52 protein-coding genes, 2 pseudogenes, 2 riboswitches and 3 other annotated features (2 of these 59 only partly in view) are annotated in these 57,671 nt (G+C 38.2%); of the genes and pseudogenes, 12 read left to right on the top strand and 42 right to left on the bottom strand.

All coding sequences use genetic code 11. The annotated features are described in order from the left end of the window. Positions 1-816: the 5' end (the start) of a polynucleotide kinase-phosphatase gene (locus JFU24_RS21960; RefSeq protein WP_201250490.1), read on the bottom strand. 1,776 nt of this gene lie to the left of the window's left edge; 816 of the gene's 2,592 nt are visible here — the first part of the coding sequence; it begins with the start codon at positions 814-816; its stop codon lies off the left edge, out of view. Positions 817-818: 2 nt separating this feature from the next. Continuing rightward, the gene (locus JFU24_RS21955; RefSeq protein ID WP_201250489.1) at positions 819-2,165 is read right to left on the bottom strand and encodes a 3' terminal RNA ribose 2'-O-methyltransferase Hen1; all 1,347 of its coding nucleotides are present in this window, start codon (positions 2,163-2,165) and stop codon (positions 819-821) included. Positions 2,166-2,418: 253 nt separating this feature from the next. On the opposite strand from JFU24_RS21955, the gene JFU24_RS21950 reads away from it, so the two are divergent. After that, positions 2,419-2,961, top strand: a complete 543-nt coding sequence (locus JFU24_RS21950; protein ID WP_201250488.1) for an AAA family ATPase — start codon at positions 2,419-2,421, stop codon at positions 2,959-2,961. Between the two features lie 312 nt (positions 2,962-3,273). On the opposite strand, the gene JFU24_RS21945 is transcribed toward JFU24_RS21950, so the two are convergent. The 6 genes from JFU24_RS21945 to JFU24_RS21920 form a co-directional block, all read right to left on the bottom strand. Further along, a complete protein-coding gene (locus JFU24_RS21945; RefSeq protein ID WP_242485384.1) occupies positions 3,274-4,062 on the bottom strand; it encodes an alpha/beta hydrolase in 789 nt (262 codons plus the stop codon). A 3-nt stretch (positions 4,063-4,065) separates the two neighbouring features. Beyond that, positions 4,066-4,863 (bottom strand): ABC transporter ATP-binding protein, encoded by a 798-nt coding sequence (locus JFU24_RS21940; RefSeq protein WP_201250487.1) that lies wholly within the window; start codon positions 4,861-4,863, stop codon positions 4,066-4,068. A gap of 9 nt (positions 4,864-4,872) precedes the next feature. Beyond that, entirely contained in the window at positions 4,873-5,904 is a 1,032-nt protein-coding gene (locus tag JFU24_RS21935; protein ID WP_201250486.1) for a FecCD family ABC transporter permease, read from the bottom strand. Further along, a complete protein-coding gene (locus JFU24_RS21930) occupies positions 5,897-6,904 on the bottom strand; it encodes a FecCD family ABC transporter permease (RefSeq protein ID WP_201250485.1) in 1,008 nt (335 codons plus the stop codon). Before JFU24_RS21930 ends, JFU24_RS21935 begins: the two co-directional genes overlap by 8 nt. 22 nt (positions 6,905-6,926) lie before the next feature. Further along, entirely contained in the window at positions 6,927-7,919 is a 993-nt protein-coding gene (locus JFU24_RS21925; RefSeq protein ID WP_201186470.1) for an ABC transporter substrate-binding protein, read from the bottom strand. 352 nt (positions 7,920-8,271) lie between these two features. After that, entirely contained in the window at positions 8,272-9,174 is a 903-nt protein-coding gene (locus tag JFU24_RS21920; protein WP_201250484.1) for a LysR family transcriptional regulator, read from the bottom strand. 123 nt (positions 9,175-9,297) lie between these two features. Here JFU24_RS21920 and JFU24_RS21915 point away from each other — a divergent pair, with 123 nt between their 5' ends. Then, positions 9,298-11,301 carry a YhgE/Pip domain-containing protein gene (locus tag JFU24_RS21915; RefSeq protein WP_201250483.1) on the top strand — a complete coding sequence of 668 codons (2,004 nt, stop codon included), beginning with the start codon at positions 9,298-9,300 and terminating at the stop codon, positions 11,299-11,301. A gap of 182 nt (positions 11,302-11,483) precedes the next feature. Here JFU24_RS21915 and JFU24_RS21910 read toward each other — a convergent pair whose 3' ends face one another. Further along, entirely contained in the window at positions 11,484-12,932 is a 1,449-nt protein-coding gene (locus tag JFU24_RS21910; protein WP_201250958.1) for a DHA2 family efflux MFS transporter permease subunit, read from the bottom strand. 258 nt (positions 12,933-13,190) lie between these two features. Between JFU24_RS21910 and JFU24_RS21905 the strand changes: the two genes are divergently transcribed. Continuing rightward, positions 13,191-14,102 (top strand): TetR/AcrR family transcriptional regulator, encoded by a 912-nt coding sequence (locus tag JFU24_RS21905; RefSeq protein WP_201186476.1) that lies wholly within the window; start codon positions 13,191-13,193, stop codon positions 14,100-14,102. Between the two features lie 891 nt (positions 14,103-14,993). Here JFU24_RS21905 and JFU24_RS21900 read toward each other — a convergent pair. The 3 genes from JFU24_RS21900 to JFU24_RS21890 all read right to left on the bottom strand — a co-directional run bounded on the left by JFU24_RS21900 (position 14,994) and on the right by JFU24_RS21890 (position 17,484). Beyond that, a complete protein-coding gene (locus JFU24_RS21900) occupies positions 14,994-15,674 on the bottom strand; it encodes a hypothetical protein (RefSeq protein ID WP_201223235.1) in 681 nt (226 codons plus the stop codon). Between the two features lie 151 nt (positions 15,675-15,825). Then, positions 15,826-16,551 carry a sulfite exporter TauE/SafE family protein gene (locus JFU24_RS21895; RefSeq protein WP_201223234.1) on the bottom strand — a complete coding sequence of 242 codons (726 nt, stop codon included), beginning with the start codon at positions 16,549-16,551 and terminating at the stop codon, positions 15,826-15,828. A gap of 276 nt (positions 16,552-16,827) precedes the next feature. Next, a complete protein-coding gene (locus tag JFU24_RS21890) occupies positions 16,828-17,484 on the bottom strand; it encodes a hypothetical protein (RefSeq protein ID WP_242485383.1) in 657 nt (218 codons plus the stop codon). Between the two features lie 425 nt (positions 17,485-17,909). On the opposite strand from JFU24_RS21890, the gene JFU24_RS21885 reads away from it, so the two are divergent. Continuing rightward, positions 17,910-19,583: a ribonuclease J gene (locus JFU24_RS21885; RefSeq protein WP_201250482.1), complete on the top strand. Its 1,674-nt coding sequence runs from the start codon at positions 17,910-17,912 to the stop codon at positions 19,581-19,583. 190 nt (positions 19,584-19,773) lie between these two features. Here JFU24_RS21885 and thrS read toward each other — a convergent pair whose 3' ends face one another. The 13 genes and pseudogenes from thrS to JFU24_RS21820 all read right to left on the bottom strand — a co-directional run bounded on the left by thrS (position 19,774) and on the right by JFU24_RS21820 (position 34,817). Then, positions 19,774-21,681 carry a threonine--tRNA ligase gene (gene thrS / locus JFU24_RS21880; protein ID WP_201250956.1) on the bottom strand — a complete coding sequence of 636 codons (1,908 nt, stop codon included), beginning with the start codon at positions 21,679-21,681 and terminating at the stop codon, positions 19,774-19,776. Between the two features lie 60 nt (positions 21,682-21,741). Continuing rightward, positions 21,742-21,964, bottom strand: a binding site (T-box leader). Positions 21,965-21,994: 30 nt separating this feature from the next. Beyond that, positions 21,995-22,215, bottom strand: a binding site (T-box leader). Positions 22,216-22,245: 30 nt separating this feature from the next. Next, positions 22,246-22,468 (bottom strand) — a binding site (T-box leader). Between the two features lie 434 nt (positions 22,469-22,902). Continuing rightward, positions 22,903-24,360 (bottom strand): amino acid permease, encoded by a 1,458-nt coding sequence (locus JFU24_RS21875; RefSeq protein ID WP_201186495.1) that lies wholly within the window; start codon positions 24,358-24,360, stop codon positions 22,903-22,905. Positions 24,361-24,576: 216 nt separating this feature from the next. Continuing rightward, a pseudogene (locus tag JFU24_RS21870) lies at positions 24,577-24,807 on the bottom strand (YokU family protein). Then, entirely contained in the window at positions 24,767-26,080 is a 1,314-nt protein-coding gene (locus tag JFU24_RS21865) for a peptidase (protein ID WP_201223228.1), read from the bottom strand. Before JFU24_RS21865 ends, JFU24_RS21870 begins: the two are co-directional and overlap by 41 nt. A 2-nt stretch (positions 26,081-26,082) precedes the next feature. Next, positions 26,083-27,273 carry a thiolase family protein gene (locus JFU24_RS21860; RefSeq protein ID WP_201250481.1) on the bottom strand — a complete coding sequence of 397 codons (1,191 nt, stop codon included), beginning with the start codon at positions 27,271-27,273 and terminating at the stop codon, positions 26,083-26,085. Between the two features lie 18 nt (positions 27,274-27,291). After that, positions 27,292-27,954: a 3-oxoacid CoA-transferase subunit B gene (locus JFU24_RS21855; protein WP_201223224.1), complete on the bottom strand. Its 663-nt coding sequence runs from the start codon at positions 27,952-27,954 to the stop codon at positions 27,292-27,294. Continuing rightward, positions 27,939-28,637, bottom strand: a complete 699-nt coding sequence (locus JFU24_RS21850; RefSeq protein WP_201250480.1) for a CoA transferase subunit A — start codon at positions 28,635-28,637, stop codon at positions 27,939-27,941. The genes JFU24_RS21855 and JFU24_RS21850 overlap by 16 nt, the downstream gene beginning before the upstream one ends. 10 nt (positions 28,638-28,647) lie before the next feature. Continuing rightward, positions 28,648-30,009 carry an aspartate aminotransferase family protein gene (locus JFU24_RS21845; RefSeq protein WP_053347555.1) on the bottom strand — a complete coding sequence of 454 codons (1,362 nt, stop codon included), beginning with the start codon at positions 30,007-30,009 and terminating at the stop codon, positions 28,648-28,650. Between the two features lie 139 nt (positions 30,010-30,148). Continuing rightward, positions 30,149-30,379, bottom strand: a complete 231-nt coding sequence (locus JFU24_RS21840; RefSeq protein ID WP_053347556.1) for a ferredoxin — start codon at positions 30,377-30,379, stop codon at positions 30,149-30,151. Positions 30,380-30,391: 12 nt separating this feature from the next. Beyond that, positions 30,392-31,270 carry a putative beta-lysine N-acetyltransferase gene (gene ablB, locus JFU24_RS21835; RefSeq protein WP_201186499.1) on the bottom strand — a complete coding sequence of 293 codons (879 nt, stop codon included), beginning with the start codon at positions 31,268-31,270 and terminating at the stop codon, positions 30,392-30,394. A 63-nt stretch (positions 31,271-31,333) separates the two neighbouring features. Continuing rightward, the gene (locus tag JFU24_RS21830; protein WP_053347558.1) at positions 31,334-31,600 is read right to left on the bottom strand and encodes a YokU family protein; all 267 of its coding nucleotides are present in this window, start codon (positions 31,598-31,600) and stop codon (positions 31,334-31,336) included. A 2-nt stretch (positions 31,601-31,602) separates the two neighbouring features. Continuing rightward, entirely contained in the window at positions 31,603-33,027 is a 1,425-nt protein-coding gene (kamA, locus tag JFU24_RS21825) for a lysine 2,3-aminomutase (RefSeq protein WP_201225096.1), read from the bottom strand. Positions 33,028-33,359: 332 nt separating this feature from the next. Further along, positions 33,360-34,817, bottom strand: a complete 1,458-nt coding sequence (locus JFU24_RS21820; RefSeq protein WP_201250479.1) for a sigma-54 interaction domain-containing protein — start codon at positions 34,815-34,817, stop codon at positions 33,360-33,362. Between the two features lie 234 nt (positions 34,818-35,051). Between JFU24_RS21820 and JFU24_RS21815 the strand changes: the two genes are divergently transcribed. Next, positions 35,052-35,579, top strand: coding sequence for a GNAT family N-acetyltransferase (locus JFU24_RS21815; protein ID WP_201223223.1), 528 nt, complete (start codon positions 35,052-35,054; stop codon positions 35,577-35,579). 352 nt (positions 35,580-35,931) lie between these two features. On the opposite strand, the gene JFU24_RS21810 is transcribed toward JFU24_RS21815, so the two are convergent. Then, positions 35,932-36,420 carry a hypothetical protein gene (locus JFU24_RS21810; RefSeq protein ID WP_057219841.1) on the bottom strand — a complete coding sequence of 163 codons (489 nt, stop codon included), beginning with the start codon at positions 36,418-36,420 and terminating at the stop codon, positions 35,932-35,934. 260 nt (positions 36,421-36,680) lie between these two features. On the opposite strand from JFU24_RS21810, the gene JFU24_RS21805 reads away from it, so the two are divergent. Next, positions 36,681-37,073, top strand: a complete 393-nt coding sequence (locus JFU24_RS21805) for a thiol-disulfide oxidoreductase DCC family protein (protein ID WP_201250478.1) — start codon at positions 36,681-36,683, stop codon at positions 37,071-37,073. Between the two features lie 258 nt (positions 37,074-37,331). On the opposite strand, the gene JFU24_RS21800 is transcribed toward JFU24_RS21805, so the two are convergent. The 7 genes from JFU24_RS21800 to JFU24_RS21770 form a co-directional block, all read right to left on the bottom strand. Next, positions 37,332-38,126, bottom strand: a complete 795-nt coding sequence (locus JFU24_RS21800) for a collagenase (protein WP_201186507.1) — start codon at positions 38,124-38,126, stop codon at positions 37,332-37,334. Positions 38,127-38,754: 628 nt separating this feature from the next. Then, positions 38,755-38,916 (bottom strand): YvrJ family protein, encoded by a 162-nt coding sequence (locus JFU24_RS21795; protein ID WP_056530289.1) that lies wholly within the window; start codon positions 38,914-38,916, stop codon positions 38,755-38,757. An 89-nt stretch (positions 38,917-39,005) separates the two neighbouring features. Next, complete coding sequence (locus JFU24_RS21790) at positions 39,006-39,224, bottom strand: DUF2922 domain-containing protein (protein WP_201250477.1); 219 nt, start codon at positions 39,222-39,224, stop codon at positions 39,006-39,008. 43 nt (positions 39,225-39,267) lie between these two features. Continuing rightward, on the bottom strand, positions 39,268-39,486 hold the full coding sequence (locus JFU24_RS21785; protein ID WP_056530283.1) for a DUF1659 domain-containing protein: 219 nt from the start codon (positions 39,484-39,486) through the stop codon (positions 39,268-39,270). A gap of 189 nt (positions 39,487-39,675) precedes the next feature. Beyond that, a complete protein-coding gene (locus tag JFU24_RS21780) occupies positions 39,676-40,920 on the bottom strand; it encodes an MFS transporter (protein ID WP_201186508.1) in 1,245 nt (414 codons plus the stop codon). Then, the gene (locus JFU24_RS21775; protein ID WP_201223219.1) at positions 40,910-42,400 is read right to left on the bottom strand and encodes an FGGY-family carbohydrate kinase; all 1,491 of its coding nucleotides are present in this window, start codon (positions 42,398-42,400) and stop codon (positions 40,910-40,912) included. The genes JFU24_RS21780 and JFU24_RS21775 overlap by 11 nt, the downstream gene beginning before the upstream one ends. An 18-nt stretch (positions 42,401-42,418) precedes the next feature. Then, positions 42,419-43,420 carry a 2-hydroxyacid dehydrogenase gene (locus tag JFU24_RS21770; protein ID WP_201250476.1) on the bottom strand — a complete coding sequence of 334 codons (1,002 nt, stop codon included), beginning with the start codon at positions 43,418-43,420 and terminating at the stop codon, positions 42,419-42,421. 142 nt (positions 43,421-43,562) lie between these two features. After that, a riboswitch (SAM riboswitch) is annotated at positions 43,563-43,653 on the bottom strand. A 158-nt stretch (positions 43,654-43,811) separates the two neighbouring features. Between JFU24_RS21770 and JFU24_RS21765 the strand changes: the two genes are divergently transcribed. Continuing rightward, positions 43,812-45,860 (top strand): molybdopterin oxidoreductase family protein, encoded by a 2,049-nt coding sequence (locus JFU24_RS21765; RefSeq protein WP_201250475.1) that lies wholly within the window; start codon positions 43,812-43,814, stop codon positions 45,858-45,860. Positions 45,861-46,207: 347 nt separating this feature from the next. Beyond that, positions 46,208-46,843 carry a hypothetical protein gene (locus tag JFU24_RS21760; protein WP_201250474.1) on the top strand — a complete coding sequence of 212 codons (636 nt, stop codon included), beginning with the start codon at positions 46,208-46,210 and terminating at the stop codon, positions 46,841-46,843. Positions 46,844-46,892: 49 nt separating this feature from the next. Here JFU24_RS21760 and JFU24_RS21755 read toward each other — a convergent pair whose 3' ends face one another. The 3 genes from JFU24_RS21755 to JFU24_RS21745 all read right to left on the bottom strand — a co-directional run bounded on the left by JFU24_RS21755 (position 46,893) and on the right by JFU24_RS21745 (position 47,992). Then, complete coding sequence (locus tag JFU24_RS21755) at positions 46,893-47,150, bottom strand: sigma-G-dependent sporulation-specific acid-soluble spore protein CsgA (protein WP_242485381.1); 258 nt, start codon at positions 47,148-47,150, stop codon at positions 46,893-46,895. Between the two features lie 121 nt (positions 47,151-47,271). After that, positions 47,272-47,478 carry a helix-turn-helix transcriptional regulator gene (locus JFU24_RS21750; RefSeq protein ID WP_053347568.1) on the bottom strand — a complete coding sequence of 69 codons (207 nt, stop codon included), beginning with the start codon at positions 47,476-47,478 and terminating at the stop codon, positions 47,272-47,274. Between the two features lie 10 nt (positions 47,479-47,488). Then, positions 47,489-47,992 carry a DUF6773 family protein gene (locus JFU24_RS21745; protein ID WP_201250473.1) on the bottom strand — a complete coding sequence of 168 codons (504 nt, stop codon included), beginning with the start codon at positions 47,990-47,992 and terminating at the stop codon, positions 47,489-47,491. A 355-nt stretch (positions 47,993-48,347) separates the two neighbouring features. Next, a riboswitch (purine riboswitch) is annotated at positions 48,348-48,451 on the top strand. A gap of 339 nt (positions 48,452-48,790) precedes the next feature. Here JFU24_RS21745 and JFU24_RS21740 point away from each other — a divergent pair. Then, the gene (locus JFU24_RS21740; RefSeq protein ID WP_201250472.1) at positions 48,791-49,672 is read left to right on the top strand and encodes a 5'-methylthioadenosine/S-adenosylhomocysteine nucleosidase; all 882 of its coding nucleotides are present in this window, start codon (positions 48,791-48,793) and stop codon (positions 49,670-49,672) included. A 395-nt stretch (positions 49,673-50,067) separates the two neighbouring features. Here JFU24_RS21740 and JFU24_RS21735 read toward each other — a convergent pair whose 3' ends face one another. Both JFU24_RS21735 and JFU24_RS21730 read right to left on the bottom strand, forming a co-directional pair. Then, a complete protein-coding gene (locus JFU24_RS21735) occupies positions 50,068-50,406 on the bottom strand; it encodes a hypothetical protein (RefSeq protein ID WP_201223213.1) in 339 nt (112 codons plus the stop codon). Between the two features lie 234 nt (positions 50,407-50,640). Then, positions 50,641-50,997, bottom strand: a complete 357-nt coding sequence (locus JFU24_RS21730) for a hypothetical protein (RefSeq protein WP_201250471.1) — start codon at positions 50,995-50,997, stop codon at positions 50,641-50,643. A 224-nt stretch (positions 50,998-51,221) separates the two neighbouring features. Here JFU24_RS21730 and JFU24_RS21725 point away from each other — a divergent pair, with 224 nt between their 5' ends. Further along, a complete protein-coding gene (locus tag JFU24_RS21725; protein WP_201223211.1) occupies positions 51,222-51,434 on the top strand; it encodes a hypothetical protein in 213 nt (70 codons plus the stop codon). Between the two features lie 473 nt (positions 51,435-51,907). Here the strand turns inward: JFU24_RS21725 and JFU24_RS30430 are convergent. Next, a pseudogene (locus JFU24_RS30430) lies at positions 51,908-52,084 on the bottom strand (M14 family zinc carboxypeptidase); the annotation flags it as partial. Between the two features lie 273 nt (positions 52,085-52,357). Between JFU24_RS30430 and JFU24_RS21720 the strand changes: the two are divergent. Continuing rightward, the gene (locus tag JFU24_RS21720) at positions 52,358-53,275 is read left to right on the top strand and encodes an aldo/keto reductase (RefSeq protein ID WP_201250470.1); all 918 of its coding nucleotides are present in this window, start codon (positions 52,358-52,360) and stop codon (positions 53,273-53,275) included. A 350-nt stretch (positions 53,276-53,625) separates the two neighbouring features. Here the strand turns inward: JFU24_RS21720 and JFU24_RS21715 are convergent, their stop codons facing one another. From JFU24_RS21715 to JFU24_RS21705, 3 genes are all read right to left on the bottom strand, one after another. After that, entirely contained in the window at positions 53,626-55,227 is a 1,602-nt protein-coding gene (locus tag JFU24_RS21715) for a sodium:solute symporter family protein (RefSeq protein ID WP_190270934.1), read from the bottom strand. Next, entirely contained in the window at positions 55,228-55,368 is a 141-nt protein-coding gene (locus JFU24_RS21710) for a hypothetical protein (protein ID WP_201186537.1), read from the bottom strand. A gap of 97 nt (positions 55,369-55,465) precedes the next feature. Beyond that, positions 55,466-57,241: a sigma-54 interaction domain-containing protein gene (locus JFU24_RS21705; RefSeq protein ID WP_201250469.1), complete on the bottom strand. Its 1,776-nt coding sequence runs from the start codon at positions 57,239-57,241 to the stop codon at positions 55,466-55,468. Between the two features lie 358 nt (positions 57,242-57,599). Here JFU24_RS21705 and JFU24_RS21700 point away from each other — a divergent pair, with 358 nt between their 5' ends. Then, positions 57,600-57,671, top strand: partial view of an oxidoreductase gene (locus tag JFU24_RS21700; RefSeq protein WP_201250468.1) — the beginning only. It continues 1,887 nt past the right edge of the window; the window shows 72 of its 1,959 coding nt (coding positions 1-72); the start codon lies at positions 57,600-57,602; its stop codon lies off the right edge, out of view.

Below are 57,671 nucleotides of genomic sequence, written 5' to 3'. Positions count from 1 at the left end.
ATTGCTGTCAATCATATAGGCAACGTCCTTTTGAACATGTTCATAGAAAAAGAGCATCGTTTTAAGTGACTCTGGTCCTCTGCTCATGACATCCCCAATGGAAACAAACTTCCGACCTTCGGGGTGAAGATAGAGGCCTTCCTCATTTTTTTGATAGCCTAGTTTTTCAAGGACGAGGATCATTTCCTTATAGCAGCCATGAATATCCCCAATGATGTCGATCCCATTCTGGATGTCTTTTTCAATTGGATTTGTACGTCTGCTTACCTGAATATCTTCTGTTCCCTTTAACGTGTAAAGAGACGAATACCCTTCTTTTTTTAGGACGCGCTTTTCCCTTTTGAACGTCTGGTATTGCTGTTTAATACGTCTTTTTCCGCGTGGATGTTCTCTTTGTTCATCTCTGACAAGCAGATCCTCTTCAGGTATATCCAGAACAATCGATAGGATTGGGACATTATTTTTTTGAGCTAAAGAGATATATCTTTTCCGATCATCTGGGTGAAGATTGGTCGCATCAATAAAGGTTAATTTATTTAATCGGCATCTTGCTTCAATGACGGAATCCATCATGGAAAATGCTTCGCCTGAAATGGACTGGTATTCATCCATCAGATTGTCCGCTTCATCCTTTGGTCTGCCCCGCCAATCAATAAATTCAATATCACTCACCAATACCCGAAAGGCATCTGAACTAACGACCTCTGAAGGCAGAATCTCTTCTTTTTCAATCATGCTTTTTAACCATGTTGACTTACCGCTATTGGATGGTCCAATCAGCAAGACAATTCCTGCATGGGGCAATACGATTTGCATAGTTAGTCCTCCTTTCTTTCAAACACACACATTTGTGTCGGATAACCATATGTATCATGCTCTTCACCAATTCCTTCAAATTTAAGGCTATAGATATCAGAGTGATTTCGCTCTGTACACCACTGACGAAATTCAGCTCTTGTCCACTCAAAACGATGATCGTTGTGTCGAAGAACATCCTCCATATCGTATACCTCGTTATATTCACGGTTTGGCGTTGTAATAATCAGGGCATTCGGTTGATAGTCATGTAATATCGTATCCAGCACCTTAGGCAGACGGTACTCGTCGATATGCTCGATGACTTCGCACAAGATAATGACATCCTTGTTCTTTAATCTTTCATCATAGTAGAAGAGTGAGCCCCATAGTGTTTCAGGAACCACAAATTTCTCTTTATTTTTCACTTTCTCGAATCGTCCTAAGGCTTTAATGGCAGCAGTTTGGGACGGCTCAACAGCCAGGATTTCTTTTATCCCTTCTACAAAACCAAGGCGTACTGAAAGTTTCCCTTCACCAGAGCCGAAGTCCACGATGCTTCTTGGATTCATTTGACTGACTGTATCAACGATTTTTTCATAGCGAAGATCATTCAGCCGAACCTTGCTTTCTTTTTCTTCCTTCTTCTCTTCAGGTTTCCTGTTCTCGACGATGCTGTATACTTCCTTAAATCTAAGTGATTGGCGATAGATATAATCTCGCATCGGATGATCCTTCAGCCACCCGTCTCCATATCTCTCAAGCTTTTCAATTTCTTTTTCATCAATGTAGTAGTGCTTATAGTTATCGATGACCGGAATCAATACAAACAAATGCCTTAACCCGTCTTGTAGTGTTTTCATTCCTTTTAAAGAAATGGATCTTGCCGAGCTTTTATCTTTAATTTGGAAAGAGTACTCAATTTCCGGACGGGTAATCATCACTTCATAACCAATCGGCTCAAATAAATCCTTTAATTGGTTATCAGAAAGAGAAGAAACCACAGGGCCAAACTCGAACTGAAACGAAAACGGATGATTCACCCACTCTGTATGCTCTTCCTTCGGCTGACCGTTCAAAGCTGTCCCCAGTGCAGACCTAATCAATGAACAAAAAATGCTGCTTACCGCAAACTCCCGATCATTTATGTAATGAGTAATGTCATAGGAATTGGAATTGCCTTTTACCAATTCGATCGGGTCAGGTGTAACAAAAATCGTCGCTTCCAGTTCTGTTTCTGTAAACTTGCTATAAAAAAGGCGCACTAAATGGCCTTTATGATTTCTCTCATATAAATTACTCGGGTTCTTAGACAATAAATAAGATATAGCTTGTACATTGTCGCCTGAAGCCTGAATCGTTAACTGCATTTGGAACACTCCTTTCAAACACTTCATTCATTAAAAAAGCTAAAGTAAAAGTCTTTCTTAATTTCCTATTATAACAACTAATATTACCACATAATGAAGACTTATCAGCTTCAACTACGACATTATACTCTGATAGGGAGCATCTTTTAGAAGCATGTAAAAATAGGCTCTGGTCATGAGGAAGGAATCTTTTATTATATAATGGAATATTTATTACCTATCATAAAAAAGATTCGGAGTTGAAGAGAAAAGAATGAAAAAAATACATATTATCGGTGCTTCAGGTTCAGGAACTACAACTCTCGGAAAAGCATTATCAAACTCCATATCGACAGTTCATTTTGATACAGATGATTATTACTGGCTGCATAAGTTTAGTGAAAAAAGAGAAGTAAAAGAAAGAAAACAAATACTCCGAAAAGATTTATTAACTTATGATGATTGGATACTATCGGGTTCGTTATGCGGGTGGGGTGATGAATTTATAGGTTATTTTGATTTAGTTATATTTTTATGGATTCCAAAAAATATAAGAATAGAAATGCTGCAGAAAAGAGAGGCACAAAGGTATGGCAAGGAAATTTTAGTTGGAGGCAGCCATTTCGATCAATATAATAACTTTTTAGAGTGGGCCTCCCTATATGACGAGGCTGGAATGGAAGTAAGGAGCAAGCATTCACATGAACAATGGATGTCAGGCTTAACTTGTCCTTTATTAAGGATTGAAGGAGATTATACAGTTCAAGAACGGGTGGAAATTGCTTTAGAGTATGTGCAAAATCTGCGAATGAATTAATTCGTCCTTCAGAAAGATAATCCGACCGTTGCAGGATAATTCGGCCTTTGCGCCATTTATTCGTCCTTCAGAAAGATAATTCGACCGTTGAGCAGGATAATTCGTCCTATCATCCTTGTAATTGAACAAATAATCCCCATCTACTTAACAGAGGGGGATTTTTATTTTTCATAATGCCTTTATTCACTTTACTGTGGCTGAGACTAAAAATTTGATACTATATGAAAATATGTAAGGAAGAAAGAATCCTATAACGAATGGATCCGTCACCGATATACATATAAACTCTTAATAGTATCCATAGCCCCCTCCTTACGTATTGATATATCGAAATGCTCTACTCATTATCGTTGGCACTACTGAAGCGTGATTTTCCTCCGGTGCTATATACAGTTTTACTTCTAATTGTTCCATCGATTGCAAACTAATAAATAATTGATTTGCATCATCCACCATAAATGTCTCTTCACTTCCAACAGTGATTAACAGCTTCCTATTCTCATGTGTTACAGCGTTCTTATAATATTGCTCTGCATACGTGAATAGCTCGTGGTCATTCCACCAGATCGAAGGGCTCGATGCTAAATAATATTGAAAAAGGTCTGGACGTTTAAATAAGGTCCAAAGTACAAACAAGCCTCCTAACGAATGGCCAAATAACGCCTGTTTTTCTACGTCCACTTGGTATTTTTGTGTAACTACTGGCATTAATTCTTGTTCCAAAAAAGCAAGAAATCTTTCAGCACCACCATGTATCCCAATATCTCTTCCTTTTAGTCGCTCTGGGTAAATATATTGTGCTGCTGGAGGAGTGAATTCATAAAATCTTCGCTCGTTTACCTCTTCATTTACTCCATGATGGCCAATCCCTATAACGATGGCCGGTGAAATAAATGTTTTCGGTGCATTTCTCGATTGTAGCTTTACAACATCACGTCCAAATTGAAAATACGCATGACCATCCAACAGATAATAAACAGGAAATCCTTTTTCTGGTGGGGCTACTTTCGGTAGAGATACTTTCACGTCATACGTATATTCCATTATTTTTGATTCTATTTGCCAAAGTTCTGTTTCGTCTAACTGAATTTTATCAGCCAACTCTCATTCCTCCATTAATGTTTCATATCCATAGCAAACTGGTGAGCCATTTTCCTCATCGATCATAATTTTCGCATCAATCTGGAATACTTGTTTCATTACTTCTTGTGTTAAAATCTCTTTCGGTGTTCCAACAGTAATAATTTCCCCATCCTTCATGGCAATAAGCTCATCTGAAAACCGAGCTGCATGATTTATGTCATGAAGAACCATCACGACTGTACAATGATGTTTTTTATTAAGTTTATCCACAATTTTCAGCACTTCAAGCTGATGGGACATATCTAAATAAGTTGTTGGCTCATCGAGTAGCAAAATGTCTGTTTCTTGTGCTAAAGCCATCGCAAGCCAAACTTTCTGTCGTTGTCCACCTGACAATTGATTGATTTCTCTTGACCGAAATTCACTCGTCTTCGTTATCTTCATCGCCCATTCAATGACTTCTAAATCTCTTTTCGAAAGAGTGCCTGCTCTTTTTCGGTGCGGAAAACGGCCATATGATATAAGCTCTTCCACTTTTAATTGCGGTGGAGCTTCAGGGTTTTGTGATAGCAGTGCTAACTGCTTGGCAATTTCTTTTGTTGAGATTGCTTGCATATCTTGTTCCTGCAAAAATACTTTACCACTTTTTTGTTTTAGGATTCTTCCCACCGTTTTTAATAGCGTAGATTTCCCACATCCATTTGGCCCGATAATGGTAGTAATTTTACCTTCTTGTATCGATGTACTCAAATTCTTGAAAACGGTTTGCTTCTCATAACCAGAACATAATTGTTCTACACGTAATACAGCGTTTGTCATTGGGACCTCCTATACTCTAGATCTCGCTAATAAATATAAAAAGTACGGAATACCAATAATGGATACAACAATTCCAACAGGCAGCTCTGATGGCTCAAATAATGTTTTTGCAAAAAAATCTGAAAAAACAAGTAAAAACATGCCAACAGCTGCACTTGTCGGAACTACATAGCGGTGGTTAATTCCGACTAATCTTTTGGCAATATGCGGTGCTATTAATCCGATAAAACCAATACTTCCTGATACCGATACACAAGCACTTACAATTCCAATACTGCTTAACAGCAAAATGGATTTTTCTTTTTCGACTCTTATCCCTAAGCTTTTTACACTAGATTCCTCTAATTGAAAATAATTGAGCAAGTGACTTTTTTTATATATTACAAATCCCAAAATCGCAATCCACGGTATGATAGAAATAACAAATGACCAGTTGGCACTATAAATACTACCTGCGCTCCAAACTGCCGCCATTTCATAATCCTGAGCTTTCATTTTCAGTGAAATATATAGTGACAATGCACCAAAACCACTGCTTATAGCAATCCCTGTTAAAATGAGTCTTTGCATATCTAAAACGCCATTTCTCCATGAAAAAAGATAAATTAATCCCGCCGCTGCAGCCCCGCCAACAAAGCCAAAAAGTGGCATTATCAAAATAGAAAACCAGCTATCTCCTAATCCATTACTATAAGATATTTGAAAGAAGAACATAAAAATAACGATCGCTGCCCCAGCACCTGCATTAATCCCTAAAATACCTGGATCTGCTAAGTCATTTCTCGTTACGCCTTGCATTACAGTACCTGCTATACCTAGTCCAATCCCTACCAATGCTGCAATGACAATACGAGGCAAACGAAATTCGAAAATAACTAAATCATATTTTTCATTTATATCTATCCGAAGAATTGTTTTTATAATATCCATTACGGACATATCAAATGCTCCGTTGGTAATATGAAAGTAAAAGGCAATACATGTTAATCCTATAAAAACGAACATCGTTGTGATGAAACGACCTAATTCTCCTTTACCCATGACGTTCTCCCCCTCTTGTTCGAATTAAATAAAGAAAGAAAGGGACACCAATAATAACTGTTACTACACCAATAGGCGTTTCAAACGGGAAATTAATAAATCGACTGATTACATCACATAATGCTAGAAAGGTGGCACCTATTACTGCCGAACATGGGATAACAAAACGGTAGTCCATACCGACGATAAAACGTGTAAGATGTGGAATGACTAAACCAACAAAAGCAATTTTCCCGACTAGTGCAACCGCCGTTCCAGTCAAACATACAACAGATAACATACTGATTATTTTCACCCATTTTGTTCGCTGCCCTAAACCAACTGCAATATCATCACCTAACGAGGAAATCGTCACTGACTTAGCAATGCATAGAGCAAGTAAAAGCCCCAATATACCAAAAGGAATGGAAAGCCATAACATTTCAGGATTCACAGTATGTATTTTCGCGTTATACCAGACGCTGACGCTTTGCGAAACTTGAAAATACATCGCAACAGCTGTGGCAACACTACTTAAAAATGTCCCAATAATTGTTCCAATAATCGCTAGCCTAACTGGTGAGAAACCGTCTTTTAAAAGGGAAGCAAATCCGAAAACTAAACCTGCTCCAATAGCAGAACCAACCATTGATAATAAAATCATTTGATAATTCGGTAGACCAGGAAAAAATACCATTGCCAGCGTAATAACAAATGCCGATCCGTCATTTACACCCATTATCGATGGGTCAGCAAGATAATTGCGTGTAACACCTTGCATCACAGCACCCGAAATAGCTAAAAATGCTCCAACACATAAAGCAGCGATTACACGTGGTAATCGCGATGTTATGATAATATTGTGGTCAACATTACCCTTATCGAATTGTGTAATCGCATGCCAAACAGTTAATGCATCAATATCCTTTGCACCATATAAGACGGATAAAACAATTGCCAGTACGATGAACAGTGGAGAAGTTATAAGAATAATAGAAGCTATCCAATTTGTTTTGTTCATTTCAATTCATCGCACCTTATTTTTAATTCAGTAAGTTTTCAATTGCAGCGTCTAAGAATTTCACTTTTGACCAAGCTGTTCCACCTTGTGCTAATGGGTCAATTGCATTCACAAATACTTGATCGTTTTTAACTGCTTCGATGTTTTTGAAAATTGGATTATCTAATAAATCATCAAGAGCAGTTAGATTGTCAGTATTTTCACTTTTATCAAACTGTACGAAAACATAATCTGGATTAATATCGGCTAAAGCTTCTAATGATAGCTCTGCCTGTGCCTTTGTTTGCGTAATAATTTCTGGAACTGTTGCACCTAAGTCTTCATAAATAACTGGATTTAAATATACATCTGCTGGGTATACACAAACACTTCCTGCACGAATACGCAGCACTAAGATCGTTTTATCTTTCAATGATTCCCCAATCTTCTCTTTCGCCTCAGCAGCCTTTGTATCATAGTCGGCAATGATGGTATCCGCTTCTGATTCTTTCCCTGTTAATTGACCTAATAACTGCAAATTCTCCTTCCAATTAGTAGAAATATGAGAGTATGGAATCATTGTCTCTATTTTGTTTAATTGTTCCGAAACATCCTCAGTGAATTTAGATGAGCCTAAAATAACATCCGGATCTAATGCTAAAATCGCTTCATTATTCGGGGCAAATTTATCCCCTACTAATGCTGCACCATCTAAGTCAGTTGCTAAATAAGTTGGAATTGCATCTGCAATAGCTAATACCCCGGCAGGCTTCACACCTAAAATCGCTGCATCCTCCATCGATTCAAGACTTGCTGCAACAATATTATTTACTTTTGCTGGTAAAACATAATCTTCCCCAAGATATGTAATTGTTTGTTCAGTAGCATCTTCTCCTTGTGCTGATTTCTCTGTACCTGCAGTCTCCTCTGTTGTAACCGAAGTTGTAGCTGCTTCCTCTTCCTGTTCACCACATGCCGCCAAGCTTAAAGCTAAAAGTGTTGATGCCCCAATCAATCCATACTTTTTCTTCGTCATTGTAAAATCCCTCTCCTTAATAAAATGATAGAATTAGGCCTAACTAACTTTTTATTGATAATGATTATCAATATCAATGATAATCTAAAGATGACCGTTCCGCAATTATATTTTGAAAAAATAAATATTCTAATACTTAACTAAAAGTAATAAAGGCGTTGTTTCATGTAATAAAATTATAAAAAGTCACAACAAAAAGAAGTGAAGATGCAATCAGGTTATGACATCTTCACTTCTTTTTTGTTTGTTTGTGTGTAAATTACTTAGCTTTGCAAACCACCTTCTACCTTCTCTTTTCACTTAACATGTAGTTTCTCTAAAAATAATCAACTATATAGAGGCTAGTGTTCATCTACAGTGAATCCTTAAGCTCCTTAGAGATAGTAGAAAAATAATCCATAACAAATAAGCGAAATTGCTTAGCAACTGGTGTAAAGTATCGCTTTTCCGACCATCCCAATCCAATCGTCCTTTGGCAAGCAGGTTCTGTTATTCGAATTTTATGTGACAGCGACCCGGTTTGGTGCAGCCAAGTTAACTCTGATACAAAAGCGACACCTAAGCCCCTTCTGACAAGGTCTGAGATAACAGCCGGCTCATCACCTTCAAATGCAATATTCTGAATAAATCCAGCTTCTTGGCAAAATTGATCCGTTAAGTTGCGGAATCCAAAACCTGTGTTCATGCTAATGAACGCTTCGTCTTTCACTTCATTAAGATGAATGCACTCCCTCCCTGCTAGTCGATGATCGGGAGGCACAATCAGAAATATTTCTTCCGTTATCAGCGGTTCCCACTTAATATCGGGGCCTTCAATCGGAACGGACGAAATGCAATAATCAATCTCCCCTTCAATAAGCAATTGTTTCATGGAAGATACAGATTTAAGAAATTGTTGAAAACGAACATCTGGATATTCTGATAAAAATGTCCCCAGCAAATCAGGCAGCACTCTTGGAATGGTAACAGCCAACGTAATATTCTTTTGATCCTGGTCCGCTAATTCCACAATCTCGCGCCTTCCTTCATTTAATTCTGCAAAAGCTCGTTCGACACGGTTCAAGAATATCCTTCCGGCCGCATTCAACCTTATTTTTCGATGTTCCCGATCGAACAACGCCACTCCCAAATCTTCTTCAAGACGAGAAATGGTTTTACTGAGAGACGGCTGAGCAATTTGAAGTTGCTCCGCAGCCTTCGTCATATGTTCTAGGCGTGCTACGGTTTGAAAATACTGCAGCTGTAACATTTCCATTTTTATCACTCGTTTCGTATAGATTCAAATCTATTATTATATAACTAATTATGTATTATACAGTATTTAAAAAAGCCCTTATGATGAAATAATCTCATTTAGTTAGAAAGGGCAGGCTCATTAATGAAAGGATTACAACTCGTACTTCAAGACATAAAAGCAATGTGGAAACATAAACACGGAAGAATCGCCTTGATTTTTCTTTTAGTCGTTCCATTGATTTACTCAGGTTTCTTTTTAGCAGGGTATTGGAATCCTTACGGTAAGTTGGATCAGCTACCTGTTGCAGTGGTCAACCTCGATACAGGATCCGAAATGGACGATAAGCCAATCGAGGCAGGAGATGACTTTGTTAAACAATTGAAGAAGCAGAAAGAATTGGACTTTCACTTTGTATCGGCAAAGGCGGCAGATACAGGACTTAAAGAGGGCACCTACTATATGGTTGTCACGATTCCAGATGATTTTTCTGAAAATGTCACCACTTTAATGGATGAAAAACCGGAAGCCGCTAAACTTTTATTTAAAATTAATCCGGGTAAAAACTTCGTTGCCTCACAAATTAGTACAACTGCAGTTGAAAAAATGACCACCAAAATCAATGCCAGCATCACGAAAGGCTATTCAGAAGGCATTCTTTCCAAATTCCAAGATGTTTCTAAAGGCTTAGCAGACGCCGGAAATGGAGCCGAGGAGCTTCATCAAGGAACTGTCGATGCGAAAAGCGGCAGTGAGAAATTAACAGATGGAATTCAGAGATTAAATGATGGTGCCCAGAAGCTACGTACAGGAAGCACCCAGCTTTCGGACGGACAAGATGCCTTATCTACTGGCGCGGAAGGTCTAACATCAGGTTCCCAGACCTTGTATACCGGCATGAAACAGCTAACAGATGGACAACAAACATTAGAAAATGGTATGAACAAGGTGAGCAAGGGAGTTAAAGACTTGTCAGCTGGCAATGCAAAATTGGTTCAAGGACAGGAACAGGCGGAAAGTACAGCAAGTACCCTTAAGAAGCAATTGGATGCATATGCCCAAAGTCATCCCGAAGCAAAGCAAGATCAAAACTTCAAGCAAATCCTTGCCTTATCTGATGGATTATCCAATGCGGCCACTACTTTAACCGCTGGGCAAAAGCAATTGGGGCAAGGAGCGGCAAAAGTGGCAGATGGGCAAGTCGCCCTTCAGGCTGGTATGAAAACGTTTGGTGATAAAATGGCGCTGGCTACCTCAGGTGCTAAGCAATTAAACGAGGGAGCAAGCCTTTTCACAAACGGATTTATAAAATGGACAAGTGGCTTTTCCACTCTAAACACCGGAATCACTTCACTTGCTGGCGGAAGCAGTCAACTAGCCAGTGGATCAACGGAACTTCAGGATGGACTTGCTTCACTAGAAACGGGCTCAAACAAGTTATCTTCCAAACTTAATGAAGCCGCGGATAAAACAGCAAGCCTTCAGTACAGCGATTCTACCACTTCGATGTTCTCTGAACCTGTGCAATTGGTCCAATCCAATCTTTCGGAAGTTCCAAACTATGGAACCGGAATCGCTCCTTACTTTCTGTCTCTAGCCTTTTATGTAGGCGGCATTATGGCTTCCAATATCCTGCCGCTAGGCCGTAGACAGAATCTCAAGGTTACCGGAACCGTTCATTTTACGAATAAATTGGGGCTAGTTTATGTAATCGGCTTGATTCAGGCACTTCTCGTGGATGCAGTTGTGCTCCTTGGATTCCATTTACATGTGGCTAGCGTTCCTGTATTTATTCTATCAAGCATCATCGTTTCATTTACCTTCATGACTTTCATACTTATGCTGGTAACCGTATTCGGAGTCGTCGGCAAATTCGCAGCCGTGACCCTTCTTGTATTTCAATTAGCTACTTGCGGTGGAACATTCCCGGGTGAACTTGGAATGTCGATTTTAACACAAATCGGTCAATTTTTACCTATGGCTCATTCCCTTCAGGAGCTACAAGAAGTCATTTCATTAGGCGGCTGGTCAAACTTACAAACCCAGATTTGGATTTTACTCGCCTATCTCGTTTCTGCAGCAGTAATTGGCTGGATTACGAGTCATATCCAGCATGCAAAGGTGAATTCAGAAGATATAGCGTCATAACCTAAAAAGCAGTGCCATTCGATTAGAAATGGCACTGCTTTTTTATCTCTCCGCTTTTACTTGCAAAAAAAGCATGATCACAAGCATATTCCGAAAAGGAAACCGCCATGACCATGCCTTAATCTATAACCTATTCTAAAATGATTATCTGTACCATTTAGTCATTCAGACATTACTTGTGATTATGCAGTCTGATCAGCTTTTTCAGCTGGCTTATCTTTTGCCGGCCATGCACGCTTAATGAATAATGCCAAAATCAGCGCCACAGCTGCGATAAAGGTAGACACAAAGAAGGAAAAGTTAATTCCATCCAACATGGCCTGCATCCCGATTTGGGTCTGCATTTGATTCATCATCTCAGTAGTAGGCTGACCTGTTAATTTGCTCATCGCTTTAGTCATAAGATCCTCACCAGTCGAAGCTGACCGGTTAGACATGACCGTAACAAGTAGTGCTGTACCGATTGCTCCGGAAACCTGGTTCAGCGTGTTATTCATGGCTGTACCATGCGGATTCATACGGGCTGGGAGCGAGTTTAAACCATTTGTCATGATAGGCATCATTGCCATCGACAACCCGAATGACCGGATTGAAAACAATAGTACTATGTGTGTATATGATGTATCCATTGTCAGCTTACTGAAGAAATACGTCGTAATCACCGTGATAAGCAAACCAAGAGAAGCAAGAATACGCGCTCCGAACTTATCAAAGAGTTTGCCTGTTATTGGTGACATAATTGCCATTAAGAGAGCACCTGGAAGCATCAATAATCCCGAATCGAACGGGGAAATACCTCGGACCGTTTGAGTGTACAACGGCATTAAGATCATCGCTGAAAACATTGCCATATTTAGTACGATCGAAATGGTTGCAGATAAAGCAAACATTGGATGTTTAAAAATCTTGAATTCAAGCATCGGTGTTTCCATTTTAAGCTGGCGTGTAATGAAAAGGACCAGTGAAACGGCACCAACAATTAATGTTCCGTATACCAAAGGGCTATCCCAGCCCTTGCTGCCTGCTGAGCTAAATCCATACAACAGGCCGCCAAAGCCTAAGCTTGATAAAATGACAGATAGAATATCAATTTTGATATCAACTTTTTCTTTCTTGTCTTTAAGTTTAAAGAAACCAAAAATTAGTATAAGTAAAGCAAGAGGAGTAATAAAGTGGAAAAGCATTCTCCAATCATAGTGTTCGATAATCCAGCCTGAAAGCGTCGGCCCGATAGCAGGAGCAAACATCATGACTAAACCAAACAATCCCATCGCCGAGCCGCGTTTTTCAACAGGGAAGGCAGTTAAAAGAACGTTCATTAATAATGGCATCATAATCGCCGAACCAGCAGCCTGAACCATCCGCGCGCCTAATAACAGCGGGAATACGTGTGCTACACCTGCAACAATCGTCCCGATTGAAAATAACAGCATGGCTGTCAAGAACAGATTACGCACCGAATATTTTCTTATTAAGAAGGCGGTTGTAGGAATCATGATTCCGTTCACCAGCATGTATCCTGTTGTCAGCCATTGGACCGTAGACGTCTCAATTCCAAGGTCTGTTTTAATTGATGGTAGTGCAATATTCAAAAGGGTCGAATTCAGTATGGATATAAATGCCGCGACCATTAAAATAATCAGGATACCATATGAGCCCTTTTTTTCAGTAATTTGAGCAGTACTCACTTTTTATCTATTCCTCCATTCAAACTAATAGTTCATTTTATTGTACGACTGGTATAATCCAATCTGCATAAAATCTATAATATACCTCTAGTTCAATTTTTGCAATAAAAATTTACTGGTTTAAATAAGGGTTTGTACTGTAATAGAAAATAGAGTACGATTACATTTATACAGGCAGTATAATGGAAATTAGGTGATTTGATGAATAATCGAAGACAGAATGTCATCGATACAGCTCATAAGCTGTTTATTGAAAAAGGATATCAAGCCACGTCCATCCAGGACATTTTAGACGGCAGCGGCATTTCTAAGGGTACATTTTATAATTATTTCCCTTCGAAGGGTGAATTATTTATAGCTATATTCCGTTCCTACCATAAGAAGATTCACCAAGCCCGTGAAGAACTATTAATTGGTCAAGATTTAGCCGATATTGAAATCTTTATTAAGCAGTTGGAACTGCATATGATGGTGAACAAACAAAGTAAATTACTTATCCTGATCGAAGAAGTGCGTGTGTCTAACGACGATGAATTAAAACAATTCATCAACCGAATCCAATTATTAAGCATACGCTGGGTGTATAGTCGGTTCCTCGATATATTTGGGGAAACCAAAAAACCGTATCTGTTAGATAGCGCCATTCTCTTTCTTGGGATGATGACCCACTTGAATCATTTTAATTATAAAGCCAAAACTATCAGTTCACCGGAAATAAAAGTCATCCGTTACTGCATGAACCGAATCGTCCATATAGTCAATGAGGTAGCTGAAAGCGGAGAGCAGATTCTTGACCCAGAGCTAATTGATACATGGATTCCTAATTTCAGGTGCAATCTTCATACCAGCCACAATGATCTGATGCAATCTACCTTGGCATTGAAAAAAGCAACAAACAAAGCTCTACCTTGCAGCGAAGATCGAGCCAAAGCAATTGAACTGATTGATTTCATCCATGAAGAGATAACGCAATCCAGCAAACCACGCCAATTTTTGATAGAAAGTTTGCTGAACACCTTAAAAACCCAATACGCAACAATTGCCCAGCAATATGTTGAAAATTTCGAAGAAAATATCAACTTCTGCTTGAGCCAATTAGAACAAGAAATATAAAGTCTGATGAAAATGAATGGGCTAACCTAAAAACTAAAGACAAAGAAAAAACAGTATGTTATTGAACACATACTGTTTTTTCTAATTTATGAAATGATGGAAAGTCGATTTATTTGTAACGACGGACGAATTATCTCTCTGAAGGTCGTATTATTCCTGGCCACGGACGAATTATCTCTCTAAAGGTCGTATTATTCCTGGCCACGGACGAATTATCTCTCAGAAGGTCGTATTATTCCTGGCCACGGTCGAATTATCTCTCTGAAGGTCGAATTATTCCTGACCACGGACGATTAATCTCTCTGAAAGTCGTATTATTCCTGGCCACGGACGAATTATCTCTCTGAAGGTCGTATTATTCCTGGCCACGGACGAATTATCTCTCTGAAGGTCGTATTATTCCTGGCCACGGTCGAATTATCTCTCTGAAGGTCGTATTATTCCTGACCACGGACGAATTATCTCTCTGAAGGTCGTATTATTCCTGACCACGGACGAATTATCTCTCAGAAGGTCGTATTATTCCTGGCCACGGACGAATTATCTCTCAGAAGGTCGTATTATTCCTGGCCACGGACGAATTATCTCTCTGAAGGTTGAATTGTTCCTGGCCACGGACGAATTATCTCTCTGAAGGTCGTATTATTCCTGGCCACGGACGAATTATCTCTCTGAAGGTCGTATTATTCCTGGCCACGGACGAATTATCTCTCTGAAGGTCGAATTATTCCTGGCCACGGACGAATTATCTCTCTAAAGGTTGAATTGTTCCTGGCCACGGTCGAAAAATCGGAGGTGTTTTGCATGTGCAGAAATTGTGCATTCATGTGAAGGAAAATGGTCAGTTGTGGATATCACTAAAACCAGTTTTCATCATCTGTAACCCACTTGCTATAAATTCCGTTTTCTCCATACACTCAGATACCCAACATTTTCCCACCCCGCTGCCACTGCTGCACTAAGATTTTCATCCTGCTCATAACCGACTAAATGCTTGCCTACATGATTTTGACTGATTACATGAACAATATCTCTCCATATGGATGCAGCAGCATTTCCAGAGGAAAAAACATTTGATACGCCAATCGTGTCTCCACTGCCATTAGCAATAAAACCAGCAGTTATTTCATCTCCTTCTTTTGCATATACAACAACATCAGGCTGAAATAAGATATCCGGTAACAGAATGCCGTTTAAACCGGAAACCGATGTCCAGCACTGAAGTTCCTCTTCTGAGATGATTCTCCTGTATGCTGCCTTTTCAACATCTTCAACAATTGCAGGTTTATGGTAAATCCAACTGGCTTCATATAAAAGTTCAAAGTTATCTCCTAGTTTTAAGGATGAAAAACTGTCTTTAATAAACTCTGCTTGTGAGTCCTCTATAAAATTAAAGAATTCATCGTTACATACATCATTACTCAATGTAATGACATCGGGATAATAGGTCGGAGCTTTTTTATCCAAACCCCAGAGGTTATTTCCACTCCTAATTCGACATCCATGAAGTTTACTTATAATTCCGCACCAGACAACATTGTTCATTACAGCTAATTCTTGTTTTGATGTCAACATAACCCTCCTCTTTATCTTCCTCTGAACAAACTACGCTTAATTATATTCGCTGTTATACATCGGAAAATCCTGTCAAACTCATATGTATAAAAAAAGTGTCGATCACTCTACCAGTTGAAATTTAGTATAAAAATAAGGACGCCTACTTCTATAACGCTTTTAAACTTTCCAGTAAAAGATAAATCCCTGTAAAAATTAAAAGGATATATGTAAATATTCTAAATACCCTTTGGTTTAGCCGTTTGAAAATAATTTGACCTATATACAAACCCAGAAATACAATTGGAATTGCATAAAGACTTGATTCCCATATTACTTTGTTGGTTCCAGTAAAGATTATTTGGGTTATGAGACTGATGAAATAAATAAAGAGATAAAATGCTAAGGTAGTTGCTCTTAACTTTCCTTTTTCAGTATCTGTTCCTGTAAAGTAAAGCAATAACGGAGGGCCAGGCATACCGATACTTGTCGTTAAAACACCTGATATCCCGCCAACTATGAAATCCCTAAATTGTGTTGGTTTAACCCTAAAATTGCCTATCAGTAACAATGTTAATATTAAAAGTAGTATGCTAATCCCTAATTTTAAAGCATTAATGTTAATTGAAACAAAGATTAAAACACCCAATGGTACGCCAACTATACTTCCTAATATAAATCTTTTTAATAGTATAAAATCAATGTCATTTCGTATCTTCAAAATTAATGATATTGAAATAACTAAAGATAAAATAATATTTATTTGTATGGCTTCTTGCGGTTGGAATAACATTAGTAAGAAAGGTGTCGCCATTATGGAAAAACCAAAACCTGTACTTGATTGCAGTATAGAAGCCACCAATACAATGCATATGAAAATTAGTGCAGTCCCCAAAGTACAAACCCCCTATTTTAAAAATTATCTCTTCTTTTCTTTGCTGTACTTTTTCTTTTTCTCTTCTAATTTCATATACCCTCTCGTTAGGTAATAGCTTACAATATATGTATCTTAATTAGAGGGGAACAATAAACCCAAACCCAATTTGAATTAACATCTTAAAACTAAAGTTTCATTATATAGTGCAATTCTTTAGGCATGCTTACTTTGGTATTTGTAACCGATGTATGAACAAGAAAGACCTTCATAATTGAAGGCCCTTCCTTTTATGTATCAATAAGACCATTTCTCATCATCTGTAACCCATTGATTTTTCTTTAAATCAAAGGATTCATAATCATCGTGAAGAGAAAAGTAGGCTGGCAATGTGATTGATTGTCCATCTGCTTTTTTCCAGCAATCTGCGACCCAAGTAGCAAACGCTTGTTTTTCTGCAAGGTTAAGTTCTTCTTCATTGTTTTCGTAGAAATCCCAAAAGTCATCTGTTTGATTACCTAACAGGTGGGTGTATCTTACATTTCCAATCATATCCAGACTGCCTGCAAAGATAGTAGAATCCGTACCCTCGTTAAAGACTTCATTAGCTTGTCTATCCATTGAGAACATAGTAATGGATAAGTCAAACTCTGAAGGGTCATCTACAAATGCTACAAAATCCAATAATTCCACTTTAGAGTAAATGGTGTATTTATGTAACTCCTGCATTTTTCTGATTAATGTTTCCGATTTTGCTTCAAGGTTTTCTTCTACTGACTTCATATAACTGTCGATCGTATAAAGTGATTTAACTTCTTCATCTTCTTTGATTGATTTTTCCTCATCTTCTTTGACTGTTTTTTCTTCAGAATTGGCTTTCTTGTTCTCAGCTTCACAACCCAATAGCCCTAATAATAATAAAATAGAAAATATAACAAGTGATACCTTTTTCAAATCTTTTCCTCATTTCTATAACTTTTCCAACACGATTCAACTTATTATAACAAACCTTATACCCAAAAGGTCTCTTCAGATGCATACGAAAAAAGTTGCCGAAGCAACCCTTTTTGAAGTGAAATTTTCCTCCGCGATTCAACATGTCTATGGCATTCCAACAAATTCTTCAATAAGCCATTTCTTAACAGATCGTAGACTAAAAGCTAATTTTCTGTTTCGATGGAATAACTGATTTAGCTAGCCATCTGTTTTTGTTGTTTATATGCATTGTATTTATTCGTCATTTTATGAATAGGCCTATTTTGTCCCCTACTTTAAAAATGGAGCATAATCCTAAATTCCCTCACAAAACAATTCTCAGTAATTATACGGGATACATAAGGAAAGACTAACCATTATTGCTATAAAAGGAGGGCCTAAAAATGAGTACGAAAGATAATGCTTTGTCCATATTAGCTTTAGGCGGAGTAAATGAAATCGGTAAAAACATGTATGTGATCCAATATTCAAACGATATTATTATTATCGACTGTGGTGCAAAGTTTCCAGATGAAAGTTTATTAGGAGTTGATTTAATTATTCCTGATATTACATTTCTGCAGGAAAATATAAATAATATCCGCGCTTTAATTGTGACTCATGGGCATGAAGATCATATAGGGGGTATCCCCTACATCTTAAAAAAAATAAATGTACCCATATATGCCACACGTTTAACACTTGGTTTAATTGAATTAAAATTAATAGAACATAGACTATTGGGTGATACTGAATTAATTCAGATTGACTCTGATTCAAAGATTAAATTTGGTAATTTAAATCTAGATTTTTTCAAAACTAATCATAGTATACCCGACTGTCTAGGAGTCACCATACATACCCCAGAAGGTACAGTGGTTCACACAGGGGACTTCAAATTTGATTTAACTCCTATGAATAAGCAATATCCTGATATTCATAAAATGGCCAGAATCGGGAGTGAAGGTGTCTTGGTTTTATTATCTGAAAGTACTAATGCTGAACGCCCTGGCTCAAGTCCTTCAGAGCATCTTGTTGGTAGCCATATTGAAGAGGCCTTTATGCAGGCTAAACAGAAAGTTTTTCTATCTACCTTTGCTTCAAATGTTAATCGCGTCCAACAAGTTGTGAACGCTTGCCGGAAGACAAACCGAAAACTCGCCTTATTAGGACGAAGTATGGTTAACGTCGTATCTGTTGCCATGGAGCGTGGGTACCTCGATATTCCTGATGGGATGCTGATCCAAGCACATGAAGTCGATAACTATGCTCCTGAAAGAGTCGCGGTTTTATGTACGGGAAGTCAAGGGGAGCCGTTTGCTGCCCTGTCTCGCCTTTCCAGTTCGAATTATCGCGATATGAGTATATTACCTGATGATACAGTGATTCTTGCCTCCACTCCAATCCCCGGAAATGAACGGGATGTTTCACGTATCATCGACAACTTGTTTCAGCTGGGGGCAAAAGTCATTTACGGATCAGGAAGTGTAACAGGCATGCATGTTTCTGGACATGCCTACCAGGAAGAGTTAAAACTCATGCTTACCCTGATGAAGCCTAAGTATTTCATACCCATTCACGGTGAATATAGGATGTTGCACCAACATCGAATATTAGCTGAGTCTGTCGGGGTAGAGAAGGACAATATTTTCGTTATCAATAATGGCGATGTCGTGGATATTGATAACTCGGTCGCCCTTCAAACCAGAAAAGTTCCTGCTGGCAATACCTTTGTTGACGGTATGGGCGTTGGCGATGTAGGAGAGATCGTACTCCGGGACCGAAAGCAGCTTTCTGAGGATGGGATGCTCGTAATTGTCATAACACTAAGCAAAACGGAAAGAAAAATAGTGTCAGGACCGGATACCATTTCCCGTGGATTTGTATATATTCAAAATTCCGAAGATCTCCTTAGACAGGTAAATCGCCTTGTCACGAAAACAGTCAACGAATTACAAAGTGATAAAATATACCGTTGGAATATCATTAAACAAACTATTAAGAAGGAAATAGGACAATATCTCTATAACCAAACGAAGAAGAAACCAATGATCCTTCCAATAATCATTGAAATTTAGCGTCAATCGAAAGCTCACAAAAATGGAACTCGACTACATATAGTCGAGTTCCATTTCTTCAATCAAGTTTCTGATTTACTTGCTTTTGCCACCATAACTGTTTTTATGATATTTGGTTAAAAAGATACCTCTACCATCCGCTAACTCCTTCAAAAACCACAGCCCATATTTTCCTTAAATGTCTCTTCTGTTAAATGCTACGTTCCTTTATTTGTTGCACAATTTTGTTTTGAAAACCAATAAATGAAATACTTTCAGATTCTTGCTCCCCGTATTTCCGTACATTTACTGCATCTTCTTTCACTTCTTTATCTCCAAGTACAAGCATGTATGGGATTTTCCCCATCTGTGATTCTCTGATTTTGTACCCTAACTTTTCATTTCGATCGTCAATTTTCACTCTTACTCCTAGACTCTTTAGTACTTTTTGAACCCTTAAACAGTAATCCAAATGAACGTTTGATACAGGGATAATTTGCACTTGTGTAGGGGCCAGCCATACAGGAAAAGCACCAGCAAAATGTTCAATCAGGATTCCAAAGAAACGATCAATGGATCCAAAAATCGCACGATGAATGACGACCGGACGAACCTTATCATTATTTTCATCTATATAAGTCAAATCAAATTTATCAGGCATTTGAAAATCAAGTTGAATTGTCCCACATTGATGGCTTCGTTTTAATGCATCTTTAATATGAAAATCAATCTTTGGTCCATAAAAGGCACCGTCTCCTTCATTTAAGTGGTAATCAATCCCAATATTCTCCAGAACATTTTTTAATGCTAATTCAGAAGTTTCCCAAAGGTAGTCATCACCTAATGAATCTTCTGGACGAGTCGAAAGTTCCACAGAATACTCGAATCCAAAAGTACGATAGACTTCGTCAATCATATTAAACACTTGTATAATTTCACTTTCGATTTGATCCTCCCGAACAAATATATGGGCATCATCCTGACAAAATGTACGGACCCGAAGCATTCCATTTAATGCGCCACTATACTCATGACGGTGAACTTGACCGAACTCAGCCATACGAATGGGTAAATCTCTGTATGAATAAAGATGGTTTTTATAAATAAGCATATGACCAGGACAGTTCATTGGCTTCATTGCAAATTTTGTATGATCGACTTCTGAAAAGTACATATTTTCATGGTAATGATCCCAGTGACCCGATTGTTCCCATAACCGTTGATTCATCATAAAAGGAGTTCGAACTTCGTCGTAATCAGCGCTAGTCTGAAGCTCCCTCGAGAATTTTTCCAATTCATTTCGCATGATTTGTCCTTTCGGTAAATAAAACGGCATTCCTGGGGCTTCCTCTGAAAACATGAATAACTCCAACTGCTTCCCTAATTTACGATGATTGCGTTTGGCTGCTTCCTCTAAGAATTTCAAATGACCCTGTAAATCCTTTTTCTTGCTGAAAGCCACGCCATACACCCGTTGAAGAACTTCATTTTGACTGTCCCCTCTCCAATAGGCTCCAGATACATGAGTTAACTTGAACGATTTTACAAATGATGTGGATGGAAGGTGCGGCCCCCTGCAAAGATCGATAAATTCCCCTTGTTTATATAGACTCAGTTTTTCATCTTTAGGGATGTTCTTTACTATTTCTAACTTGAATGATTCCCCATTACTCTCAAATAACTTTTCTGCCTCTTCATAAGAAACTTCGACTCTTTTGATTTCCAAATTTTCACTTATGATATTTTCCATCTCTTTTTCAATGGCCAGTAAATCATCAGAAGTCAAAGGATGATCCAGCTTAAAATCATAGTAAAATCCGTCTTCAATGACTGGTCCTATCCCTAATTTTACATTACCGTAAATTCTCTTCACTGCTTGTGCCATAACATGCGCTGATGTATGACGTAAAACATGTAATCCTTCATCCGAATCAAGAGTTAAAATCGCTAGTTCGGCATCTTTATCCAGCTTGAAACTCAGATCCACCAGTTGTTTATCCAGTTTCCCTACAACTGCCATTTTCCTTAAACTGGAACTGATGGACTCTGCCACACTTTCCACTGTGATCCCTTTCAGATACCCTTTTTGTTTCCCATCCGGGAATTGAATCATAATCATATCTCCACTCATAATACATACACCCCTTTTTAGTAATAAAAAAAACACACTCATCCCTATACAAGGGACGAGTGCGTTTTACTCGTGGTTCCACCCAATTTCCCATAAGTAAGATACAACTTATGGCTCTGGAGCTGTAACGTAGCTTAGACGATATCAGTTACTATCGTTCACTGATATAGCTCAAAGGCGGTAAATCATTTCCCTAAGCCAGGAAGTTCACAGCTACCCTTCCCTCTCTGAAGACCGTAAAAATGATTCATGTCCTTATCATGGCAATAATTTTATATAAAAAAAACGCACCCATCCCTATACAAGGGACGAGTGCGTTATACCCGTGATTCCACCCAATTTCCCATGAGTAAGATTACTCATGGCTCTGGAGCTGTAACGTAGCTTAGACGATATCAGTTACTATCGTTCACTGATATAGCTCAAAGGCGGTAAATCATTTCCCTAAGCCAAGAAGTTCACAGCTACCCTTCCCTCTCTGAAGACCGTAAAAATGATTCATGTCCTTATCATGGCAACAATTTCATATAAAAAAAACGCACTCATCCCTATACAAGGGACGAGTGCGTTTTACTCGTGGTTCCACCCAATTTCCCATAAGTAAGATACAACTTATGGCTCTGGAGCTGTAACGTAGCTTAGACGATATCAGTTACTATCGTTCACTGATATAGCTCAAAGGCGGTAAATCATTTCCCTAAGCCAGGAAGTTCACAGCTACCCTTCCCTCTCTGAAAACCGTAAAAATAATTCATGTCCTTATCATGGCTTTTTTAAATTCATTAGGTCATTATATTGTTATATATATTACAATAAATTTCCATAAGTGACAACATCTTATTATTCTTTTATCAAAAAAATTATAAAAAGCGACTTCCTGCGCAAAAAACTGGCATTCGTACAATAGAAATAAAAGATTTTATACTATGTGTATTTTAAAAGATTATCAAACCATTTTTCTTCCTATTTTAATTAATCATTACTTCCCTTTATTCATCGAATTCAATTCATCTTCAACTCTATCAAATCTGTTTTCAATATCTAATTGATTACTATTCTTTTTGTTAGAAATCGTAAGCAATTTCTTAATTAATAAGTAATGGCAACGACGAATAAAACGATAAGTGCAACAACGATAAAAAAGCATCATGAATGATAACATTCACAATGCTCGTTACGATACTGACTTTGAAATTCAGTTTACGTTTCCTATGCTGATTTCTCAAAATGACAATCTTTCAATGAAATTACCTTTGTCTTATGAAAAACCTTGTACCCTAACCATATCGCTAAAAAAATTGGTAAACCAATATAGGAGACTGCGACCCCATACCAGTCAATACTGCCGCTTAGAAACGCCTCGTAATTCTGCCCTGCAATGACAACTATACATAGAAAAAATGAAAGAATCGGACCGAATGGGAACCATTTTGCTTTGTATTTTAACTCATTTAAGTCACCGCCCTGTGCTACGTACGCACGTCTAAAACGATAATGGCTTACGGCAATTCCAATCCAAGCGATAAATCCCGTTAATCCTGAAGCATTTAATAGCCATGTAAACACATGATCCCCAAAAACAGATGTTAAAAAAGCTAGTCCTCCAATTATTGCCGTGAGAATCAAGGCATTCATCGGGATTCCCCTTCTGTTAACTTTAGCTAGAAACTTTGGAGCCTGATTATCTTTTGCCATCGACCATAACATCCGAGTTGATGCATAAAGCCCCGAGTTCCCTGCAGAAAGTAATGATGTCAAAACAACAGCATTCATGACAGAAGCAGCGAAAGCAAATCCTGCCCGTTCAAAAACGAGAGTGAAAGGGCTTACAGAAATATTTTCTACATCCCCACCTAATAAACTTGGACTCGTATATGGAATTAACAGCCCGAGTATCAAAATGGCTCCGATGTAAAACAATAAGATGCGCCAAAATACTTGTCGAATCGCATTCGGAACATTTTTTTCAGGATTCTCACTTTCGCCAGCAGCAATACCAACTAGTTCTGTACCTTGAAAAGAAAATCCAGCGATAAGAAAGATACTAATGATCGATAAAAATCCTCCCTTGAAAGGAGCCTCGCCCATGGTGAAGTTTTCAAATCCAATCACCTCTCCACCAAAAACGCCTAAGATTGTCAATAATCCAATAATGATAAAGAAAATAATGGCCACAACTTTTATTAGAGAAAACCAATATTCTGATTCACCATAACTTTTAATGGATAAAGCATTTAGCATAAAGACGAGTCCAAGAAACAATGCACTCCATATTATGCTTGGCACTTCAGGCAGCCAGAATTTCATGATGATGGCTGCCGCAGCTATTTCCACAGCAAGGGTAACCGCCCAGTTAAACCAATAATTCCAGCCAAGTGCAAAACCAAATGCTGGATCTACAAAGCGTGTCGCATAGGAGGAAAATGAACCCGATACAGGCATGTATGTAGCCATTTCCCCCAAGCTTGTCATAAGGAAATAAACCATGATCCCAATGCATGCATATGCAGCGAGAGCACCACCAGGTCCTGCACTTTGGATGGTTGCACCACTTGCCAAAAATAAACCAGTTCCGATAGAACCTCCAATTGCGATCATGGTCATATGCCTTGCTTTTAAGTTTCTTTTAACTGTCGGTTCTTGATTTTCAATGAGATTCATGTCCATTGGCTACTACCTCATTTTCTATTAAAATTAAAACTTTAAGAAATATTATAAGAGATTTGTCTTAACAGCAGTATTGTTGGTAATAGTAGAGTTCATTAGATATGAATAGTCTCCCACAACCTCTTTGCGGAAGACTATGTATTTACCCTTTTCTAACTGAAGGAAAGAACCTGATACGTTCACTACCAAGGTAACTTCACCAATTGAAGCTTCACTTTACTGGCTAAAAACAAAATAATTTCTTTTAAGTAAACGGGGCTTAGACATCAATTCATCATATCTATCTGTAGTGTGTTGATATTCAATTTCTTTCTCTGTCTCTTCCAATTAGTAACACATTGAATGGATGGAGCCCTGTTAATTTTAAATAGACATTGTTCCATCAGGTAACTCCCAATATACGTTATCATTTGTCTTCTTTACTTGCCAAGGCCACATAAGGATCATCCTGCAATTGTTCAATTCCACACCATTGAATTAAAGTAAGGGCAATAATCTCCGCTGTCGCGAACACATTGTCCAGTAAGATATATTCATTTGGATAATGGGCAACCTCTGTTACTCCAGGACCAAAAACAATTGCAGGCGTTTCACCGACATGAGTCAACAATCCTCCATCAGTTCCCCATGGAGAGGCTTCAATGACCGGATCTTGTCCAGCAACTTGCCTAAATTGATTGACGAGCGTATTCATTAGTTCATGTTCTACATCAATTGCCCCTGGAACCCAGCGTGCTCCGAACCATTCTAAAACGGGCGGATTATCCTTGAACCATTCATCAACTTCTTTGATCTGTAACAGCCAATTAGCCATTTCGTTTTTCGCCTGCTCCATCGTTTCCTCTGGCGCAACACCCATTCTACCTTCAATTTTCACGAGGTCAGGAACGGAGGAAGGCCAATTACCGCCTTCAATGACGCCTAAATTGATTGGAATCGGAATAGGTGTGTTCTGATAAAGCGGATCACTGATACGTGCATTTCGCTTTTCTTCCAGAGCACGAATATGATTTATTACGGTCATACTTTTTTCAATGGCACTTACACCTTCATACCTGGTTCCGCCGTGAGCTGACCGGCCTTTTACCAGAACTCGGAACCACATCGACCCCTGCTGTTTGGGAAAAATCCTCATATTCGTTGGTTCAGGGATAAGGGCAGCATCAGCTTTGTATCCCCTCAAGACGGCTGCTAACGTTCCGGCTCCGCCGCTTTCTTCTTCTATCACACTTTGAAATATGACATCTCCCTTTAAATGAATGCCATTTTCCTTTAATGCCTGCATAGCAAGGATAAGGGATACATTGCCTCCTTTCATATCTGTTACGCCGCGTCCAAACATTTTCCCATTCTTTATGGCTCCACTATATGGATCGTCATCCCACTGATCCCGATCACCATCCGGAACCACATCGATGTGTCCGTTCAAGATAATGGAGCGGCCGCCTCCAGTTCCCTTCATAATTCCTACCACATTAGGACTGTTGGAAAATTCGCTGCGAGGAGAATAGAAATAGGAATGCTTTTTCAGTTCCCCACCGTTAGGCTCCCAAATATCAACCTTCAGGCCCATTTCCTCTAGTTTTTGGGCGACGATAGCCTGAGCGTCTGCTTCATTTCCTTGGGTACTCGGTGCTTGCACCAACCTTTGCAATAAGTCTGTTCCTTCTTCCCGATGATCCTTGATCCATTGGTTAATTCGTTTTTTAAAATCCGGCACTTTTATCCTCCTTTTATACACATATTCTCATAGATTACTGAAAGTCCCATTCCACCTGCCATACATAACGTTACCATTCCGTACTTAACTTGGGAACGCAACATTTCATGCATCAGTGTGACTGTCAATTTTGCACCTGTTGCTCCTACAGGGTGACCAAGTGCAATTGCCCCTCCATTGACATTGACGATATCCGGATTCAAATCTAACTCCTTGATCACTGCAAGTGCTTGGGCAGCAAAGGCTTCATTAAGTTCAATCAGTCCGATATCCTCTAACGATAGACCTGCTTTTGCCAATGCCTTTCGAGTCGCTGGTACTGGTCCAATCCCCATAACTCCAGGTTCAACACCTGCACTGGCGAAAGCCTTAATTTTCAAGAGCGGTTTTAATCCCTTTTCTTCTGCTTGCTGCTTGGACATTAATAGTACAGCTGCTGCTCCATCATTCATGGGACAGGCATTTCCTGCCGTTATGGTTCCTTCATTTTTGAATACTGCTGGAAGACTGGCTAGTTGACTCAGATGAATGTCCTCGCGTACCCCTTCGTCTTGATTGAAGATTTGAAGCCCTTTTCGATCCTTGATTTTGAGCGGAATAATTTCTCGATCAAAGCGTCCCTCTTCCATAGCTTTCCAAGCCTTCTTGTGGCTTTGATAAGCAAATTGATCCTGTTCTTCACGACGGATACCATATTTTTCAGCCAGGCGCTCGGCTGTTATTCCCATATGCTCATTTCCCAAGGAACATATTAATCCATCTGCCAGCAGAGCATCCTCCATCGTTACGTTTCCAAATTTACCGCCCCATCTATTTTTCACGATATAAGGCACATTGCTCATGCTCTCCACTCCACCGGCAATGATTATGTCTTCTTGACCAGCAGCAATAGTTAATGCAGCATTGGTAATGGCCTTTAAACCTGATCCACATGCTTTGATTACAACGTGGCCTGGGACACTATGCGGGAAATTTGCCATCTGCGATGAAATTCGGGCCGAGTTAAGTCCGCCTCCATGGACATAGCCATGTCCGAAAATCACTTCATTGACCTTTTCTTTGCCTAATTCAGATTTTTCCATTAAGCCTTCCAATAATTGACGGCCTAATTCGGTAGCATTAACATTCCGGAGTGATTTTCCAAAGGATCCAACTGCCGTTCGCGCTCCAGCAACGATGACGACCTCATTCATGCTTCTTCCTCCTCTTACCTATTCAATGCTGTTGACAGTAGCCCCTATTTTCAACGACGCCTCTGTATTCGCAATCACATCATCAACTGTATAAGGTGTCATAACTTCCCTCAACACCAATCCCTCTTTTGTAACTTCCATGACAGCCATATCAGTAATGATTAAATCTACACTATGTCTTGCCGTTAAAGGAAGTGTGCATTTCTTTAATATCTTCGATTCCCCCTGCTTGTTTACATGATTCATCAAGACAATCACCTTTTTGGCTTTTTGGGCAAGCTCCATTGCTCCGCCCATCCCCGGTACCCGTTTGCCTGGGACAATCCAGTTGGCTAAATCCCCTGTTTCACTAACTTCCAATGCCCCAAGGATGGTAATGTCGATGTATCCTCGACGAATCATGCCAAATGCAGTTGCACTGTCAAAGTAAGAAGCCCCCATTACAGACGTAATCGGGAACCCTCCTGCGTTACAGAGAGCAGGATCTTCTTCCCCCTGATTTGGACTGGGGCCTGTTCCAAGAACACCGTTTTCCGCATGGAACAGCACATGGATATCTTGAGATAAATGATCGGCCACTAAGGTAGGGATGCCAATACCTAAATTGACGATTAATCCGTCATGGATTTCCTTGGCAGCGCGTTTGGCGATGCGATTTCGTACATCTACTCCCATGCCCATTTCCAATTCACCCCTTTTGTTGGAATCACCATATCTACATAAATACCTGGCGTGGCAATACACTCCGGATCCAATTCGCCTACCGGAACAATTTCTTCAACTTCTGCTATAGTAAAAGCTCCTGCCATCGCTACGAGCGGATTGAAATTGCGGGCACTCTTGTCAAAAACCAAATTCCCCAACGGATCTGCCTTTTTGGCATAGACGATACTCACTTCCGAGGTCAAAGCGGTTTCGATCAAATATTCCTTTCCGTCGATTACCATTTTGTCCTTGCCTTCTTCAGCTATCGTTCCAATCCCGACATCAACAAAAATCCCGCCCAAGCCTACTCCGCCTGCACGAATCCTTTCAGCTAATGTCCCTTGCGGAGAAAATTCCACTTGCAGCTTTCCTTCAGTCATGAGCCGACCGGCATTAGGATTAGATCCGATATGAGAGGCAATGACCTTTTTGGCTCTTTCAAGAGTCACCAGCCGGCCAATTCCAATATCAGGGAATCCCGTATCATTGCCAATCAATGTTAGTTCCTTAACGCCCTTGTCCAGGATGCCCTGTATGAGTGTTGGCGGAGTCCCCACTCCCCCAAACCCACCGTACAAGAGAGTACATCCATCAGTAATATACTCGAGTGCTTCTTCCAGGGTCACAATTTTGTTTTTTTTCGAAATGACCTGCTTCATATGGTTCCTCCTAAATAGCCTGCTTGTTCTCTATCAGACCTTCCGAGTGCAATTCATGCTGCAATTCCTCAACTGAAGCTTCCAGTATCTTTACAAGACTATCAATTTCTTCATTTGTAATAACTAGCGGCGGAGATATAATAACTGCATCACCCGCGATCCCTTCGATTGCGCCCGAAGCAGGATAGATCAACAATCCCTTCTCAAATGCCTTATTGACAATTCTTGTGGTTATGCCATCTTGCAAGTCGAATGGAGTTTTTGAACTCCTATTTGAAACAAACTCAAGTCCCAGGAGAAGCCCTTTTCCTCGTACATCACCAATGATGTCAAATCTCTCAGCCAGCCCATGTAATTTCTCCAATAGATACTGTCCTTTCTCTTCCGCTGCCTGAACCAGATTCATTCGTTCAATGTAGGCAAGCACTTCTAAAGAAACGGCAGCAGATAGAGGATTTGCACTATATGTGTGTCCAGCCATGATTGACTTCGAACCTTTTAAAATGGGTTCCATAACCCGATCACTAACCAAAGTGGCTGCAATTGGAGTATAGCCAGCGCTCATACCTTTCCCTAATGCGATGATATCTGGGGTAACTCCCCAGTGTTCCATGGCAAACATTTTTCCTGTACGACCGATTCCAGTCATAACTTCATCGGCGATAAAGAGAATGTCATAGCGTTCGCATATTTCCTTAATCCTTTGATAATAACCATCCGGTGGAGTAACAGCCCCAGCAGATGCCCCGATAATTGGTTCAGCGATGAAGGCGGCAATATTCTCAGAACCAAGTCTTTGAATGGACGTCTCTAATTCATTTGCACACTGCAGTTTACAGCCGGAAGATTCATAAGGGCATCGATAACAATACGGAGCAGATATACTAGGAAAATCCTCTAATAACGGAACAAAACGTTTTCTTCTTGACACATGACCGGACATCGATAAAGCACCCATCGTAATCCCGTGATAACTCGTCCAGCGGGAGACGATACGATTTTTCCGCTCAAATCCTTTTTCTTGCCAATGTTGAATGGCTATCTTCATCGCCGTTTCGGTTGCTTCCGACCCACTGTTCACAAAAAACGACCAATTTAAATCTCCTGGAGCTAACTCACTTAGCTTTTCGGCTAAAGTCTCTGCGGCTTCACTTGTAAAATGAGATCGGTATGCAAAAGAAACTTTACTTGCCTGCTCTGTCATTGCCTCAACAACATCTAATACTCCATGACCAATACTCGCCGTAACCGCACCTGAAGATCCGTCGATGTATTGTTTTCCATCCGTGTCATAAAGATATATTCCCTTCCCATGAGAGACAGTGGGATAGTTATGATCTAGAATGGGCTTAATTAAATGATTCCGCTTCATTTCATCTCTCCTTTATTTACATTTTTTTACCAACTACACATCTATGAAGTTCTAGTACACTAAAACTCTTAAACTATTGGAAAAATCCTATTAACTGATTGAAAGAATAGATGGCAAATATGAATCCATAAAACCGAGTTTACCAACTAAAAGGTTCATCCTGAATCAGGATTGATTCTGTAGGGCAGCCTTCCATAGCATCATGCATGTCATCATACAGATTCTCAGGAACTACGGCATTCCCCTGATTATCATCCAAGATAACGAAAGCGATTCCTTGTTCGTCATAGTCATAAATTTCAGGACCTGTTGCACCGCATGCCCCGCACGCAATACAGGTATCTTTATCAACCCATGTGTATTTAGCCATAAACTTTTCCTCCTATTTAAAGAATCCATTTACAGAAGATAAATCTTTACCCCAAATATTCATGTCCTCATACTTATCCCAAATATTGCAATTCTTCGTAAATCTTCCTCCATATTCATATCCCAGCTGGTGAAAGACAGCGTTCATGCCCATTGACAAAGATCGCGCTAAAGAGTAGGAACAATAAATATTTTTCTTGATAAGTTCTTGTTCTAATGCTGAGATAAGTACCTTCATAAAACCATGTTTTCGATGATGAGGAATCGTTGCACAGTCAGTTAGTTCAGCATTATGATACATTTCATTTACTTCCGCGGATGCAGCACTAACGATGGATCCTTCATATTGAATAACACTAAAGATCGTTCCTTCTTCCATCACTTTTTTGATATAACCCTCATCATTCATTGGGGTTGGATAGGTTTCAAAAATTGCACCGTATAAATTTGCCAGCTCATATGCATCTTCAACTTCAGCAAATCGAAGGGAGTAATTTTCAGGTAGTTGCTGCTTTTCTATTATTCTAGGAATATCAATAACATCTTGGAGAATTTTGTCTTCCTTCATCCAATAGTCGCTTGTTCGCCTTTCATTGGTAAAATACAATGCCATGCAATAAGCATCATTCCCATTAAAATACTTACTCAATATTCCTTCCAGCATAAATCCATGGACCCATGTCGCAGATAAATCTTCTTGTCTAGCTTTAAGTATCACTTTTGTAAAGCCATGCTCTTGAGCGATGACTAGAGCTCGAGTTATCGCTTTTTTGATATTCCCCCGATAATCATCAATGCGTAAGCGATGATTTGCATGATCAAGATAGAGTTCCATCGTAAAACATTCCCCAGTCTCAATTCGGGTGAAAAAAGGCAGCTTTTGAACAGACATTATGTATACCCTCCTTAACTAAAATTCGGGAGAAGCGATGCATCATCTACTTCTCCCGGCATTCTATTTCCAATTAAACAATTTCTTTACAGGAGCCTGAAGAAGCTGTTCATACGTAAACTCATCAGGATACTCACTCACGTCATATATAGATAAGGATTCATCCACCTTTTGATTCATCGAATCAGACACATAGATTCCACAATTTGGACAGTTCAGGGCTGGAACCTGAAGAACTTTTATTGATCGTTTACCATCAGGCATAATCCAGTAACAATCCTTCTTTTCACTTTCCTCAACGTTGGGGGCATTACACCACAAGCATTCCATCCTTATTCCCCCTTGCCTTCAGAACTTCCGACCATGGCGTTCTTTTTTTCTTGGGCTAACCTTAATTTTTCCTTCATTTCATCACGTTTATCACGGCGATCCTTCAAAGAAGCATGTTCATCAGTAGTTTCATACGCTTTTCTCTTGTCAAGGCGACGTAGGCCTTCTGGTACCAAATTGAATTTTTCGTCTGTCATCAGAGCAGAGATCCCCACAGCTCCTTTTCTTCCTTCGGTACCATACACTTCATCAAAGTAAGCATCTGCACTGCCAGCAACATAGTTCTTCGGTTCTGGATAGCTCGTGATAACTCCCTCAAAGTTCCGTAAGACCACTTTATCCGGACTTTGCGAAAGAAGGTAATTCGGAGTCAAGGCAATCTTTCCGCCTCCGCCAGGAGCATCCACCACAAAAGTTGGCACTGCATATCCTGATGTATGGCCACGTAACGCTTCAATGATTTCCAGTCCTTTTGAAACCGGTGCACGGAAATGGCCGATCCCTTCAGATAAATCACATTGATAAATGTAATAAGGTCTTACCCTTGCTTTAACACAGTCGTGCATAAGCTTTTTCATAATATGAACACTATCGTTAATTCCAGCAAGAATAACAGCCTGATTACCAAGCGGTACTCCAGCCATCGACAACATATCACATGCCTTTTTGGCTTCTTCCGTCAGTTCAAGTGAATGATTGAAATGCGTATTTAACCAAATTGGATGATATTTTTTCAGAATATTGCATAAATTTTCTGTAATCCGCTGCGGGAAAACAACCGGTGCACGAGTACCGATACGAATGATTTCCACATGTGGGATCGCACGTAAATTACTCAATACGTATTCGAGAATCTTATCATTGATTAATAGGCCATCTCCTCCAGAAATCAAAACATCTCTCACTTCCGGAGTATTACGAATATATTCAATCGCCCCGTCTAATTGCTTCTTAGGAACGCCCATGCCAACCTGACCTGAAAAACGACGACGAGTACAGTAACGGCAGTACATAGAGCATTGGTTCGTGACAAGAAATAGAACGCGATCCGGATAACGATGCGTTAGACCTGGAACAGGAGAATCTTCATCCTCATGCAGCGGATCTTCCAAATCATATCTAGTCTTGTTCATTTCTGCCGAAAGCGGTACAGACTGCAAACGAATCGGACAGCGAGGATCATCAGGATTCATCAAGGATGCATAGTAAGGTGTAATATTTAAAGGGATTGTTTGAGTTGAAATCCGAACACCTTCTTCTTCTTCCGGTGTCAAGTTCACAACTTTTTTCAGATCATCCAAAGTTTTAATTGTATTGGTTAATTGCCAGAGCCAATCATTCCATTGCTCTTCCGTTACATCTTTCCACAATTCAATCTCATTATAATGTCTACGTCCACCAAGGTATTCCTCATGTTTTACTTCCATTCCCATCAAACTCATTAAAATGCCCCCCTCTTTATCTTAAGAAACTATATATATATCTACTTGCAAGAATAATGCCAACATCCAAAACAAGAAAAACATAGAAAAAAGAGGGCGGATCGTCCCCTTAAACCGCAAAATATTTTTCGTTATGCCTAATATTTTGCAGCCAATTTCTTTGCGCCAAAGAGATACGGATTTAATGCTTATCCTTTTGAGATTGAAAAAAGAGGGTCTCATTTCGCGAGAGCCCTCTTCAAGTTACATACTTATTCTATTGAACAACAATTCTCTAAAAGTATAAGTGAATGATAGCGTTTTCAATTACTCCCCAATCATTTTAATTCCTTCGATCCTGCGGCATAAACTTTTTCTATACCGTACTTGTTTAACTTATATTGTAATCCTTGTCTTTTAATATTGAGGGCCTCAGCTGTTTTGCTGATATTCCCATTATATTTCTCAAACATATTTATTATCATTTCCCTTTCCATTTCTTCAAGAACGACAGGTAAATCAATCTTATCTTTTAATGGAGGATGATGGCTCTGCGCATTTGAGGCGGAATATTTTCCTGAAGGGAATAAATAAGCAGGAAGATGATGTTCTTCAATCATAACTTCCCCTGTGTCCATGACGTTAAATGCTAACTCGATTGCATGTCCCAGTTCACGAATGTTTCCCGGCCACGAGTATTGAAGAAGCCGTTGCATCGCCTTTTGGCTGATCCCGCGTACATCCGAAAAGAATGATTTATTGAATTTTTGAATAAAGTGATTTACTATTTCCTGAATATCCGTTTTACGTTCCAGAAGAGAAGGCATTTGAATGGTTACGACATTCAAACGAAAAAATAAATCCGAGCGAATAATTCCTCGCTCTAACGCCTCATCAGGAGAAATATTCATCGCAGCAATGATCTTTACATTAATTTTCTGCTCCTTCGAACCTCCAACACGGCGTACCTCGCCTTCTTGTAATACTCGCAGCAATTTTGCCTGCAGACCAAGGTCGAGGCTATTCAATTCATCAAGAAACAGGGTACCGCCATTTGCCTGTTCAAAAATCCCGAGTCGGTCCATCGCTCCGGTAAAAGCCCCTTTCGTTGTGCCGAACAGTAGCCCCTCCATTAATTCCTTTGGAACAGCCGCACAATTTTGCGCAATGAATGGTTGATTTCGCTGAGCACTTACATTATGTATACTTTGAGCAATAAGTTCTTTTCCTGTCCCTGTAGGTCCATAAATCATGACTGGAGAATGTGTACGAGCCGCTTTTTTTGCTAATGAAATAGCTTCTTGAAAAGCAGGACTACTCCCAATTAAATCACTAAAATGATAGGTAGCTGTCCCTTCAAAGAACTTATTTTTCTTATGGGTCTCGGCCAGCTGGGAACGCAAATCAACAATTTGATCGTACATGCTCATGACCTTAGTAATATCCTTTGCGATTTCTACTGCCCCAATAATTTCACCGTCCTCGTATAGAGGATACGTGCTATTAATAGAAGTTATTTTTTTCTCTTTTAAATTAACATATGTTTGAATGGACTCAATCGTTTCGATGCCTTTTTCCAATGCTACATGCAGCGTACTGGATTCATCAGTCAATGATGGATACAGTTGAAAGATATTTTCTCCTAACACCTGTTCACGATCCAGCCCGTCGATATGAGCCATCATTTTATTATAGAATACGGTATCTCCATCCTTATTAACGATATGGACACCAACATTAATCACATTCAATATCCATTCAAATTGAGTGGAAAACTGATTTACTGAAGATTTCATTTCATCATCTCCGCCCTGTCATTTGATAGAACCACCTGTAAATTATAGCATTTAATGGGAAATATTCATCTACATAATCTGAAAACTCACAATTTAATAATGACCGATAATTTCCATACCGACTAATCGTTATTTCTAGGATTTTCAAGCAGGTTAATAGATAGAACAATAAATACATATAAATAAAGGAATCTCACTCTCAGCAAAGAAAGTATTGATTAAGAGTATAATATAATGTCAGGGGTGAGCGAGATTTCAAAACGAAGCAAAGAAAACGGGTTACAGATTAAACCATGGGAAGATAGGGACCTTGATTTACTTTTTCAACTAAATTCCCCAGAAATGATGGAACATCTCGGAGGTCCAGAGAGTAAAGAACAAATTTTGAAACGCCACAAACGTTATCTTGAGATTGGAAGTAAAGGGTGTATGTTTAGCATCATCCTGTATCCAGAGGAAGAGGCTGTTGGCTCCGTTGGCTACTGGCGAACCGTGTGGAATGATGAAACTGTGTACGAAATTGGGTGGAGTGTCCTCCCTTCATATCAGGGGAAAGGGATTGCGTCCCGTGCAGTGAAGGCTGTAATAGCAAAAGTCAAAGCCGAGCGGAAATACAAGTATATTCACGCATTCCCGTCAATCCATAACCCTGCTTCAAATGCAATTTGTCGCAAGCTTGACTTCAATCTTATTTCCGAATGTGAATTCGAATACCCTCCGGGGAGCTTTATGCGATGCAATAATTGGCGTTTGGAACTTTAACATCAAGCAAGGACGGAATAATTAGTGTGTAGGACGAATTATCTCTCTGTAGGTCGAATTATTTTGTGTGTAGGACGGATTATTCGATGTATGGGTCGAATTATTTCGTTTTAGGACGAATTATTTGATTTGTGCGTCGAATTATTCCGTTTTAAGTCGATTTGATCCAATCCACCATCATTCACCATTCACATTAGAGGTTATTGGTCTCATTCTTTATCAAGCAAACAATTCATTCCATGTTTCTTTGCCTGCTTCCTTATCTGCAGAAATCTTTCGTACCTTTTGGTATTTAAGTAAGCCCTTTCAAGGTCATTAATGAGTTAATTTAGTTGTTCCTTCAATTAACATTTCATTTCCAAGTATAACTAGCATTATATTCTTCTGGAGTCATTTCTGTTTCTTTGAAAGTAACTGGTTTTTCGTTTGGTAATGTAATAGTCAATTCCGTTTTATCTTCGCTTAATTCTAACGTAAATAATGAAGTTCTATTTTGTTTCTCAACACTATAAAGTACACCAGTAATCTTGTTATCGGTTGGTTCAATTATTTCAAAGTGCCTAATTGGTCCTATGTCATCTTTTGTGATCCTCTGCATTGTAAATGTGCTAATTTCATCTCTTAGAATAACAAGGAACGAACCTTCCGCTACCCAATAGCTATACAAATATTTCCCCAGATACTTCGGTGCATTGTAAGATGGGAGATTACTGGAGGATGTATCTTGCACTTCTGTTTTCTTTTGTATCTGAATCATTTCTTTTTTGATGATTTGTTGTTCGTCGCAAGCAGCAAGGCAACATACAACTAGGAATCCTACAGTCATTTTTTGAAAAAGCAAAGGTTCCCCCCCTAAATAGTACTTCAACCCTTTTGATCATTCAGTAAACAAACCCATTATTAGTAATAATATCGACATTTCCTTTTTTTAACTACTAAAAAAGCTATTCCTTAACCTTAATTACTCCTTATTAAAACATGACATAATATAGAAGAGACAGTTAAAACCCCAAGCAATTCCATACTTTTTCGCCTTACCAAAACGGGTAGTGTATGATAGAAGCATGAGGATGATAACGTCGCTCTTTAGGAGGAATGTTCATGAATTCGGTCATTTTATTTGATGGTGAATGCAATTTTTGCGATTCAAGTGTCCAGTTCATTATAAAGCGTGATCCGCAGGGGCTTTTTCATTTCGCTTCGCTTCAAAGTGAAGCTGGACAAGAGTTGCTGAAAAAGTACGATGTTCCTGCAAATATTGATAGTATAGTGCTGATCGAAAAGGATAAGGCTTACTATAAATCGGCTGCAGCTCTGAGGATTTGCCGTCGCTTACAAGGGGCATGGAAAATGTTTTACGGTTTTACCATCGTTCCAAGCTTCATTCGGAACATCGCTTATGACTTTATTGCCAAGAACCGTTACAAATGGTTTGGGAAAAAAGAAGAAAGCTGTATGCTGCCATCCCCAAGTTTTCGAAAGCGGTTTTTATAACGTAAAAAAAGGTAATTCAACTGAATTACCTTTTTCAATGTAACTCCACCTACTTTTAAACGTGGAAATGAATAATGAGCAATCAACTTCTTCATCACCTCTCCCTTTTATAGGCGTTTCTTTCCTTTCTTATTTACCCATTTTAAACTCCCAACACACTTTACAATGTGCTAAAATAAAACAATTATTGCTTTAGTAACTATTGAAATACTAGAGTTAAAAAAAAGATAAGATACGTAGTCTTTAACATGCAATATTTCAATTGATTAACTTATGAAATTCATTAATTTCTATGTTAGTATGTCTTTTAAAGGATTTTGAAAAGTCTAACTTATAGCTATCATCTATTATTTTTTTTATTATGCTCAAATCATTATCTTCTATTATATATTTGATTCCATAATGTGATTGAGGATATAACTCTGTATGGTTTCTTCTTTGCATTGCCCAATCTTCCCTACTCTTCAACAATTCAAAATTAATTACTTCCTCTAATGGGTCCGTAGTCTCAACCCCATCCATAGTAACTGCAACGTACTCGGCCAATCCCTCATCGAACCACTTCGGAACGGCTGTAATTTTATTTTCACTTAGATATTTAGTCAAATAATAATGTGTATACTCGTGACGTAAATCCCTTCTAAAGAACCATTCATCTGCTTCCCTAACAAGGTTATCGGGTTTAACCAATGCAATTAAATTATAATTTTTATCAAAAAAGGCTCCGATATTTTCTAATTCCGCATACTTTTGTAATTCCTCTAATTCTTCAAATACTATTATATTTATTTTAACATCCATATTAATGGTTCCAAACATACTAGACAATTCTTTATTAAGATTCGTTATCTCATTAATAATTAGATTATTCAATTCATCATTTTCTGAATTGTAAATTTTCACCCCATCTAGCAAATGATATTCTTCCCTTTCTAGTAGTTTTTCCAGATCTAATGTATTATTTCTAGATAAAAAATGATAAACAATTACTAAAGTGCCCAAGACTATTAAACTGATTACAAAACTAATTGCAACGCTTTTAAAAAAATTCATTCAAATGGTTTCCAATTCTTTAAGTTAATAATCCAAATAAAATAATCGTGTTAATTATATTTATTAGAGTTGATTCCATAATTCAAAATAAAGGATGTTCTTGTTGTACACTATAAACTTCTGCCCCTTTACAGCTGGCATTTAAATTTGTCATGGATGAAATAATTATTGTTAGTGCTAAAAATGATGATAGTATTTCTAAAGTAGAATCCTCCTAGGGTGTGTAATCAATTTAATTTTCGAATCAAGCTTCGTTTAATATTTTGAATATTCAGTCTTTGTAAGGCGTGAAAATTATTGAAATACATCTGCCCATATAATCTTTCAAATATGTAATTTGAAAATACTCTTTTTTCATTCTGATTTTTCTGACTTTTTTATATTAACACAACATTTTAATATAATTGTTACATTTTAAAAAAATAATAATATTTTCCCTTTTTAGTAAACAATGTGCAAATAAAACCGATAATATACCGTATATTCTCGTTATTTTTATAAATTAAAATGTTCTCAAGATAATTTTACATATAGTATTTTTACTCGTTAGCTCGATGGGTAGTGGTAGGATCCCTTTTGCAAAAATAAAAAAAGCACTATGAATGATAACATCCATAATGCTCCCTACCTATCCTCTGAACTGACTTTGGAATCCCTCTTGCAAACGATCCGGCAGCTCGACAAGGGTTTCGTTCAATGTATCCAATTTTGTTTCAATCCGATGAAGCAAATAAAGGGTAACAATAATCGGAAATCCGATATCACTGATAAATGGCAGGATTTGATCCACTTTTGTTCACCTCTCTTCTGGTATGGTGAAAAACAGGCTCACCCATTTTCAGGACACGTCCTTCAAAGATGAGCCTGCCTGCTGACAAGTTAGATAAGTTCAACATCCTCGACATTACGCTCGACAAGGCGTGCTCCTTTAATACTGACAAAGTCGCCCGATGATGCAACGAAGGCATTCCCCGCAATCATTTGCTCCATTGCCAGTTTGACTGTATTCGCATCAACCGGCTCCTTCGGATTTTCAACGGAAATCGTCGCTGACTTTCCTTCCTCTGTTACGAAAATCATTTCCAATACTCTAGCCATTTTGTATCACCTCCTGTTTTTTCAACCTTTTGCTAAAAGCCGATTAGCCAATCAATGAATTCGTATCCACTCTGGTCACTTCACCCATTGGATAATTCTGCACGCTTGCAATCGCTGTTGCTGCCGAAAACAACTGATCCGCCGTCGCCTCAACCTTGATGTTTGAAAATGACCTACGCTTGAAAACGATAGCCCCCTTTTCATTTAACCCCGTCTCAAAATCAATCCGTAACGTACTTGATACTGGAATTTGGTTTGCCATGTCGCTCACCTCCTTTCACACTCTATATAAACTTTTACGAGGTGAAAGTAGCATGGTGGTGAAAGTTTTTTTATTTTCATTTAATGATACGCAGCTGTTATAAATAAAAATAAAGAAGCCACAATCCAATATTGGAATGTAGCTTCTTCCTATTAATAAGAAAAGGTGATTTTAAGTCACCATGTTTCATTATGATGCAAGTGGATCCGTTTCTTTTTTCATTTCATCCTCTTCTGGTAAACGAATGAATTTAACAATCACCGCACTAGCTAGATAAAGGATCGCAAAAATCCATACAACCCCTTCTGCTCCAGCCGAACCGATAAAAGTCATGGCTATAGCAGGTGCAACGAATGAAGACAAACCGGCCGCAAAATTCAAAATAGACATGGCCGCTCCTTTGTCTTCACCTGCAACGGATGGAACCAATGCACCTATAGGTACATAACCAGCTAAACATGCACCCCATATAAATCCAACAATACTAGTTGCAATGAGGTTTCCATTTGTGATCATTGGTGTGTAATATAATAGAAGGGTAAAAATAGCACAACCGACTCCACCAAACCAGATGATTGTATTTTTCCATCCGAATTTATCTCCAACGAAACCAAAAACCAAATTAAAAATAATGTTTCCTAAGAAGATCGTACCCCATAATTGTAACCAGACAGATGTTTCAATTCCATGTTCAGCCATATGCATGGGTAAGAAAACCGGAAATCCATATGATCCTACACTATTAATAATTCTTACAACACCACCAGCAGCAACTCTTGGATTTGTTTTCAAGATGGTGATGCCCTTTAAGAGCTCATTCACTGCTTCTTTTTTGCTAGATATCTGTTTCTTTTCAAATTTGTCTTTGTTGATGACTATAGCAAAAATCGTACCTAGGCATACCCAGAAAATAGAGGTCCATAATGTGTTGACATAACCTAGGTATTGAATAGCGTAGCTTGAATACCAAGAGCCAAGTACCATCATTCCAGCACAATAAGCTACCCAAAACCAACCGACAGCTGTACTTAATTTATTTTTAGGTGATCGATAAATGACCCATGTTAAAAAAGAGTAAGCAAATAAAGGATAGCCGAAACCTTTAATAAAATAGGTGATAAGCATAACAGGATAATTCATACTTTCAAAACCAAAAGTGATAAATCCTGCAGTCCCAATAACATAAAACAATAATCCCATAGACATAGACTTCTTTGGTCCAAAAACATCTAAACAAACACCTGAAAACCAAGAAGAAAGAGCTATAGAAATTCCGTATACAGTAAAAATAGCCGCTGACTGCTGAACAGTCAATCCATTGTCAACTAAGAAAGGGCTTAACCAGCCAGCTTCAAGTCCGTCTCCCATCATAAAGAGCATAACACCTAAAAAACCCCAGCTTAAACTTTTAGGTATTCCAATTCTATCTAACATATATATCTCTCTTTTCTATCTTATTTGGATTTAAGCTATATTGGTCTTTGAAAAAGAACTGTTGAGCTTGTTTCCACTCCTCATACTTCCATTCATCGTAACTAGCCTCATTTGTAATCGCTTTGATATCGCCTGATAATACACTGTTTACCCCTAATGTCTTATTGCAGATAACGGCAGATCCGACAACGGATGCCTGATTGAACCCTTGATGAATGCGCACTTCTTTTTGAAGGAGATTAGCTACAAATTTCGTTAACGTTTCACTTTGAAAACCACCTCCACAAGCCCATACATATGGCAAATCGTAAGGAATCACTTCGCATAATTTGTCGAAATGCCATTTGACTGTACAAGCAATTTCCCATAGAGCTGAAGCTACAAAATGAGCACGGGTTAAGTTTTCTTCTAATGGTGTATTAAAAATGAAGCCACCTTTTTTCGTCGCATTTTTCTCATCTGTCAGATACATGCCTAACGTTGATACACAATCAATCGTCGTAAGCTTACTCATTTCCTCTTCCATTAGTTGATAACTCTCATTTGGGTAGAAAATATTTTTTAATTTCTGATAATTAAGCCCAGTTATTCCTGGGTTTGTTTCTAACAGCCATTGATTTTTATTCGTATGGGCATTTGTCCATGCTCTTCGTTTAGAATCCACACTATATTCATCAGTAATATGGCAAATAGGGGTGGTCGTTCCAGATACGATGATGACATCACCTTTTTCGGCAAACGTGCTTGCGATAGCCAGCTGTGTATCACCGCCTCCTACTACGATTAAAACCTTTTCGTCCAATCCCAGCATCTGAGCCATATTCGGTGTAATTTCACCAAGGATCGAACCAGACGATTTTAATTCGGGTAACAAGTCTACCGATATCCCGAATTGTTCACACAACTCCTCTGACCATTCTTGTTTCTGAACATCATATAGCAGTGTTTCGGTCGCTTGTGATGGCTCATAGACAAGCACGTCACTTAATTTATAGGCAACCCACTCACTGATGCTTGTAAAGTATTTAATTTTATCCCATAATTGCGGCTGCCTCTTTTGCAGGGCGACCAGCTTTAAAGCTGAAAACAATGCAGATGGTAATCGACCTGCCCTTTCATAAATAAAAGGTTGATTTGAAAACTCCTTTTCCCATTCGCGGCCTCTATTATCAATATTAGGTAACCCGATAAACGAGTGCCCATCCTGATCCTGCAAAACAATTCCTTGCCGTTGACTAGTGGACGTTATTGCCTTGATTGAAATGTGCTGAGCTTTAGCCATCGCCTTTTTTGCTAATTGAATAAGCTGTTTCCAAAGTAATTCAGGTGAAAAGTATCGACTATCAGGATAAAGAGGTTCAATTTCATATTGTATATCCTCTCTCTCAATAGAGACGACTTCACCTGTTGTCTCAACGATAGCCACTCTTGCATTTCCAGTACCGATATCAAATACTAAATAACCTTCTTTTATAGCCATTTTTTTCACTCTTCTTTCTTATGACTTAACTTCTAGATTTTTTCTGTTATATAGAGTTGGAATCTGAAGAGTATGTTGTGTTGTCCACTTTGTTAACGCTTGGTTCATTATTGAGACGTGATGATCCTCAACCTCATAACTTGCGCCGGCAAGATGAGGGGTAGCTAATACATTGGGCAATTTAATTAATTCATAGTCACTTTGTTCAGGCGGCTCTTGATAAAACACATCTAATATCGCCCCCCTAATCTTTTGTGCTTTTAATACTTGTACAAGCGCATCTCTTTCAACCACGACAGCCCTTGACATATTTACAAAGATTGCCTCTTCTTTCATCAGTCCCAAAAAGTGTTCATTAATCATCCCGATCGTTTCCTCTGTTCTAGGGAGGTGTATGGATACCACATCACTTGTCGAAAAAACGTCTTCTAAAGAAGCCCGAACATGATTAGGATTATCACTCTCTACATAAGGGTCATAGTATTTTATCGAACATTGAAAACTTTCAAGAACCGCTGCAATTCGCTGGCCCACGGCCCCAAACCCCACCATTCCAATTGTTTTCCCAGAAATTTCATTTCCTTTAAACTTTAAATAGGCTTGGAGATAGTCTTCATTCCATTTTTCCTCCTTCAACCATTGATTGGAAGGAATGGTATGCCTTAAAAATGTAAGGAGATTACCGACAAATAATTCTGCAACAGCCTGAGCATTACGTGCTGGAGTGAAAAAGACGGGAAGTCCCCTTTTTGTTGCAGCTTCCACATCAACATTAGAAGGCATGCCACGACACACACCCACAAATCTCAATTCAGGTACTTCAGCGAATACTTTTTCTGTTACTTGATCTAACTCAGTAATTAACCCCTCCGCCTTAGACTCTTTTAATAAAGAGATCAACTCTACTTCGTTATAGGCCCTTCCATTTTCCTTCCAAGGTTGATGGGTAGCCTTTCCAAATAACTCATTTAATTCCTTGATGCCTTCTTCGTTATATGGTGCTGTTACTAGAATGTTCATTTTTACATCTCTCTCCTTTGTGTAACGACTTTACATGTCAATAACTCACTTCTTAAAAATAAAAAAATCTCTTCCCGCTAAGACGGAAAGAGATAATTACTTCATAATATCGTTCTCACAACAATAAAATAAAAGGCCACTCTTTCTATCTTTCAAGCTTCGCTTGCTGGAATTGGCACAATAATGTTGCCGAGGCTTCAAAGGGCCAGTCCCTCCACCTCTCTTGATAGAAATTTTACAATATTATATTGGTTTAACTATTTTTTCAATTAATAGAATATACCAAATATAATGAATTCCAAAACGGAAGTCAATATTTATTTGAACTTTCTAAATATTCTCTCCGTATGATATAATCTATGAATCATTTTTTTCATGAAAGGATACTGACATGCAATCATATAAAGATATAGAAAATGGTGTAGTCCTTTCTGTCTGTTCTCTTGATTGCCCAGACCAATGTGGTTTACTTGTACACAAAGAGGATGGAAAAATCAAGAAAATTAGTGGTGACCCAAATCATCCAGTGACGAAAGGGAATATTTGCAACAAGGTTCGGAATATGGGTGAACGGATTTATGATAGCAAGAGAATTAAGACACCTTTAAAACGCGTGGGAAAAAAAGGTGAGGGGAATTTCGCCATTATTAGTTGGGAAGAAGCGATCGATACGATCACAAATCATTGGAAAAATCTTATTTCAGAGGAAGGGGCACAAACCATTCTTCCTTACAGTTTCTATGGGAATATGGGGAAACTCGCTGCAGAAGGAATGGATCGCCGTTTTTTTAACCGCCTCGGATCAAGTCAACTTGACCGGACCATCTGTTCAGTTGCTGGCTCAACAGGCTACCGCTACACAATGGGGGGGAGCTACGGTACAGACCCAGAAGAGATGACCGAAACTAAGTTATTCATCTTTTGGGGAATCAATGCTGTAAGTACAAATATGCATCAAGTAACAATCGCACAAAAAGCAAAAAAATCAGGAGCTAAAGTCATTGTTATTGACGTTCATAAAAATCAAACCGGACGAATGGCCGATTGGTTCATTCCCATTCTCCCAGGGACTGATGGTGCACTAGCATTAGGAATCATGCATATACTCTATAAAGAAAAGCTAGTGGATCGATCGTTTTTAGAGGAATATACGATTGGCTATGAAGAGCTAGAAGATCATCTTGAGCAATATCAGCCACACATGGTTTCTGACATAACAGGCGTTCCCGTAGAAGACATATACAAATTAGCTAGGATGTATGGGGCGATTTCCCCTTCAATGATTCGGATTGGAAATGGTCTTCAGCATCATGATAATGGCGGGATGAGCACTCGGACGATTGCCTGTTTACCTGCTTTAACAGGACAGTGGCTAGTAAAAGGCGGAGGTGCAGTTAAATCCAATTCAGGATTTCTCTCCTTTAATACCGCAGCTTTACAACGTCCTGATCTCAAAAAAACTAAAACACGTACAATTAATATGAATCAAATAGGGAAAGCATTGCTTGAACCGGACAACCCCATTCGCTCATTGTATGTCTATGGAACTAACCCGGCTCTTGTTGCACCAGAGGCAAATAGAGTAAGAGAGGGTCTAGCCCGGGAAGATTTATTCACTGTCGTCCATGACTTGTTTATAACGGAGACAGCGAAGTTTGCAGACATTGTATTACCATCTACATCTGCCTTTGAAAATACAGATTTTTATACATCATACTGGCATAATTATATCCACTTACATGAGCCTATCATCGCACCCTATGGAGAAAGTAAATCGAACACAGCGGTATTCAGGCTACTTGCAAAAGCCATGGAATTTGACGAACAAACTCTTAAGGATGACGATGAAGAATTAATGAAACAAGCTCTAAACGATTTATCCAATCCTTATTTATCGGATATAACCTATGAGAAACTAAAAAATGAGCGCTACATCAAAGCAAGTAATTTGACCGATTTGTTAAAGAATTTACAAACACCTAGTGGGAAAATCGAATTATATTCCAAAGTGATGGAAGAAGATGGATACCCAGCCCTTCCTACGTATATTCCATTAGTAGAAGAGCAGGATTACCCTCTCCAATTCATACCTGGACCGAACCATAACTTTTTAAACTCTACCTTTTCCAATAATGACAAACACATCACACTTGAAAAAGCACCTAAAATATTTATGAATCAAAAGGATGCAGATAATCGAGGAATAGAAGATGGTACAACTGTCCGTATCTGGAATGATCGTGGAGAATGCGAGCTAGTGGTTTCTGTAGGCGAACAGGTCCTTCCAGGCGTCGTAGTCAGTCAAGGTCTCTGGTCAGACATGCCTGGTAAAAAACAACTCGTTAATGCCTTGACTCCAGATCGTATTGCCGATATGGGCGGCGGAGCTACATTCTTTTCAGGGAGTGTGAATGTAGAAAGAATGAATAAGGATGTTTAATTTTTTATATCTTATTTTCCCTTCTTAAAATTTTTTTATGACTAATTAATAAAAAATAGCTTGAACCTTTTTTACTCAAAATACTCCTTTTAACATAAAATAGTCCCCTTTCCATTTATGGTTGGGGGACTTTCTAATGTATAAGAATCCTCAACAATAAACTATAGTTTGAAGTGAATTGAATAAATAATTGTTTCTAATAGCTCGCAAACAAAAAAGTTTTAGAATTAAGCTTCAACCTTAAGAAACCCTAACCTAACGACGAGGCAAAATGCATCTGGCTTTAAATGGAACGACAGGTTCACTTTTTCTGGGAAATAATATTCATGAAAGGATGTGGATGTTGGATGTCTTTAGAATGGTTCGACAGAGTAAGCGGGGAATTGCAGGATCATCTTAAATCAATTTGTGAAAAATACGATCGAAATGGCAGTTTGATCGTGGAGCGAGGAGCTAAACATCCACGTATCGAATTTTATACAGAGTTGGATGACAATGAGAGGGATTATTTTTCCACTCTGTTTTTCGATCCGCATAATGAAGAATTTTATATGGAATCCTTTGATCCGGATTTAGGCCAGGTTAGCAAGGTGATCTTATCTGATATTGAAGATATCGTTGATGCTGTTCATGAAAGCTTCCATAACTATTTAGAAGGGGATGGCATCGAATATGATTATGATCTCGATGATGAATACGATGAAAATGAACTAATCGAAGAGACTGAGATGTACGAAATCGAAGTGGAATGGGAAACACCTGAAGTGACAGCCTATATTCAAGAAAATGAAGTGGAGGTCACCTATCAATTCGGAGTTGTTCAGGAAACTGGTGATGGAGTGCTAAAACGGATTAACCGCATTCGTACAGCAGATGATGATCTGATAAAAGATGAAACAAACTTTATATTCAGTAAGGAAGAAGCTAGCACGATCATCGCTATGATAGCAAGCCATATGGATTCCCTCAGCGAAATGGATTAATAAAAAAAACCTAAAAACCTTGTCCATGTTGATCATGGACAAGGTTTTATTAAACAAGAATAAGTTCGTATACCTCCGATAATTGAGTGACCCGTTCTGTATCACTAGCTTCCTTTGCATGCTCAATTTCCTGAGGCAGAATTCGATTAAGGAGTCTTGCTTCTTTTCCGGTAAGCTTATCGATAAGTTCTTCTTCAGAATGAAAGTGTCCATCCTTGATTTTATTATAAATTTCCAGCGCTTCAGGATATTGATCCGTATAGTTAGACAATATCTCACGTAAGTAACCAATCGTACGATCCATCATACCATCCCTCTCAACTATTAGGTGAAAGCTAACAAACTGCCTTTATACCTTCCCCCATTTTGTGATGAGAAATCCCTTGGTTTTTGGCCTCGTAATGAAAAAGGGGTATCCAAATCAATGATTAATCTTTTATTTCTTCATCCCAAAACAAATCATTTAACGTACGTGATAATGCTATACAAATACCAATGCACAAACTTAATGAGGGATTATACTTTCCGGATTCAATCAATCCTATCGTTTGTCTGGAAACACCGACAATCTTGGCTAGCTCATCTTGTGACAAATCCTTTTCCACTCTTGCAAGCTTCAGTTTTATATTTTTCAAAGGAACGCACCTACAATTTCTTATTATCTTCGCTATTTTTCATTCCAATTTTCTTCGCTAGCAAGTATATACCACCAAAAAACAGAAGTAAAATCGGCAAATAGATCATAACCGAAACACACCATACCAATACAAAATACCACAGGCCTTGTGAACTGCCATCCGCATAGGATACAGCACTATTCACCCCCATGATCGTAGCGATGATGAGAGCTAAACCAACCGTACCAAAAATGGTCTTCTTGCTCATCGGTGTTTTACTCGTACGGTCATGCATTTCTACTTCATCCCAGAATACGCCTAAGAAAATGGAACGAGCTAAATAATACACCCCTGATGCCGAAAGGATCACCAATTCCAGATATAATTCCCCGCTGTCTACACCATATTTATATATTTTGAAAAGTACGCTCAATAGACAAATGGCCATAATGACATGATACATTTCTTTATAAATTTTATTTCTTACATTCTCGATTCGTTCATCCGTGATTTTTTTAAATACTTTCATCATTAATCATCCTCCATTCACTTCCATTATATGATTTATTTAACACTTTGAAACATATATATTACATTTAATACTATATAAATTGCAAAGTGTATAAAAAAAAGGGACCCATACTTATGAATGGGTCCCTTTTAGGGGTTTACTCGTGAGTTTTGGGGATTTACTCGTAAGTTTCGAACTTTTACTCGTGAGTTTTCACCATTTACTCGTGAATTCATCATTTAAACAAAACCAAAGCAAAAACCCCATTTTCCCTTTATCCTCCCCTCCCAAAAACACGAACATTAAATCATTTTCACAATTTAATATTCACCTTTTTGTTGATTATCTATGATAAGTTTGCTATATTAACAAAGTAATAATCTTAAATATCATTACTCGTATATCCTCAGTAATATGGTCTGAGTGTCTCTACCTGGTTCCCATTGAAAGAACTAGACTACGAGTTAAAGTATTCGGCTGTTCGGCTTTTTTAGCAGCTTATGATTTAGCATTAGCTTCATTTTTGCTTAATTATCTATACTTTGACTTTCGTAGGTCTAGAAGGTAGAAATCATTCTACAGTTTCTAGACTTTTTTCTGTTGACCAAAACTACGAGGATAACAAACAACAAGGAGGAAAACATAAAGCAACAGTTTTTATAAAGGAAAGAAGCAAAGGAATATGTAGCATTATTAAACCAATTTTTAATATTCGTGTTAAATAATAATAGTATTGATATGTAGGAAGACATAGCTTTAGCTAATTGGCTCTTTTCAATTTTTTATTTTAGAGAAAAACTATCACTAAGGAGATTATTTATGAAAAACAATATGTTAAAAAAATACTCTTTATTAGGCATTATTACTTTACTGTTATTATCAGTAGTTGCAGGTTGTAATTCTACTTCAAAAACTGCATCTGAACAAAAAACTGCTCAAAGGCCTATTATAATTCAAGGTCCAATGCCAATCGAAGCTGAAAATTTCGCAAAAAGATTAGAAAATGTTAAAGAAGAAAAATCAGGAGATTTTGTATTTTACATTGGAACGTTAGACAATTATCCTGTAATAGTTGCAAAAACAGGCAAGGGAATGGAAAACACAGCAGCCGCTACAGCAGTTGCTATTGAAAAATTTAACCCTATCGCAATAATCAATCAAGGAACATCAGGGGGACATGATCCAAGTTTAAACGTTTTTGATATTGTTTTAGGAAAAAGAACGGTAAACATTGGTTCATTAAAAACAGCAGATAAGGCTGAAAACCAAGGAATTGATCCAACTATATGGAAACCTATGGACCTAATGGCTTCTGAAGGAAGTGCAGGAGAAGATCCTAATGCTGAAAAACCCCGTTTCTATGAGGGAGATAAGGATTTACTAGCAGCTGCTAATGCAGTTAAAGATAAATACACTAAGGGTAAGGTTGTCGAGGGTACTATAGGTTCTGCAGACGTTTGGAATAATGAAGTTGATAGAATTAAATGGTTCCATACTAAATACGGTACATCTGTAGAAGAAATGGAAGGTGCCTCCGCAGCACAAATTTCCAAAGCTTATGATGTACCATTCTTGGGTATTAGAGTACTATCTAATAATAAAGTGAATGGTGGTAAATACAACCCAAATACAGCAGCAGCAAATCAAGAATATGTTTATGAAGTAGTTAAAAAATATATATCTACAATGCCAAGCAAATAATAGCTTTAATTGAATAAAAGAAGAGCACATATTGTACATGACAATATGTGCTCTTCTTTATTTAGGCCAATAGTAAAGTCGTTACGATTATCATAACTTCACTTATCATTAAATAGCGGGTACTATTCATTTCTTTTTTCTCATCTATTTCAATGGGGGTTTGTCATATATTTTCCTGAAATTCTCTTTCTTCACTGGTAATCACTCCATATTTAAAGACAATAATTCATGCAATCGATTAAAAGACTCTTGATCTTTAAAAGTTCATGAAGTCTAAGGTTTGCCAATTTACAGGACAATACGATAAAGCGAAGCAAAAAAACACCACAAATATCGATTTGCTTGTCTGCAAAAACGGATTGTGGCTCTACCATGCTAACAATTCCCACTATTTCTTATATTACGGATATATGAGGTTTTCCTTCCCCTTTTTCACTAACCTTTTCAATTTTCTCAACAAACATTTGGAAAACTTTTCTCTTTTCTTCCAGTTCTTTTATTGATCCTTTCAATTCGTTCACTTTTTGTTCAAAAGGTTTATGATAGAGCTCGCGAATGTTTCGAATAATTTCATCATTAATAGTGGATTGTACAACTTGTTTGGTGATATTGAATTTGTAGGAATAAACCTTAAGTTCAAGTTTAACTTCTTCATATTCTTTTTCTATCGCATTTAATAATTCACTAATTTCTTCTTTCCATTCACCTAAAGACTTTTTCACATGTTCCTCCAACTTTACTCCCCCTCTTTCACTGTAAAAAAACTTCTACATAAAAACTCATTTTACCAATTCTTCATTTCGGTTTCTTTTCTGGTTAATTACTTAACAAATAAATTTTTATTAAAAAAAGATAACAGTGCACCCCACTCTTCAATAAAATGGAAAATATTGAAATCCTTTTTATTTAAAATAGTACCTGCCATTTCATTGGTTACATTTGGGGGATTTTTTATATAGGGGGACACCTTATTCCTCCTTGCTAAATGTTAAGCTGAGGCTATTTAATGTGTAGAGTCTAGCGGTAAAAATGAATAAATCATTGTAGTTATTTTCTACGTACTCTTCTATAATGCTCATCCCTTTTCTAAATCTATCAACTAATAAATGAGTGTAGTTTTCATCCCAGGTAAACCGATTGATTCTCAGAAGCTCATCTGCTAATGCTTGAAACTTATACTCCTCAACAAGAAGTTTTAATTGATACACTTTATCTGTATGTAAACAAAAGATATTGTTTTTAGTTTCATGATGTTTATGAACAAATTTAATGAAACCATTTATATTTTTAGCCAACATATTCGCTATTTGCATCTCGAAGTTCATTTCTCCATCTCCTCACTGTCTAAAATCTAATACATTACTATGAAGAGTGTATGTTTTGAGATGATATTTTAACACCAACAATAGGAAAGTAGCAGTTGATGAACTGACCAGTTGAAACTATTTGGAGTTGAAAAAATCGATTCTAAAAAATTTAAAGGTGTGACAAAAAAAAAGAATAAGAATTTAATAGAGTGGATAGACTAATAAAAAAGGAGTGGGAGATTATGGAGATTAAAACTAAAGAAGCAACGAAAGAAATGTGGAGAGAAATTAATGATTGTATAACTCGAATAATTGATGAAAAACATGATTTATCTTTTCAGAAGAAGAGCAATGATAATTATATGAATCTATATATTCAAACAGCCGTATTACACACCTTATTTGGACTTTCAGATGAACTTAGGAAGATTGAAAGGAAATATACCGAATTGTGATGTTTCTTGAAAAGTCATGGCTAAATTTAACTTTATGGTGGATTAGGATAAAAAATTCCCCAAGAGAGCCTTTAATACCAAAACAAAATCCTTTCTTTCCTAATCCACGTTTTCTTTTCGTCCCTATATATACCTCTTTGTTATCCCATCCAAAATCCATTTTACTTTCCTCCCCTTTAATTTATTAGTTGCAGTATATGCTTTTAAATGAAACCAAAAAGGCCCCTTATTTTTTTCCTTAAAACCGATGTTTTTGGTAATATCTTATGAACAAAAAAAAGAACCCCTCAACAGATTTGTGTGAGATTCATGAACATTAGTATTTATTGCTGCCAACTAAACTTTTTTAGGTTTTCCTTTTCCAAACGAACACTCCTTTCTGCATATATTGAATCAATATATTCTAGTGGGGCTGTCTTAAAAGTTCATTTATCTTTTGAGACAGCCCCCTTTAAAATTAGGTTTCAACGTGATTAGATTCCCGGTGTAGATGAACTTTCAGGAATATTTTCATAGTCTGATGGATTAAGATTATGAACCGATCCATCTGTTACACCATTGATAATACCCATTAGACCCGTTTCAACTGTTTTTACTAGCTGGCCTTTCTTTTTTTGCCCAAAGTTTTGTGTTTGTCCACTAACTTCAAATTTATAAATTTTCCGTCAACTTCTATTAAACTTCGTGAGATTAAAAAGCAACTGCTTGCTACGTACAACGGAGGACAAGGTTAATAACAAATTTAGTAAATCTTGAAAACTACTATGACTGTGTGTCACAATCAAAAAGAGATACGCAGATTTACTTGTGACGTTAAGACAGACCTGGGCAACCCGCTGAAATGAAAGGTTGAACCATTTCTTCTCTGCAGGTGACGGACTCACACACCATGTACTCAATTACAAATAAGGAGGACATAAATCATGAGGACAATGAAACTTGGAAACAGTACATTAGAGGTGCCGGTCGTTTCAGTCGGCTGCATGCGAATCAATTCGTTGGACAAAGCGGAGGCTGAGCACTTTGTCCAAACGGCGATGGAAGAGGGTGCGAACTTCTTCGACCATGCTGATATTTATGGAAGTGGCGAATGTGAGGAAATATTCGCGGACGCCATCGGAATGAACACGGGCATTCGTGAAAAGATCATCCTGCAATCCAAGTGCGGCATACGTAAGGGGATGTTTGACTTTTCCAAAGAACATATCCTCGAATCGGTGGACAAAAGCTTGAAGCGGCTGAAAACGGATTATCTTGATATTCTGCTTCTACACCGTCCGGATACGTTAGTAGAGCCGGAAGAGGTAGCGGAGGCCTTCGATATTCTTGAAAGTTCAGGAAAAGTGCGCCATTTCGGCGTTTCCAACCAGAATCCGATGCAGATCCAGTTGCTGAAGAAGTCGGTGAAGCAGACGATTGTGGCAAACCAACTGCAATTAAGCATCACCAACGCCAACATGATCTCCAATGGATTTAATGTAAATATGGACAATGACCACGCTGTGAACCGAGACGGCAGTGTGCTGGATTTTTGCAGACTGAACGATATCACCATTCAGCCTTGGTCACCTTTCCAATACGGATTCTTTGAGGGAGTATTCCTTGGAAACGACAAGTTCCCTGAATTGAATCAAAAGATTAATGAAATTGCGGACAAGTATGAGGTTAGCAACACGACTATCGTCATTGCATGGCTTTTACGCCATCCCGCACACATGCAACCAGTCATCGGTACGATGAATGAAGGCCGGTTAAAGGATTGTTGTAAGGCAAGCGATATTCATCTTACGCGTGAAGAATGGTATGGTATCTATCGTGAAGCAGGCAATGTGCTGCCTTAAAACTTTATTCTGTGTAATGAAGATCAGATCTATCATAAAGAAGCCCCTTCACGGCCAAATAACAAAGCACCCTCAAGTCTTCATTGACCAAAGGGTGCTTTGTTTTTGACTAGACTCAGCAAAAAAGACCACATTCCACATGGTTTTCCCCTCATTTCCTTTTTATAGTATAGTATCCGGGTTGTTTTTGGGGTAAACAGGGGTGAAGTTGAGTAGCATGTTTTTAAGAAAGTTGTTTTACTATCAAACAATAATAGGGCAGGGATTTCCCCTGCCCTTAAATGAGTGAAAAATATTATATAATTCCTGTATTAGTGTATTTATAATACGCTAATTAATATGTCTATCATTCAATTTATATTTATTGGCCAATAATAAAATAGTAGAGTCGTTACGATTATCATAGCTCCACTAATCATTAAATAGGCTGGGTATCTACGAGTAATATTCATTTCTTTTTTCTCATCTATTTCAATGGGAGTTTGTAATATATTTTCCTGAAATTCTCTTTCTTCTCTGGTAATCACTCCATATTTAGAGCCAATAATTAATGCGCTTATGCTTAGGATTAAACCAATAATCACAGGGTTAAAGTACACAGGAAGGTTAACTCCGAACATTCCTAAGCTTTCACCAAGAATAACACCAAAGAAACCAAAAATTATACTCCAGAAGGCACCTTCTTTTGTTAATTTTTTTGAAAATACGCTTGCAAAAGCTATTGGACCCCACGAAGCTGCAAATAATGTAGCAGCAAAGTAGCCAATCCACATTACAGCAGGTGGTTGCAACAAACCAATTAATAAAATAACTAAGCTAATAATAACCATGGAAATTCGACTGGCACGTAAAAGGTATTTATCTGTGTATTCCTTATTTCTTGATTGTTCCATGATATCTCGTGTTATACTGCTCCCTATTATCTGAAGGAAACTCGAACAGGAAGATAAGGCAGCAGCCATGATTCCACTAACAATAATAACTCCAAGCCACGTAGGGACAATATTCATAGCTGCCCATATAAATACCTTTTCAGTTGGTGCGATATCTGCTTTGATGGTAGTTATAGTTGAAATGCTAATATGGAGAAATAGATAGACTGTCAAAATCGATATTGTTGCCCAAACACCAGCACGAATCGCTACGTGTTCATTTTTAGCCATTAAATATCGGCTACTTTGCCATGGACTTACGGCAATGACTATTCCCCAAACTAAGCCCATAATAACTGCCCAGGCCAATGCTTCCCAAGGAGTTCCCATAGAGGCACCTGGTCCTGTAATACCATGCCAACTTAATAAATCAGGCCTTTCAGCTAGATTCGCTGCCTTTGTAATGGCATTAGGAAATCCACCTGCAGATTTAATAATATAAGGAAAACTAAGATAAGTAGCGATTGAGAATAAAAAGAACATGACTGTATCATTTACCATAACGCCTTTCGCCCCAGAGAGGATCGTAAATGATGAATAGACTAGCCACATGATAATCAAGGCTATCGGATATGAAACACCAGAAACCTCTGCCAACAAAACCGCAGCTCCTTGAGTAACAGCAACCAAGTATGCAGATATGCCAAGAATTGTAGTAATAGCAGCGGCCAGTCGTACTTTCTTGGAATGAAAGCGATTACCAAAATACTCAGGAACCGTTAATGATTTGCTTCTTCTCAAATATCTTCCAAAAAGAAAAACCCCGAATATATAGCCACTTGCATTAAAGATAACAAGGATAAGTAGCAGGATAGGATACCCTTCATAGGAAAATCCCGCTTCCCCCATAAATGATACGGTGCTTAAGAAAGAAGCAACAAGAGTACCAGTAATCATCAATGTGTTTCCACTTCGTCCCGACACATAATATTCTTCAGAGCTTTTCACTTTTCTGAATAAAAAAATACCGATTGATACATAAACACAAAAGGATACGATGATTCCTATGAGGAAAGCCATTTACATCCCCACCTTTTCAATCGGACTTTTTTCTTTTATTGCCTCTTGATTTCTCTTCATTTTAATCAGAAAAACGTTCGTGATCCACCCCATGACAATTAATGAACCCCCATAACTCAAGCTAAAAATTAACTCTCCCATTTGTTGACCCCCTTATCAAAATTGAAAATAATCAATAGTGAAGTATGCAATATCCATACCAACTTTTAGAATTTTCAGATATCAACAAAGGTTATAGTTAATTACTCTCATCATATACAAATTGATATTTGCCAAGTTTGCGCATGATGGTCGTTTGGCTTACCTCTAAGGCTTTGGCCATTTTCCGGGTGGATTTATATGTAGAAAGGGCTTGAGACAATAATTGTTTTTCTGTTTCCTCTAATGCTTTTTTTAAGGGAATGATTCCTGTTAAATTGACTAGTGCCGTATCTTTGTAGGTCAAGTCGGAAGGCAAATCCTCTATCGTTACGATTGGTTTTCTAGCCGTCACGACAATTTGTTCAATTACATTTTCCAATTCCCGAACATTACCCGGGTAATCCTGCAGCTGCAGAATTAACTTGGAATGATCATCTATAGTGATCGATTGACCGTACTTTTCATTGAATTTCTTCAGAAAATTATCGGTTAATAATAAGATATCTTCCTTTCGCTCGCGCAGCTGCGGTATTTCCATTGGAACGACATGCAACCGATAATATAGATCTTCGCGAAACTGGTTAATCTTGATCATTTGCTTCAAGTCTTTGTTCGTAGCGGAGATAATGCGAATATTCACCTTTTTCTCCTTGGTTCCCCCCACCTTCATGAAGGTTCTGTCCTGGACTAGATGCAGGATTTTCACTTGAATGTCGAGCGGCATTTCCCCGATTTCATCAAGAAACAACGTTCCGCCATCAGCACTCTCAACAAGCCCTTGTTTCCCGTGCTTATTGGCTCCCGTGAAGGCACCGCTTTCGTAGCCAAACAGCTCGGACTCAATTAAAGCGGATGGAATCGCGCCGCAATTAACTTGAATGAATTTCTTATCCTTTCTATTGCTAAGATCATGAATGATCCTTGCTAAAACCCCTTTTCCGACTCCGGTTTCTCCATGTATGAAGATCGATGAATCCATCGGGGCGACTTTTTCAGCTAATTCCAAAACTTTTATCATCTTATCGGAATTTGTAATGAAGTTATTGAAGGACACGGTTTTCTTACTCTGTGAATTTTCATGCTGGGCACGCTGGTTCCTAAGATTCACTCTGTTCAATTTACTCTTCATCTCAACCAATTCCGTGATATCCCTGGAATTCGAAACAATTCTATACAAGTTCCCCTCTTCATCAAAAATTGGCTTGGCTGTGCTGAATACAGTCAATCCATGCGGATAGGTTTGTTCAGCTGAATGGACCGCTTTTGTTTCCATTGTTTTTAATGTAACGGAATTGACGATCAGTCCCTTTTCAACTAACTCTTTAATGTTCTTATTAATAAAGGCCTCCGGCGGTAGCCCTGTAAGTTTCTTACATGATTCACTCACGAATAACGTGTCCCCGTTTGCATCCGTTACGAAAATTTCATCATAACTGGAATGTAAGATTTGGGTAAGCTCTTTTACTTTCTTTCTTGTCACCTCTAACTCTTCATTTAGTGATTTATTTAGACTTATTAAGCTTTTAAGCTTCTTTTTAAGTATCATTCCCCTGACTTCATATATCGGATAGCATCTATATTGGTTATCACTATGTTGAATCGCAAAATCATAGTGACTCATATCCTCTTCATTTAGCTTATCTAAATCATCTACAACAACAAACGATTGATTAAGATATTCAATGATTTTCTGATTTTGACCCACGCTATCTAATTTCTTCAAAAAGAGACCTTCATCTAAAATGCCCAGGATTTCCAAGTGGTTTTTCATGACAATAAAAGGAGATGAATGTATTTTCAGTAATGACTTTATATCCAAAATAGATATATCGGAAAATACAATTAGTGATTCCTTTTTTAATTCGGTATCCATCCAATCACCCCAAATTTATTATTTCGAACCGATTTTGTTACATTTTTTTGTACTACTAAAAATAAGTGACCCTATCACAAGCAACGGATGTCTATATATCAACAAATATGAACCGAACCTAAAAAGAATCATCACTTTTCAAAAAAGGTTCAGTTTATATAGAATACTCGATTCGTAATCAATTCCCTCTTTACATAAGTGAAAAAAACGGTTTATTTATTTAGATTGATCCCAATCATACACTTTCGTGGCACGGCACGATTATTGCATATTGAACCTATATAGAGATATTTAGAAGGCGATTGGATTGAAGCCATCTACACTCTCATACTATCTAAAACTAGGGAGGGTCATGATTATGACTCAATTCAAGAATCTATTTACTCAACTAACGATTGGTCATACTGAATTGAAAAACCGAATTTTAAGT

Origin of the sequence: Peribacillus sp. TH27, assembly GCF_016650915.1 — a bacterium.
GTDB classification, from domain to species: Bacteria; Bacillota; Bacilli; order Bacillales; family DSM-1321; genus Peribacillus; species Peribacillus butanolivorans.
This window is presented reverse-complemented; position numbering and strand designations above follow the sequence as displayed.

Coding starts and splice junctions, on each gene's coding strand:
- JFU24_RS21860 (WP_201250481.1), bottom strand. CDS start 27,273: ATGAATGAGGTCGTCATCGTTGCTGGAGCGCGAACGGCAGTTGGATCC.
- JFU24_RS21925 (WP_201186470.1), bottom strand. CDS start 7,919: ATGACGAAGAAAAAGTATGGATTGATTGGGGCATCAACACTTTTAGCT.
- ablB (WP_201186499.1), bottom strand. CDS start 31,270: ATGTCTGTTCAAAAGCTGCCTTTTTTCACCCGAATTGAGACTGGGGAA.
- JFU24_RS21760 (WP_201250474.1), top strand. CDS start 46,208: ATGTCTTTAGAATGGTTCGACAGAGTAAGCGGGGAATTGCAGGATCAT.
- JFU24_RS21875 (WP_201186495.1), bottom strand. CDS start 24,360: ATGGACATGAATCTCATTGAAAATCAAGAACCGACAGTTAAAAGAAAC.
- JFU24_RS21850 (WP_201250480.1), bottom strand. CDS start 28,637: ATGAAGCAGGTCATTTCGAAAAAAAACAAAATTGTGACCCTGGAAGAA.
- JFU24_RS21800 (WP_201186507.1), bottom strand. CDS start 38,126: ATGAATTTTTTTAAAAGCGTTGCAATTAGTTTTGTAATCAGTTTAATA.
- JFU24_RS21740 (WP_201250472.1), top strand. CDS start 48,791: ATGAAAAACAATATGTTAAAAAAATACTCTTTATTAGGCATTATTACT.
- JFU24_RS21775 (WP_201223219.1), bottom strand. CDS start 42,400: ATGGCTATAAAAGAAGGTTATTTAGTATTTGATATCGGTACTGGAAAT.
- thrS (WP_201250956.1), bottom strand. CDS start 21,681: ATGATTATGATTCAATTCCCGGATGGGAAACAAAAAGGGTATCTGAAA.
- JFU24_RS21950 (WP_201250488.1), top strand. CDS start 2,419: ATGAAAAAAATACATATTATCGGTGCTTCAGGTTCAGGAACTACAACT.
- JFU24_RS21715 (WP_190270934.1), bottom strand. CDS start 55,227: ATGGCTTTCCTCATAGGAATCATCGTATCCTTTTGTGTTTATGTATCA.
- JFU24_RS21915 (WP_201250483.1), top strand. CDS start 9,298: ATGAAAGGATTACAACTCGTACTTCAAGACATAAAAGCAATGTGGAAA.
- JFU24_RS21935 (WP_201250486.1), bottom strand. CDS start 5,904: ATGGGTAAAGGAGAATTAGGTCGTTTCATCACAACGATGTTCGTTTTT.
- kamA (WP_201225096.1), bottom strand. CDS start 33,027: ATGGAAGTAAAACATGAGGAATACCTTGGTGGACGTAGACATTATAAT.
- JFU24_RS21830 (WP_053347558.1), bottom strand. CDS start 31,600: ATGGAATGCTTGTGGTGTAATGCCCCCAACGTTGAGGAAAGTGAAAAG.
- JFU24_RS21720 (WP_201250470.1), top strand. CDS start 52,358: ATGAGGACAATGAAACTTGGAAACAGTACATTAGAGGTGCCGGTCGTT.
- JFU24_RS21745 (WP_201250473.1), bottom strand. CDS start 47,992: ATGATGAAAGTATTTAAAAAAATCACGGATGAACGAATCGAGAATGTA.
- JFU24_RS21710 (WP_201186537.1), bottom strand. CDS start 55,368: ATGGGAGAGTTAATTTTTAGCTTGAGTTATGGGGGTTCATTAATTGTC.
- JFU24_RS21905 (WP_201186476.1), top strand. CDS start 13,191: ATGAATAATCGAAGACAGAATGTCATCGATACAGCTCATAAGCTGTTT.
- JFU24_RS21845 (WP_053347555.1), bottom strand. CDS start 30,009: ATGAAGCGGAATCATTTAATTAAGCCCATTCTAGATCATAACTATCCC.
- JFU24_RS21725 (WP_201223211.1), top strand. CDS start 51,222: ATGGAGATTAAAACTAAAGAAGCAACGAAAGAAATGTGGAGAGAAATT.
- JFU24_RS21765 (WP_201250475.1), top strand. CDS start 43,812: ATGCAATCATATAAAGATATAGAAAATGGTGTAGTCCTTTCTGTCTGT.
- JFU24_RS21730 (WP_201250471.1), bottom strand. CDS start 50,997: ATGAACTTCGAGATGCAAATAGCGAATATGTTGGCTAAAAATATAAAT.
- JFU24_RS21805 (WP_201250478.1), top strand. CDS start 36,681: ATGAATTCGGTCATTTTATTTGATGGTGAATGCAATTTTTGCGATTCA.
- JFU24_RS21770 (WP_201250476.1), bottom strand. CDS start 43,420: ATGAACATTCTAGTAACAGCACCATATAACGAAGAAGGCATCAAGGAA.
- JFU24_RS21820 (WP_201250479.1), bottom strand. CDS start 34,817: ATGAAATCTTCAGTAAATCAGTTTTCCACTCAATTTGAATGGATATTG.
- JFU24_RS21815 (WP_201223223.1), top strand. CDS start 35,052: ATGTCAGGGGTGAGCGAGATTTCAAAACGAAGCAAAGAAAACGGGTTA.
- JFU24_RS21885 (WP_201250482.1), top strand. CDS start 17,910: ATGAGTACGAAAGATAATGCTTTGTCCATATTAGCTTTAGGCGGAGTA.
- JFU24_RS21910 (WP_201250958.1), bottom strand. CDS start 12,932: ATGGTCGCGGCATTTATATCCATACTGAATTCGACCCTTTTGAATATT.
- JFU24_RS21940 (WP_201250487.1), bottom strand. CDS start 4,863: ATGACAAACGCTGTATTACGTGTAGAACAATTATGTTCTGGTTATGAG.
- JFU24_RS21785 (WP_056530283.1), bottom strand. CDS start 39,486: ATGGCAAACCAAATTCCAGTATCAAGTACGTTACGGATTGATTTTGAG.
- JFU24_RS21790 (WP_201250477.1), bottom strand. CDS start 39,224: ATGGCTAGAGTATTGGAAATGATTTTCGTAACAGAGGAAGGAAAGTCA.
- JFU24_RS21840 (WP_053347556.1), bottom strand. CDS start 30,379: ATGGCTAAATACACATGGGTTGATAAAGATACCTGTATTGCGTGCGGG.
- JFU24_RS21955 (WP_201250489.1), bottom strand. CDS start 2,165: ATGCAGTTAACGATTCAGGCTTCAGGCGACAATGTACAAGCTATATCT.
- JFU24_RS21930 (WP_201250485.1), bottom strand. CDS start 6,904: ATGAACAAAACAAATTGGATAGCTTCTATTATTCTTATAACTTCTCCA.
- JFU24_RS21780 (WP_201186508.1), bottom strand. CDS start 40,920: ATGTTAGATAGAATTGGAATACCTAAAAGTTTAAGCTGGGGTTTTTTA.
- JFU24_RS21755 (WP_242485381.1), bottom strand. CDS start 47,150: ATGATGGATCGTACGATTGGTTACTTACGTGAGATATTGTCTAACTAT.
- JFU24_RS21855 (WP_201223224.1), bottom strand. CDS start 27,954: ATGGGCATGGGAGTAGATGTACGAAATCGCATCGCCAAACGCGCTGCC.
- JFU24_RS21705 (WP_201250469.1), bottom strand. CDS start 57,241: ATGGATACCGAATTAAAAAAGGAATCACTAATTGTATTTTCCGATATA.
- JFU24_RS21920 (WP_201250484.1), bottom strand. CDS start 9,174: ATGGAAATGTTACAGCTGCAGTATTTTCAAACCGTAGCACGCCTAGAA.